Source organism: Actinomadura geliboluensis, from assembly GCF_043197915.1.
GTDB lineage: Bacteria > Actinomycetota > Actinomycetes > Streptosporangiales > Streptosporangiaceae > Spirillospora > Spirillospora geliboluensis.
In genome coordinates, this window is sequence record NZ_JBICUA010000003.1 from 759391 (window position 1) to 817061 (window position 57671).

Below are 57671 nucleotides of genomic sequence, written 5' to 3' on the forward strand. Positions count from 1 at the left end.
AGGGAGTACGCCTCGACTTTGTCTCCGTAGCGGGTGCGGGTCCAGCCCTGCTGCGGCTGGTCGGTCGAGGTCGGCGTCGTCGACAGGCCGTGGACGTTCGTCCACTGGTCGATCTCCTCGCCGAAGTTGGGGTAGCGCAGCGTGTCGTCGGCGGTGCCGTGCCACAGCTGCACCCGCGGCCGGGTTCCGGAGTAGCCGGGGTAGGCGGAGCGGGCGATGTCGCCCCATTCCTGCGGCGTCTTGAGGACCGTCCCGTTGGCGCACGCGCTGTTCCAGCCGGAGCCGTCGGCGGTGGCGAAGCAGCCGTCGGGCACCCCCGCGAACGCCGCGCCCGCGGCGAACACGTCCGGGTAGTTCGCCAGCATCACGTTCGTCATCATCGCGCCGGACGACACCCCGGTGACGAACACGCGCGACGCGTCCCCGCCGTACCGCTGGAGCGCGTACCGGACCATCGACATGATCCCGACCGGGTCGCTCCCGCCGTCGCGCCGCAGCGCCTGCGCCGACGACACGTCGAAGCAGCTCCCGCTGCGCGTCGCGGACGGGTAGACCACGACGAACCCGTACTGGTCGGCCAGCCGCGCGAACTCCGTGCCCGAGTACATCGCCGGCCCCGACCCCGTGCACCAGTGGATCGCCAGCAGGACGGGAGGCTTCTCCTGGACGCGGTCGGGGACGTACACGTGCATTCGCAACCCGGTCGGGTTCGTCCCGAAACTGGTGACCTCCGTCAATGCCGTCGCCGAGGCCGGCGGCCCCACGAGCACCGCCGCCGCCGCGACCAACACGCCCATCAGCACACCTAAGAGCCGCAGCAGTAAGACCCGCACCGGTAAGACCCGCACCAGAACCACCCTTTTCCCGATCACAATTCGCAGGTGGAACGTCACTATGCGGCGGCGCGCGCGGAATGGACAAGCGACCTTCCACCGGTTTCACGGGCGGAACCGGGAACGAGGTGACAACACGGCGGGCGGACTGGAAGGCTTTGCGTCCGGGCCGGCGCACTCTCGGGTCAGCGCGGCACAGGACGGCGAGGAGGCGACGGCTGTGACGGTGTCGATGGTGAAGGGCCAGCGGATCTCGCTGGAGAAGCCCGGCGGCGCGCTCAGCATGGTCCGGATGGGCCTGGGCTGGGACGCGGTGAAGAAGAAGGGGTTCTTCGGCTCCCGTGAGCGGGACATCGACCTCGACGCGTCCTGCGTCCTGTTCGCCGACCAGAACCTCGCGGACGTCGTCTACTTCGGCAAGCTCGTCAGCGACGACGGCTCCGTCCGGCACACCGGCGACAACCTGACCGGGGCGGGCGACGGCGACGACGAGTCGGTCATCGTCGACCTGAACCGCCTCCCGGTGCACGTCACCTCGCTGGTGTTCACGGTCAGCTCGTTCAACGGCCAGACGTTCAACGAGGTGGAGAACGCGTTCTGCCGGCTCGTCAACGAGATGGACGGCGGCGAGCTCGCCCGGTACACGCTGACCGGCGGCGGCGCCCACACCGCGATGGTCATGGCCCGCATCTACCGGCACGGCGGAGCCTGGAAGATGAACGCGATCGGCGAGCCCTGCCACGGCCGCACGTTCCAGGACATGCTCCCGGCGATCGCGGCCCACGCCTGACGCCGATGACCGAACTCGCCCGCGGCGCCAACGCGGCACTGACCGCACGGCGGGTGACCGCGACGGTCTCCAGCGCCGTGCCCGTCGACGTCAGCGCCCTGCTCGTCGGCCCCGACCTGCGCGTCCGCTCGGACGCCGACCTGGTGTTCTTCAACGCCCCGCGGGCGCCGGGCGTCCGCTGGTCGGACGCCGGCGGCCAGCGCGTCGACCTCGACCTCGACGCGGTCCCCGCCGAGGTCGCCGCGGTGCTCGTCGCGGTCAGCCTCGCCGGGGGCACGTCGTTCGGGGCGGAGCCGCCGCGGGTGCTGCTGAGCGCCGACGGCGCCGCGGTCGCCGCGTTCACCGTCTCCGGCCTCGGCCCCGAGCAGGCGATCATCGGCCTGGAGGTCTACCGCCGCGCCGGCGGATGGAAGGTGCGCGCCGTGGGCCAGGGCTACGCCGGCGGCCTCGCCGAACTGGTCGCCGCGCACGGCATCGAGGTGGACGACCCGGGGCCCCCGCCGCCCGCAGAGGCACAGTCGGCACAAGCCCAGCAGCCGCCGCCCGTCCAGCCGCAGCCCGTGCGGCCGCCGTCAGCGGCCGCACCGCCGCCGGTACCGCCGCCGGTACCGCCGCCGGTACCGCCGCCGGTACCGCCCCCGGCGCCGCCGCCTCCGCCGCCGCCCGATTCGGAGGTCGACTACCTCGAACGCTGCTGGCTCGTCTGGGAGGACGCGAGCCGCTCGCTGGCCGCGTTCCGGGCCGCGACCGAGCACGCGCTGACCGTCCGCAACGAGGAGATCGCCGGGCGGCGGCCCCGCGGCCGCTTCGACGAGCTGATGGCCACCGCCGACCAGCGGCTGCGCGCCGACGCCGCCCAGCTCCGCGACGAGCTGGCCCGGGTGGAGCCGCACGTCGAGGCGGAGGTCGCGCCGTTCGACGCGCCGTCCTGGCTGACCTGGCGGCCCCGCACCGACCTGGCCGGCGGCGTGCTGCTCGGCCGGCTGTCCACCGCCGAACTGCCGGACCTGCGGATCCCCCTCGTCCTGCGGCTGCCGTGGCGGCGCGCCGTGTGGATCTCCCAGGGCACCATGCCGGGCGACTCCACCGCCTACGCCTGGTCGCTGGCGACCCGGTTCCTCGCGGCGGCCCCGCCGGGGCTCGTCGGGCTGGACGTCGTCGACGCGCCGGGCCTGTCGGGCGCGGGCTGGCTGCAGGGCTTCGACCCGGCCACGTCCGCCCGGCTCCTCGGCGGCGGCGTGGCCGTCGGCACCGGCGCGGCCGAACGCGTCCGCCGCCTGCTCGACCTGGTCGACCTGCGCCGCATCGGCGGCGGCGACGACCTGCCCGGCGGCGGCCCGCCGATCCGGCTGGTGGTGATCCTCGACGCCGGCGCCGCGCTCGACGGCGACGACGCGCACGGGCTGCTGCGCCTGGTGGAGGACGGCCCCTCGGCCGGCGTCCCGGTGCTGCTGGTGGAGACCGACACCCCGGCCGCCGAGTCCGTGCGCGCCGTCCGGCTCCGGCAGGCGTGCAACAACCTCCCGTCCAGCGCGGACGCCATCGCCGACTCGTGGGTCGGCACGGACTGGACGCTCACCCCCGACGTCCTCCCCGACGCCGCCGGCGCGCAGGCCCCCGCCCTGTTCGCGCACATCCTCGGCCTGCACGCCCGCGCCCTCGCGTCCTACGACTGACACGCGCCCCCGGCGGTGACGCCCCCGCTACCCCGGGGGTAGGGCTTCGGCGCTTCCGCGTCTGTTGCCGCCGCGCCGCACCCGTCGCAGCATTTAGTGGCCGTACGACTACTGAATGTAATCGCGAGAGGGTGCGCGCATGGGGGAACGGCCTGGCGGGATCGACGGGCGCGCGGTCGCGGTCGTCGGGGTGGGGTGCCGGCTGCCGGGCGGTATCACCGGCCTGGACGGCCTGTGGGCCGCGCTGGAGCGCGGTGACGACCTGGTCGGGCAGGTGCCGCCGGAGCGGTTCGAGGCCGACCGGTTCGTCGACGAGCGGATGCCCCGGGCGAGCCGCAGCTACACCCGCGCGGGCGGGTTCCTGGCGGGCGACCCGGGCGGTTTCGACGCGGCCTTCTTCGGGATCTCGCCGAAGGAGGCCGCGGCGATGGACCCGCAGCAGCGGCTGCTGCTGGAGACGGCCGTGGAGGCGCTGGACGACGCCGGCATCGACCCGGCGTCCCTCGCCGGGTCCGACACGGGCGTGTTCATCGGGATCTCCGACCCCGCCTACGGCGTGCTGCAGATGCTGGAGCCGTGCGGGATCGGCCCGTACACGATGTCGGGGTCGACGCTGTCGATCGCCTCGAACCGGCTGTCGCAGGTGTTCGACCTGCGCGGCCCCAGCATGAGCATCGACACCGCGTGCTCGTCGTCGCTGCTGGCGGTGGAGCGCGGCTGGCGGACGCTCGTCGAGGGCAGGAGCCGGGTCGTGCTGGCCGGCGGGATGCACCTGCTGCTGAGCCCCGGCTCGTTCGTCGGGTTCAGCCAGGCGTCGATGCTGTCGCCGACCGGCCGGTGCCGGGCGTTCTCCGCGGACGCCGACGGGTTCGTCCGGGCCGAGGGCGGGGGCCTGGTGGTGCTGAAGCGGCTGGCCGACGCGCTCGCCGACGGCGACCGCGTGCACGGGGTGATCGTGGGCGCGGGCACCAACAACGACGGCCGCACGTTCGGCCTGTCGCTGCCCAGCCCGGAGGCGCAGGAGCAGCTGCTGCGGCAGGTGTACACCGAGGCCGGCGTCTCGCCCGACGAGGTCGTGTACGTCGAGGCGCACGGCACCGGGACGCAGGCGGGGGACCCGGCCGAGTGCCTGTCCCTCGGCCGGGCCCTCGGCGCGGAGCGCTCCGGCGGCCCGCTGCCGATCGGGTCGGTGAAGTCGAACATGGGGCACCTGGAGCCGGCGTCCGGCATGCCGGGTCTGTTCAAGGCCATGCTGGTGCTGCGGAACCGGATGGTGCCGCCGACGCTGCACGCCGGCACGCTGAATCCGGCCATCGACTTCGACGGGCTGGGGCTGCGCGTGGCGACGCGGCCGGTGCCGCTGGACGGCGCCGCCGCCCGCCCGGTGGCGGGGGTCAACTCCTTCGGGTTCGGGGGCGCCAACGTCCATGTCGCGCTGACCGTCCCGCCGCCGTCAGAGGAGCCCGGCGAGGAAGCCGGCGGGGAGGGCGGGCCGACCGCGGAGGCGCTGCCGCTGGTGGTGTCGGCGCGGACGCCGACCGCGCTGCGCGAAGCGGTCCGGCAGGCCGCCGGGGCGGTCGCGTCGACCGCCGACCAGGACTTCTACGACCTCGCCTACACCTCCTGCCGTCGTCGCGGCCTCCACCCGCACCGCGCCGCCGTCGTCGCGGACTCGCCCGCCGACGCCGCGCAAGCCCTGACCCATCTGCTGGAGGAGGGCGACGACGGCGATCACCGCGACGGCGAAGCGGCGTTCGGCGAAGCGGCGTTTGGTGAAGCGGCGTTCGGCGAAGCGGCGTTCGGCGAAGCGGTGGAGCACGGCCGCGTCGCGCTGGTGTTCTCGGGCAACGGTGCGCAGTGGGCGGGAATGGCCGCCGACCTGCTCGACGACGAGGTGTTCCGCGAGGCGGTCGAGGTGCTGGACGCCGAGCTGGCGCCGCGGCTGGGCTGGTCGGTCCTGGAGGAACTGGCCGTGCCCGCCGAGCGGTGGTGCCTGGCGGCGACGGAGGTCGCGCAGCCCCTGCTGTTCGCGGTGCAGGCGGGGCTCGCGGAGATGCTGAAGGCGGCGGGCGTGCGGCCGGGCTGCGTGCTGGGGCACAGCGTGGGCGAGGTAGCCGCCGCCTACGTCTCCGGGGCGCTGTCGCCCGCGCAGGCGGCGCGGGTCATCGCCGAGCGGAGCGCGGCGCAGGCGCAGGCGCGGGGCTGGGGACGGATGGCCGCCGTGGGCCTGCCGGAGGACGCGGTCCGGCGGCTGCTGGCCGACCATCCCGGCGTGGAGGTCGCCGCGGTCAACACCGACCGGGACGTCACCGTCGCCGGCCCGGAGGAGGCCCTGGCCGCGCTCGGCGAGGAGATGGCGGCCCGCGACGCCTTCTTCCGGATGCTCGACCTGGAATACCCCTTCCACAGCTCGGCCATGGACCCGATCCGCGACGGCCTGCTGGAGGCGCTGGCCGGGCTGCGGCCGGACCGCACCCGGATCCCGCTGCTGTCCACGGTGACCGGCGGCCTCGTGGACGGACCCGACCTGACCTCGGCGTACTGGTGGCGGAACGTCCGCGAGCCCGTCCGGTTCGCCGCCGCCGTCGAACGGGTGGCGGACGAGGGCTGCGACGTGCTGGTGGAGGTCGGGCCGCATCCGGTGCTGCGGTCCTACCTGCGCCGCGTCACCGGCAAGGCGCGGCCGCGCGCGGCCGTCACCGCGACCCTGCGGCGCGGCGAGCCCGGCCCGTCCCGCATGCGCGCGGCGGTCGCGCACCTGATCGCGTCCGGCGCCCGCCTGGACTGGGACCGCCACTTCCCGCGCCCCGGCCGGGTGCGGCCGCTGCCCGCCTACCCGTGGCAGCGCGAGCGGTACTGGATCGGCGGCCCCGGCACCTGGATCAGCCGGTTCGGCGACCCGGCGATCCAGCATCCGCTGCTGGGCGAGCGGCTGCCGGTGCCGTTCCCCTCGTGGGCGGCCGAACTCGACCCGGGACGGCTCGGCTGGCTGCTGGACCACAGGGCGGGCGGCGCCCCCGTCATGCCAGCCACCGGCTACCTGGAGATGATGGCCGCCGCCGGGCGGCTCGGGCTGCCGGAGGCCGCCGGAACGGTGGAGGTCGACCGGGTCGACATCGTCCGGGCGCTGGTGCTGTCGGCGGCGACCGGTACCGAGCCGACGTGCGCGAGCACCACGCTGTACCCCGAGACCGGTGTGGTCGTCGTGGCCGGCGCCGAGGACCGCACCAGGCAGCCGCGGGAGAACTGCCGGGGACGGGTCCGCCGCATGCTGCGCCCGGCCCCGCCGCCGGTGGACGTGGAGGCGCTGCGCTCCCGCATCAGCGAGCCGGTCGACGTCGCGGACTTCTACGCGCGCGCCGCCAAAGGCCACATGGAGTGGGGCCCGCACTTCCGCGTGCTGACGGGCCTGTGGCGCGCCGGTAGGGAAATCCTCGGCTCCTACTCGTGCGACGCGCAGGAGGACGGCGCCTACCAGGCGCATCCGGTCGTCCTGGACAGCGCGCTCCAGGCCGGAGTGGTGTGGCTGGTGGACGAGATGCTCGCGGGGAAGCACTACATGCCCGCGGCGATCGCCTCGATGCGGCTGTGGGACCGGCCCTCCCCGCAGGGCCTGCTGCACGTCCGGGAACGTTCGAGGTACGAGGACGAGGTCTGCTGGGACATCACCATCACCGACCTCGACGGCAACGTCAGCGCCGAGATCCTCGGCTGCCGGCTGCGCGCCGTCCGGGGCATCGCGACCCGGCTGACCCGCTACGAGACGGTGCTGCGCGCCGCACCCCGACCCGGCGCCGCCGACGACCGGAGCCTCGCGGGCGACCACCCGAGCCTCGCGGTTGACGACCGGAGCCTCGCGGACGGCGGCACCCCCGTGGCGGAGCCGCGGGCGCTCCTCGACGAGGCGGCCCGCACCGCCGACCGGGCCCTTGTGGCGTGGCGCGAGCTCGACTACCCCCGGTTCGCCGAGCAGGCCGAGGAGGCGTTCGCACACGCGGTCGCCCGTGCGCTGCGGGCACCGGGCGGCGACGGTCGCGCCCGCCCGTTCGACCCGCAGGAACTGCTCCGGTCCCATCCCGCGCCGGACCACCGGCGGCTGCTGGAGGCGGCGCTGCCGCTGCTCGAACGGCACGGCCTGCTGGGACGGCTGGGTCCGCGGCAACTCCGCTGGGCGACCCCGCCGGCCGACCTGGACACCCTGCACGAGGAACTCGTCTGGCGCGGGAACGCCTTCGCCGCGCACGCCGCCCTGACGGTGCTCGTCGGCACGCACCTGCCCGAACTGCTCGCCGGGCGCGAGACCGCCGCCGACCTCCTCGCGGGGGGAGGCGCCGACCTGCTGGAGCAGTTCCACCGCACCGGGCCGCTGTGCACGGCAGCGAACCGGGTCGTGCGCGCGGTGGTGGAGGGGATCGTCCGGCGGTGGCCCGCCGACCGGCCGCTGCGCGTCCTGGAGGTCGGCGCCGGGACCGGCGGCACCACCGACGCGCTGCTGCCGGTGCTGCCCGCCGACCGCACCCGCTACACGGCCACCGACGCGGACGAGACCGTCCTCGCCCGGCTGCGGCAGCGGTTCGCCGCGTCCGACCTCGTCGAATGCGCGGCCCTGGACATCGACCGGGCGCCCGCCGGGCAGGACGTGGCCGAGGGCGCGTTCGACCTCGTGGTCGCGGTGAACGTCCTGCACCTGGCCGAGGACGTCACCGCCGCGCTCGACCACGCGCGCACCCTCCTGGCGCCCGGCGGGCTGCTGCTGGCCGCCGAACCGCACCGGCTGGGCGCGCTGCTGCCGGTCTTCGGCCTCCTGCCGGAGTTCTGGCGCTTCGCCGACCGCGACGTGCGTCCCGACTCGCCGCTCCTGCCGCGCGAGCAGTGGTCGGAACTGCTGGTCGACGCGGGGTTCACCGCCATCGACGCCACCGGCGAGGGCGGGGAGTCCGAGCCCGGCGACTTCTCCGTCCTGCTGGCCGCGGCCCCGGAGCCAGCGACCGGGGAGGCCCGTCCCGCGACCCCGGTGCGGTTGCCGCAGGCGGGGGAGGGCGACGCCTGGATCATCGCCGCCGAGGGAGACCAAGGCGTGGCCGACGCCCTTGAGGACGTCCTGCGGGACCGAGGCGCCCAGGTCGCCAGATCCGGCATCGGCACCGACCCCGGAGACTGGGCCCTGAAGGTGCCCGCCGACGCACGCAAGGCCGCCTTCTGCATCCTCCTGGACGACGCCGACGCCCCAGAGAACGACGCCGGAAACGCCGCCGCGCCCCCACCCGACCCGGCCGCGGAGGTGGAGCGGATCACCCAGCGGATCGCGGCACTCCGCGCCGTCGCGCTGGCCTGCGAGCAACTGCCCCATGACCTGGAGGTCTCCCTGTGGCTCGCCGCCCGCCCCTCCGGTGCCCTACCGGAGACGGGCGGGCCGGGGGCGGCCGAGCCGGAAGCCGGGACGCATCCGCAGGACGCCGCCGTCTGGGGCGCCGCGCGCTCGCTCGGCAACGAGCATCCGAACCTGCGGGTCCGGCGCGTCTGCCTCAGCCCGACCGGCGACCCCGCCCTGGACGCCGAGCGCCTGGCGGCGGAGATGCTCGCGCCGGACGACGAGGAGGAGATCCTCCTGACCCGCCGCGGCCGCTTCGTCCCGCGGCTCCGGGAGGCGCCGGCCGCCACCGTCCCGTCCACCGGAATCGGGGAGGGCTGCGAACTCGCGGTCCGCGACCCCGGGCGGACGTTCACCCTGGACTGGCGGCAGAAACGCAAGGCCGAGCCCCGCGCCGGCGAGGTCGCCATCGAGGTCCGCGCGGCCGGGCTCAACTACCGCGACGTGATGCGCACGGCGGGCCTGCTGCCGGTGGAGGCCATCGAGGCGGTGCACGGATGGCACGAACTCGGGCTGGAGTGCGCCGGGGTCGTCAGCGCCGTCGGCGCCGGTGTCACCGACCTGGCGCCGGGCGACCGGGTGCTGACCGCCGGCCCCGTCGGCATCGGCGACCACGCCGTCGTCCCCGCCTGGATGGCGATGCCCGTCCCCGATGGGCTGACCTTCACCCAGGCGGCCACCCTGCCGATGGCGTTCGTGACGGCGACGCACTCGCTCATCCACTGCGCCCGCGTGCGGACCGGCGAGACCGTCCTGGTGCACGGCGGCGCCGGCGGCGTCGGACTGGCCGCGCTCCAGGTCGCCCGCGCCTGCGGGGCCCGCGTGATCGCCACGGCCGGCTCGCCCGCCAAGCGCGACCTGCTGCGCGCGCTGGGCGCCGAGCACGTCCTGGACTCGCGGAGCCTCCGCTTCGCGGACCGGGTCATGGAGCTGACGGAGGGGCGCGGCGTGGACGTGGTCCTCAACTCCCTTGCAGGGGAGGCGATCACCCGCGGCCTGGAGGTGCTGCGGCACGGCGGCCGGTTCATCGAGCTGGGCAAGCGCGACATCTTCGAGAACAAGCCGCTGCTGCTGCGGCCGTTCGGCGACAACATCTCGATGTTCGGGGTGGACGTCGGCACCCTGCAGTGGAAGGACCCCGAGCGCGCGGCCCGGGAGATCACCGCCTGCTACCCCCTGGTGCGGACGGGCGGCGTCACCGCGCTGCCGCACACGGTCTTCCCCGCCGCCCGGGTGGACGAGGCGTTCGCGCTGATGGGCTCGTCCCGCCACATCGGGAAGATCGTCGTCTCGTTCGCCGAGCACGACGAGCCGTTCCGCGTGCGGCCCCGGCGGACGGTGCCGGTCCTGGACCCCGAGGGCACCTACCTGGTCACCGGCGGGCTGACCGGGTTCGGCGCCGCGACCGCCCGCTGGCTGGCCCGGCGCGGCGCCCGCCACCTGGCCCTCGTCGGCCGGCGGGGCACCGAGACGCCCGAGGCGCCGGGCCTGCTCGCCGACCTGCGCGCCCTGGGCGCCGACGCCCGCGCCTACGCGGCGGACGCCGCCGACCGCGCCGCCATGGAGCGGATCCTGCGCGACATGGACGCCGACGGCCGCCCGCTGCGCGGCGTCGTCCACGCGGCGATGCACCTGGACGACGCGCCGCTCGCCGAACTGCCCGACGACCGGGTCCGCGCCGTCCTGCACCCGAAGGTCGCCGGGGCCCTGGTGCTGGACGACCTCACCCGCCACCGCGACCTGGACATGTTCGTCATGTACTCCTCCGTCTCCGCGCTCGGCAACATCGGCCAGTCGGCGTACGCGGCGGCCAACCTGTACCTGGAGGCGCTGGCCCGCCTCCGCCGCCGGCGCGGCGGGACCGCGCTCACGGTGGCGCTGGGGGCGCTCAGCGAGACCGGCGTGCTGGCCCGCGACGCCCAGGGCGTGACGCTGGCGGCGGTGTTCGGCGGCGAGGCGACGCGCCCGGCGGAGGCGCTCGCCGCCATCGAGGACATGCTGGCCGAGCAGGCCGACGTGGCGATGGTGGGCCGGTGCGACTGGGGCCGGCTCAGCCAGGTCATGCCCGGCCTGCGGCGGCCGATGACGGCGTCGCTGCTGCCCGCCGGCCTGGACGAGGAGGGCACCGACCGGACGCGGGTGCTGGAGGCGCTCGCCGCGATGGACCGCGAGCAGGCCCTCGCCTTCCTCGTCGCCGAGATCAGGCAGGTGCTCTCGGAGGTGCTGCTGCTCCCGGCCGACCAGATCGCCGTCGACCGCCGGCTGGACGAGTACGGGATGGACTCCCTGATGGGCGGCGAACTGATGGCCTCCGTGCGGACCCGGTACGGCATCGACATCCCGCCCCTGGAACTGCTGCGCAGCGGCGGAACCATCGCCGACATCGCCCAGATCGTCCTGGTCCGCCTGGGGCTGTCGGCGACCGAGGCCGCGGCGCCCCCACCTCCCTCACCGCCCCGCCCCCGACCACCGGAGCCGGACCCGGCCTCGGACAAGGCCCCGGACAAGGCCCCGGACAAGGCCCCGGACAAGGCCCCGGACAAGGCCCAGGACACGCTGGCGGCGGCGCAGACGGGCGGGACGGAATGACCGTCGAGGGCGCGCCGTTCACCCGGCTGGCGGCGGTGGCCGCGCACCTGCCGGAGACCACGCTGACCACCGCGGAGCTGGAGGCCCGGCTCGCCGAGCGCAACCCGGGCCTGGACGTCCCGCGCGGCCTGATCCTCAAGGCCAGCGGGGTGCGGCGCAGGCACGTCGCCGCGCCGGAGGACGGGCCGTCCGACCTGGCCGCCGCGGCCTGCCGCAAACTCCTGGACGGCGCCGGCGTCGCCGCCGCCGACGTCGACCTGCTGATCTACGCGGGAGTGTCGGCCGACGTCGTCGAGCCCGCGACCGCGCACCTCGTCGCGGCACGGCTCGGCGCCCAGTGCCCCGTCTTCGACGTGCGCAACGCCTGCAACGGCGTGCTGACCGCCATCGAGCTGGCCGACGCGCTGATCATCGGCGGCCGGTACCGGCGCGTGCTCGTCTGCTGCGGCGAGCTGCCCAGCGCCATCACCCCGTGGCGCGTCGGCGGCGTCGAGGAGTTCTACGCCGTCGCGGCCGGCTACACCGTCAGCGACGTCGGCGCCGCCCTGCTGCTGGAGGCGGGGTCCGCCCCCGGCGTGCTGGCGCACCGCTCCGCCGCCCACTCCGCCGCGTGGGAGGGCGCGGTCGTCCGCGTGCTGGACGCCTCCAGCGATCCGGCGACCCCGGCGCCGCACTACGGCCCGCTCCTGGTCGACGCCCGCGCCCTGCTGCGGGGCTTCGAGAGCATCGACCCCGCCCTCTTCCGCAAGCCGCTCACCGACCTCGGCCTGACCTGGGACGACTGCGCGGCCGTCTGCGTCCACCAGGCGTCGCTGCCCATGCTGTGGAAGTTCTGCGACCACGCCGGGATCCCGCCGGGCAAGGTCGTCGTCACGATCGTCCAGCACGGCAACATGGTCGCCGCCACCCTGCCGGTGCAGCTGGCCATCGCGGTGGAGACCGGCCGCGTGCGGCGCGGCGACCTCGTCGCCCTCGTCGGCCTGGCCAGCGGGGTCAGTGCCGGAATCGTCCTGGCCCGGTGGTGATCATGATCCAGGAGCGGTCCCCGGCCGTCAGCCCCCTGTACCTGCGCGCCGGATGGTGGCGCCACCGGCGGCCGGACGCGGTCGCCTGCCGCTGCCCCGACGGCGAGGCGACGACGTTCGCGCAGCTGTCGGAACTGGTCGCCGAGACCGCGGCGGCGCTGGCCCGCGCCGGGGTGTGCGAGGGCACGCGCACGGCCGTGATGGTGCCGCCGGGGCCGCAGTTGTGGGCGGCCGTCCTGGCGCTGGCCCGCCTGCGAGCCGTCCCGGTCCTGGTGGACCCGGGCCTGCCGTTCGGTGAGATCCGCCGGTGCCTGCGGCGGGCCCGGCCGGAGGCGTACATCGGGATACCGCGCGCGCAGGCCGCCCGCCTGCTGCTGGGCTGGGCCAGAAGCGCGCGCGTCGTGGTGACCGTCGGCCCGAGGTGGCTGTCCTGGGGAGCCCGCATGGACGCCCTGCGCGACGCCGCGTCCGGCGACCCGCGGCAGTGGCCGGAGCCGAAGGTGGACGACGTCGCGCTGATCGGCTACACCTCCGGCTCGACCGGGCCGCCCAAGGGGGTGCCGCTGCGGCACCGGCAACTGGCCGCGCAGTTGGACGCGCTCGCGGCGCTGGACGTCGTGTCGCCCGGCTCGGTGATGCTGTCGGCGTTCGCGCCGTTCGCCCTGGCCGCGACGGCGTTCGGCGCCGCCGCGCTCGTCCCGGACACCGACCCGCGGCATCCTGGCCGGGCCGACCCGGCCGCCCTGAGCACCGCCATCCTGCGCCACGGGGTGACCGCGATGTTCGCACCGCCCGCGCTGCTGGACCGGCTGGCCCGCCACTGCCTCGACCGCGGCATCATCTTGGAGCCGCTGCGGCACGTGCTGGCCGCCGGCGCACCGCTGCCCGCCGGAACCCGCGAGCGGATGCGCGCGGTGATCCGCGACCGGGCGCGGCTGCTGTCGGTGTACGGGGCCACCGAGTGCCTGCCGGTCGCGGCGATCGAGAGCCGCGAGCACGCCCGCACCGACGCGGCCACCGCCGCCGGGAAGGGGACCTGCCTTGGCGAGCCGCTGCCCGGCGTCCGGGTCCGCGTCATCCCCGTCACCGACGGCCCGATCCGCCGCTGGAGCGAGAACCTGCCCGTGCCGGCCGGCGCCCTCGGAGAGATCGCCGTGTCGGCCCCCATGGTCGCCGACCCCTACCTGGACGACCCGGCCGCGACCGCCCTGGCCCGCATCCCCGACGGCGGCTGCGACTGGCACCGCACGGGCGACCTCGGCCGGATCGACGCCGAGGGCCGGCTGTGGTTCGCGGGCCGCAAGTCCGAACGGGTCCGGACCGGCCGCGGGGACCTGTGCACCGAGCAGGTCGAACCGCTCTTCGCCGACGTCCCCGGCCTGCGGCGGGCCGCGCTGGTCGGCGTCGGCCCCGAGGGGGCGCAGCGGCCGGTGCTGGTCGTCGAACCGGTGCCCGGACTCGGCCGCCGCGAGCGCCCCGGCCTCATCGCCGCGGTGCTGGACGCGGCGGGGGAGCGGGCACTGGCCGCCGGGATCCACGACGTCCTGGTGCGCCGTGACCTGCCCGTGGACGCCCGCCACCAGAGCAAGATCCGCCGCCATGAGCTGGCCCGCTGGGCCGCCCGCAAGCTGGACGGGCGCGGCCGGTGAAGGTCCTGGTCACCGGGGGCGGCGGGTTCCTGGGCGCGGCGGTCTGCCGGCGGCTCGCGGTGCGCGGCGACACCGTCCACGCCCTGCAGCGCCGCCGTTCGCGCGAGCTGGACGACCTCGGCGTCGTCCAGCACCTGGCCGACATCCGCGACCGGGACGCGGTCCTGGCCGCCGCCGACTGGTGCGACGCGGTCGTGCACTGCGCCGCCAAGGCCGGGGTGGGCGGGCGCCGCCGCGAGTACGAGCAGATCAACGTGGACGGGACCCGGCACGTCCTGGCCGCGTGCGCGCGCGTGGGCGCCCGCCTCGTCTACACGTCCTCGCCCAGCGTGGTGCACGACGGACACGACCTGGAGGGCGCGGACGAGTCGCTGCCCTACGCCCGCCGCTTCCCGGCGCACTACCCGCGCACCAAGGCCGCCGCCGAGGGACTCGTCCTGGGCGCCGCCGGCCGGGGGATCCCCGCCGCCGCGCTGCGCCCGCACCTCATCTGGGGGCCGGGCGACCCGCACTTCCTCCCGGGCCTGGCCGCGGCGGGCTCCCGCCTGCGCCTGATCGGAGCGGGAGACAAGACCATCGACACCGTCTACATCGACAACGCCGCCGACGCCCACGTCCTCGCCCTGGACACGCTCGCCCCCGACTCGCCCGTCAACGGCCGCGCCTACTTCATCACCCAGGACGAACCGGCACCCTTCGGGCAATGGATCAACGGGCTTCTCGCGGCCGCGGGGCTCCCGCCGGTCACCCGCCGCGTGCCGGTCGCACCGGCGATGCTGGCGGCCGCCGCGCTGGAACTGCTCTTCGCCCTGCCCGGAGTGCGCGCCGCACCGCCGCTGACCCGGTTCCTGGTCGACCAGGCGTCCACGGCGCACTGGTTCGACATCTCCGCGGCCCGCCGCGACCTCGGCTACACCCCTTCCGTCAGCACCGCGCAGGGATTGGCGCGCCTCGCCGATCACCTGGCCGAGCATCCCCTGGGAGCAGTCAGGTGAGCTTCTTCCCCGGCTACCGGTTCGACTCGCACTGGTTCACCCATCCCGGCGCGAACGGCCTCGACCAGCACTACGTGGACGAGGGCGACGGCCCGCCGGTGCTGTTCGTCCACGGGAACCCCACCTGGAGCTACATGTGGCGCCGCCCCGTGCTGGCGCTGCGCGACCGGTTCCGGTGCATCGCGCCCGACCACATCGGCATGGGCCTGTCCGACAAGCCCGTCGGCGACCGCTACGCCCACACCCTCGCGGCCCGCATCGACGACCTCGACGCCCTCACCACCCACCTCATCACCGCCCGCGGCGCCCCCACGACCGGCTGGACGCTGGTGATGCACGACTGGGGCGGTCCGATCGGCATGGGCTGGGCCGGGCGGCACCCCGGACGGGTGTCCCGGCTGGTCGTCCTCAACACGGCCGCCTTCCCCAACCCGCACGGCGCCCGGGTGCGCCCCTCACTCCGGGTCCCGTTCCGGGTGCTGCGCGGCGACCGCCTCGGCACACGCATCTTCCAGCGGCACAACGCGTTCGTCCGGCTGGCGACCCTCCCGCCCTGCGGCGTGCGCAGGCCGCTCCCGCGCGCCGTCCGGGCCGCCTACCTGGCGCCCTCCGACCAGCCGGGCGGACGCCTGGCGATCCAGCGCTTCGTCCAGGACATCCCGCTGGGGCCCCGCGACCCGTCCTGGCCGCTGCTGTGCGGGATCGGCGACTCCCTGGGCCGGTTCGCCGACCTCCCGGCGCTGATCGCCTGGGGACGCCACGACCCGGTCTTCGACCCGGCGTTCCTGCACGAATGGCGGGCCCGCCTGCCCGGCGCCCGCGTCCGCCTCTACCCGCACGCCGGCCATCTCGTCGTGGAGGACGCCGGCGACGACCTGCTGATCGCGCTGCGCCGGTTCATGCTCGAATGACCGGCGGTGTCCAGGCGAAGCCCCAGGCCGCGCCGACGATCGCCATCAGCGACCCGAGCAGCAGACCGCCCAGGTTCGACAGCACGAACGCGACCAGCGCGGCCATCACCACCAGCACCGCGATGACGTCGCGCGGACCGCCCCAGCACAGCCCCGCGCCCATCGCGATCAGGAACACCCCCACGAGGAAGCCCGCGTACCCGCCCACACCGCTGTTCACCACCAGCCCCACGCCCGCAACCGGCACCAGCGGGATCTCCACCCCGGCCGCCGCCACCAGGCAGCTCGCCCCGAACGGCCGCGCCCGCCGCCACTGCGTCAGATACCGCCACTGCGTCAGACGCCCCCACCGCGTCAGAAGCATGTCGGGACGTCCCGCCCGATGGCGACCTTCAGCCCCGTCACCTGGAACGTCCCGCCGGCCACCATCCAGGAGTCGACCTTCACATGCTCCACCGTGAACCCCAGGGCCCCGATGCCGTAGTCACCGGCACGACCGTCGGCTCCCAGCGTCCGCGTGTCCTTGTTGAGCACCAGGGAGCCGAAGTCGACGTCGGCGTCGATGCTCCGGGCCGAGATGGTCAGCCCCCGCACCTGCGACGGCCGCGCGGGATCCCGCGTGCTCAGCCGAACGACGTAGCGCCCGAGCGGGGTGTCCACGACCGAGGACTGGCACAGCCCGTAGACGGCGGCTGAGCGCATCGTCAGCGACAGCACCTGGTGCCGTTCGCCGTCCGCCGAGCGCACCACGACCGGATACAGCCCGAACCCCTGCCCGGACAGCCGGTCCGCGGAGACCTGCATCCGCCGCCCCGACAGTGCGAACGACACCGGCACCGTCCCCTGCGCCATCCCCACGCCGAGCACGCCCAACGCGCCCAGCGAGGGGACCAGCATCAGGACGAACCGGCGCCACCTGACATCTCCCATCGAGGCACCGCCCTCCTCGCGCCGGGTAGCAACTTACAACACTGAGCAATCAATCGACAACTAACAGTAATCGCCGGTGTGCTTCCTCAAAGGACAGGCGCTTTATCGGGACTTGTCTCGCCCTTTGCAGAACGTGCCCTCAAACTTGCATACGGTGACGGGATGGCGAACGCCATCCAGCGGCAGCGGATCGTCGACGTGGCGACCCGCCTGTTCAGCGAACTCGGCTACGACGGCACATCCGTCCGGCTCATCGCGGACGCCATGGGGACCGACCCCGGGGCGATCGTCGAGGCCGTCGGCGACAAGCGCGCGCTCTACCTGGAGGTGATGGACCAGGCGTTCGAGTCCGAACGGGCCATGCTCGAAGCGGTCGTGTCGCAGGCCGAACCCGGCCGCGCCGCCGTCCACCAGATCGTGGACGCCTACCTCGACCTCCATGTGGCGCACCCGAACCGATCCCTGTGGGCGCACCGCTGGGTCGACGACGCCGCCGACATCACCGAACTGGAGGACCGCTACGCCCGGCCGCTGCTGCACCTGGCCGCCCGTAAGATCCGCGACGCGGTACCGCCGGACGTCAACCCCTACTACCTGCTCGGCACGATGATCTGGTGCGTCCACGGATTCTTGGGCTCGGGCGTCCTGGGCCCCTCCGTGGGCATGCGCCGATCCGACGACCCAGAGACCGTGGCCTCGTTCCGCCAGCACCTCCACGTCCTGATGGACCGCTTGCTGGCGCCCCAGTAGCCGCGCAGGGGACACCTAGCGGCAACCTCCGCACCCTTCAATGATCTTGCACCGCCCAAACCGATTATTGAAGGAACAAAAGTGAAGACCCCCTCAGCCCTAACAGCGACCGCCGCCGCGCTCCTTACCCTGAGCACCCCCGCCGCAGCGACAACGACAACGACAGCGCCCCAACACCGCCACTCCTTCTTCGGCGAACGCCTGCCGCTCAGCGCGGCACCGGTGAACACCACCATCGCGCCGGGAGTGACGCTGACCTCACTCTCCCTGGGCGCCAAGGACGCCGACGACTACTGGACGGTCCACGTATACCTACCGCCCACGACCGACGGGCCACTCGACAAGGCGAACACCGCCCTGGGCCCCAAACCGATCGCCGACCGAGTCGCCGCCGCGCTCCGCGAGAAGAACTTCGAGCCACGCCTGGAACGGGTCTCCACGCCCGCGTACGCGGACCGCCCCGCAGGCCCCCTCGGCTGGACCGTCCGGGTCGGCCGGTATGAGACTCCCGCCGAAGCCTCCAGCGCGCTCTCCACGATCAAGAAGACCGGCTTCGCCGGCGGCACCCGCTACACAGCCCAAGACGGCACCGACCCAGGCGCCCCACAGAAAGTCCACATCCTCCGCGTCGACTTCCGCGACTTCCAAGGCACGGTCGGCCCCGACCACGGCCCGACCCTGAACGGCACGGAGAAGCTGACCGACCTGGCCGCGGGCGCGATCGCCGGCATCAACGGGCAGTGGTTCTACAACAGCGCCCCTGGCGGCATGTACGTCAAGCACGGAAAACTCCTGGGCTCGGCCACCCAGGGCAGGGGCGGAGTCAAGATCACCCAGGGCGGCCGCCGCGTCGACGTGGACGCCTACACGGCCCGCGTGACCCTCCGGACCGGCCGGGCCACCGCCGAGATCGACGGCGTGAACCGCCTGCCGGGCGAGATCTGGAACTGCGGCGGCGTGGGCGGCGACCAGCCGACCGAAAAGCCACAGCACGACCTGAAGTGCACCGACGACAGCGAACTGGTGCTGTTCACCTCCGAATGGGGCACCCCACCCACCGGCACGGGCGCAGAAGCAGTCTTGGACGCCCGCAACAAGGTGACGGCAGTGAACACCTCCCGCGGCGCCCACGTTCCCACCGGGGGCTCCACCATCCAGGCCACCGGCCAGAGCGCAGCCTGGCTGCGCACCCACGTGAAGCCCGGCGACCGCCTGCACCTGAGCGAACGCGTCGAGGACAGCAAGGGCCGCCGCGTGCCGCTGACCCCCGACACGACGATCCTCCAGGTCGGCCCAACCCTCGTCCGGGACGGCAGGATCTCGGTGAACGCCGCCGCCGACGGCCTGATCCGCGAGGGCACCGACCAGACCTTCACCTACAACTGGACCGTCCGGAGCAACCCCCGCTCAATGATCGGCATGGACCGCCAGGGCCGCCTCATGCTGGTGGTCGTAGACGGCCGCCAGGACGGCTACAGCGAAGGACTGGGCATTGCCCAGACAGCCGAGCTCATGAAGCTCCTGGGCGCACGCGAGGCCCTCAACCTGGACGGCGGCGGCTCCAGCGTCATGGTGACCCGCGACGGCATAGTGAACCGCCCGTCCGACGCAACGGGCCAACGCTCCCTGGGCAACGCACTCCTGGTCCGCCCGTAACAAGTGGAACAGTGCTGCCGTGACCTACATAGACGAGGTAGCCGCACTAGTACGCGACTGCCTTCCCCCAGAGGCCCGTCCCCCCGAGGACGCGGCAGCACTCTTCCGCATCTACGCGGTCCTGACCCGCGCCAAGGGCAAAGCCACAACAGCCGAAGACGTCCACGACGCCTGGTCAGCCTGGATGCTCACGGTAGACCCGACCCACCCAGCCCTACTCCCGTTCAACGCCCTGCCCCAAGCAACACAAGCCCAGGACAAGCCCTACCTAGAAGCAATCCACAATGCCGCCAGCAAACTAGCCCCCCACCACCCCTGAACCAGCAACTACGTCGAACACCCGGCCCACAAGGAGCCAAGGGGCGAAGCCCTTAAGCAGAAACCCCACACCAAGCGTCACGACCTGAAGCCCTTGAGCCACGCGGGGGCAAGGGGCGGAGCCCCAAAAAAACAGACCGCGCCAAGCGGCACGAGCTGAACACCTGAGCCACGAGGGGCCGAGGGGCGAAGCCCCAAACCCCGCGCCAAGCGTCACAGGCCGAAGATCTGAGCCACGAGGGGCCATGGGGCGAAGCCCAAACCCCGCGCAAGTCGCCACCACCCCAAAGAACCTGAACCAGAAGGGGGCAAGGGGCGGGAGCCCCAAAAAAACAGACCCCCGCGCCACCCGGCACAGAAAGAAAGACCTGAGCCGGGAGGGGGGCGTGGGGGGGCGGAGCCCCCCACATCGGGGGTCCGGGGGTCGCCCCCCGGGAAAAATGACGAAGGAGTGGCGGCGAGGAGCCCCTCAAGGGCTCCGAGCACACCACTCCCACTCCGACGTGGGCGATACTGGGATTGAACCAGTGGCCTCTACCGTGTCAAGGTAGCGCTCTCCCACTGAGCTAATCGCCCTTGTGCGTGCTGCGAGGTGGAGACGGGATTTGAACCCGTGTACACGGCTTTGCAGGCCGTTGCCTCGCCTCTCGGCCACTCCACCAGAGCGAGACCTGATGGGGCCTCTCAGAGCGGACGACGGGATTCGAACCCGCGACCCTCACCTTGGCAAGGTGATGCTCTACCAACTGAGCCACGTCCGCGTGTCGGTCCGGGGGTCGCCCCCCGGGCTCGCATGGACAACTCTAGCGGAATCCTGGAGTGCTTGCGTACGGAGCGGCCTCGGAGTCGGTGAGGTCGGCGTGCAGGGTGTTCCAGAAGTCGAGTTCCTTGTCCTCTTCGAGGTGGGCGATGCGGCCCCAGAACTCGCGGTCCTCGGCTTCGTGGGCGGCGGCGAGGGAGAGGGCGGGCATGAGGGTGGTGCCGGCGTCGGCGGCGTCGAGGTCGGCGGGGGTGACGTCGGCGGGGAGGGCGACGGGGGTGGAGGGGCGGTGGTGCTTGCCGCGCTTGCGGACGCGGATCGGCGGTGTGGTGGGGGCCTTGGCGGCGGCGGCGCGGCCGGCGGCGAGGGCGACGGTGCCGCAGAGGATGAAGGCGAGGATGCCGCCGAGGACGACGTCCTGGGTGGGGAGCTGTTCGGCGGGGGCGCTGTGCTCGGCCTCGTGGGTCTTGGCGGCGGTGACGGGGGCGCCGACCTTGTCGACGGTGGGGGCGGGTGCGGCGTGCTTGGGGGTGTACTTGGCCTCGACCTTGATCTTGGACGGGTAGCCGAAGCCGACGACGGTGTCCATGTCGCGGGTCTTGCGCATGAGCTTGTAGCCGTCGGCGTTGCCCTCGATGGTGTGGAGGGTGCGGCCGTCGACCTTCTCGACGATGCCGACGTGGTCGATCTGGTCGATGTCGCCGGAGCCGTTCCAGTCGTAGAAGACGATGGCGCCGGGTTCGGGGTCGTGGCCCCAGGCGTCGTTCTTCTTGAACCACTGGGCGTGGTCGACGGTGGAGGCGAACTGCCCGGCCTGGTCGGTGACGTCGGCCTTGTCGGCGGCCCAGGCGAGGAACATGTCGCACCAGGGGGCGGTGGAGAAGTACTCGTCGTGGTCGCCGTCGACGTTCTTGCGGTACCACTCGCCGAACTTGGTGTACCCGTCGCCCTTCTCGGTGTAGCCGAGTTCGGTCTTGGCGATGTCGAGCAGCTTCTTGCCGATCGGGTCCATCTCGCTCCCCTGCGCCTCGCTCGTTCGGGCAGGGTGCGCCCGACCGGGGCGGAACGTGCCCCGCTCCGATGGTCACGTTCCGATCTCGACGGAATGTAGCGGAGGTAAACGAGGGGCGGCAAGCGGTTCCCGATAAACGGTCAAAACGGACTACTCAGTAGTAGCCACGCGGGAGGACGGTGACCGGACACGGCGCCGCGCGCAGCACCTTGAGTGCGACCTCGCCCAGGAAGACGCGGTGGGCGGCGGCGTCCTCGCTGGACGCGCACACGAGCAGCTCGCCGTCGGTCCAGTCCACGTCGTCCAGCGCGTCGGCCACGTCGTCGCCCTCGGCGAGCTCGGCGGTCACCTCCTCCGGGAGCAGGTCGGCCGAGTCGAGGGCGAGCCGGATGGCGAGGGCCAGGTCGTCGCGGAGCGGGTCGCCGGCCACGTCCCCGACGGCGAGCGTGACGAGGCGGAGCGGCACCTCCAGCCGCTCGGCGGCCTGGGCGGCGCGGATGACGGCCTCCTCGCACTGGGGCCGCCGGACGTACATGACCGTGATCCGGCTCGGCTCGTCCGGCGGGGCGTAGCCGGACGGGGCGAGCATCACGGCCTCGGTCGCCGAGTGCAGCAGGTGGTCGGCGGCGGCGCCGACGCCGATCCGGCCGCGGGCGCCGCCCTCGGGGGAGCCGACGACGATCAGGTCGGCGCCGATCCGGCTGGCCAGCACGGTGAGCCCGCGCCCGACGCTGCGGCCCTCCTGGACGATCAGGTCGGCGGGCTGGTCGTCCAGCTGGTCGGCGAGCTGGTCCAGCGCGGCCCGGGCCTCGCCGGCGGCGGCCGGCAGGTCCGGCGGGTGGACGGTCGCCACGCTGAGCCGGCCGCCGGTCAGCGCGACGATGCCGCGCGCGAGGTCCAGCGCCTCCCGGCCGCCCGCGTCGGGGACATAGCCGGCCAGGACGTGTTCACCGATCATGTACCGAGCATTCCCCCGGGGCGGCCCCTCAGACCAGATGGGATTTGAGGTACTTTTTCCTGGTTGTCACTCTTTGGGGGGATTTTCATGGGCGCCGAGGTTTCCGACCTCGAAGCCGGCCGCTGGAGCATCGATCCGGTCCACTCCGAGATCACCTTCACGATCCGGCACCTGATGACCACCGTGCGGGGCTCGTTCCTCGACTTCGGGGGCGAGGTCGTGATCGGCGAGGACCCGCTGGACTCCACCGCCCGCGCGGAGATCCGGATGGGCTCGATCGACACCCGCAGCGCCGAGCGGGACGAGCACGTCCGCTCCGCCGACTTCCTGGACGTCCGGCGCCACCCCGTGATGATGTTCACCGGCACCGGGATCGAGCGCGCCACCGTCGGCCGCCGCGCCCGCTCGCCCCGCTACCACCTGGACGGCGAGCTGACGATCAAGGACGTGACCCGTCCGGTGCGGCTGCTGACCGAGTTCCACGGCGTCGGCGCCGACCCGTGGGGCGGCACCCGCGCGGGCTTCACCGCGACGGCCGCCATCAGTCGCCGCGACTTCGGCATCGAGTTCAACGTCCCGCTGCAGGGCGACCGGGTCATGCTCGGCGACGAGATCACCATCGGGCTGGAGATCCAGGCCGTCCTCGCCACGGCGGACACCCCCGCCTGACCGGGTGCGCCTGACCCGGTGCGCCTGACTGCGCGCGCCTGACTGCGCGCGCCTGACCGTGTGTTCCTGACCATGCCCCGCCTGGCCGCATCCCGGCCGGCCCCCGCATGGCCGGGACGCGGGAGTGCCCGGCTAGATGGCCGTGTGGGCGAGCCAGTGGTCCACCAGGGACGCGTCGCCGGTCACCTTCAGCCCGGCCGCGTCGGCCTGGGCGAGCCGCCGGGCGAGCAGCAGCAGCAACTCCTGGACGGGCCCGTCGACGGTCACATCCGCGCCCCGCGCCCTCTCCTCGAAGCCTGCGCCCTCTTCAGAGTTCGGCCCCTCCTCATAGACGGGCCCGTCCGGCTGGCGGGTGATCAGCCAGCCCGGCAGGGACGGCTCCGCCGGGCGCAGCCACAGCGTCTCGCCCGTGCCGCGCAGCTCCGCCAGCTCCGGCTTGTGTGCGGCCGCCGTCGGCGCCGTCAGCAGCCCGAGAAACTCGGTGATCACATCGGCGGCGTGGTCGGGCGCCACCGTGAACGCGGTCCCCGCGGCCAGCGCCGCATCGGCGTGGTGGACGGCGGACTCGTTCGCCATCCGCCGCAGCCACATGACGGTCGACCACGCCCCGAGCATGGGGTGGTCGACGGTCTCGTCCGGCTTGGCCTCGACCGCGGTGATCAGTGCCTCCGCCCCGTCGCTCAGCCAGCCGGGCCAGGCGGCGGGGGAGTCCGGCACCGTGCGGGGCAGGCTGTCGATGACGTCGGTGCCGCCGGTCCGCACCAGGTCGGTCGCCCACAGGTACGCCTGGCCGACGTGCCCGACCAGGTCCTGCAGCGTCCACTCCGGACAGGTCGGCACCCGCGTGGACGGGTCAGCGCCCGCCGCGGCCTCTGCGAGCCCTCGGGCATGCTCGCGCAGGCCCTCCTTGAAGCGTGCGGCCTCCAGCACGTCGTCTCCCTCCATAGGTCTTCTGCTGTGGTCTCCTCGTTGGCGCTCGTAAGGTAGGACCTCCAGCCTGCTGGAGGTTCAACTGGTGTGAGCGAAGACACATCGCTGGGGATCGGCGATCTGGCGGCGCTGACCGGGGTGTCCGTGCGCACGATCCGCTTCTACTGCGACGAGGGGCTCCTGGAGCCGGAGCGCAGCGCGGGCGGGCACCGGCGGTTCGACACCGCGGCGGTGGACCGGCTCCGGTTCGTCCGGCGGTTGCGCGCCCTCGGGCTCGGCCTGCCCGCCGTCACGTCCGTCCTCGCCGGGGACCGCTCGCTGGAGGAGGCCGTCACCGCCGAGCGGCGCGCCGTCGACACTGAGCTGGCCGCGCTCGCCTGGCGCCGCGCCTCGCTCCGCGCCGTCGAGCAGGCCGCCCCGGCGGACCGGGCGGCGCGCCTGGACCTGCTCGCCGCCGTCCACGACGGTCCGGCCGCGCGGGACGTCCTGCTGGAGTTCTGGCGCCGCCGCATCCTGGTCCCGCTGCCGGACGCGGCGGTACGCGAGTTCCTGGAGCGCAGCGTGCCGGAGCCGCCCGCCGACCCGACGCCCCGGCAGGTCGTCGCCTACGCCGGGATGGTCGCCGTCGCGAGCGACCGGCCGCTGCTGCGCGAGTTGCGCGCCCTCGGCCGGGTGAACGCCGACCGGGTGCGGGACGAGCCGACCCTGATCACCGGTCTCGGCGAGGCGGCGGCGCTGGCGGCCCCGCTGGTCGCCGCAGGCGCCGAGCCCTGCCCCGGTCCCGCCCTCGACCTGTTCGTCGCGGCGCACGCGGCCGGCCGGGACGAGCGCGACACCCGGCGCTTCCGGCGCGACCTGCTGCCCGCCGTCGCCATGGAGCAGGACCCGCGGCTCCGCCGGTACTGGACGCTGTTCTCCGAGGTCACCGGCGAGCCCGCGACCGCCGGGACGATCAACACTTGGCTGGTCGACGCGCTCGAACGCGACATCGCGCACGCCGCCGCCTGACGCTCTGGCGGTCTGGCCTGAAGCTCTGGCGTTCTGGCCTGGAGCTCTGACGCTTTGAAGCTCTGACGCTCTGGAGCACCCCCGCCACACCCCCCGGCACGCAGGCCCTGGCATGCCCCCTGGGCTGGCCCCTGGAGGCCCTGGTCCGCTCCCCGGAAGGCACTGGTCGGCGGCCGGAATACGCGCCCTGCACGAGCGGTTCCGGTAGAATAGTTGAAGGTTCTACTATTTCGGAGGCCGCCATGCAGTTCGGGATCTTCACGGTCGGCGACGTCACGCCCGACCCGACCACCGGCCGGGAGTCGACGGAGGCCGAGCGGATCAAGGCGATGGTGGCGATCGCGCTCAAGGCCGAGGAGGCGGGCCTGGACGTCTTCGCGACCGGCGAGCACCACAACCCGCCGTTCGTGCCGTCCTCCCCGACGACGATGCTCGGCTACATCGCGGCCCGCACCGAGCGGCTCATCCTGTCCACCGCGACCACGCTGATCACCACCAACGACCCGGTGAAGATCGCCGAGGACTTCGCGATGCTCCAGCACCTCGCCGACGGCCGGGTGGACCTGATGATGGGACGCGGCAACACCGGCCCCGTCTACCCCTGGTTCGGCAAGGACATCCGCGACGGCATCGCGCTCGCGATCGAGAACTACCACCTGCTGCACCGCCTCTGGCGCGAGGACGTCGTCGACTGGGAGGGCAAGTTCCGCACGCCGCTCCAGTCGTTCACCTCGACGCCGCGCCCGCTGGACGGCGTCCCGCCGTTCGTCTGGCACGGCTCGATCCGCAGCCCCGAGATCGCCGAGCAGGCCGCCTACTACGGCGACGGCTTCTTCGCCAACCACATCTTCTGGCCCACCGAGCACTTCCAGCGCCTCATCGGCCTGTACCGGCAGCGCTTCGAGCACTACGGGCACGGCTCCGCCGACCAGGCGATCGTCGGCCTCGGCGGGCAGGTGTTCATGCGCAAGAACTCGCAGGACGCCGTCCGCGAGTTCCGCCCGTACTTCGACAACGCGCCCGTCTACGGGCACGGGCCGTCGCTGGAGGAGTTCACCTCCGAGACGCCGCTGACGGTCGGAAGCCCCCAGCAGGTGATCGACAAGACCCTGACGTTCCGCGACCACTTCGGCGACTACCAGCGCCAGCTGTTCCTGATGGACCATGCCGGGCTGCCGCTGAAGACCGTCCTGGAGCAGATCGACATGCTGGGCGAGGAGGTCGTCCCGGTGCTGCGCGAGGAATTCGAGGCGCTGCGCCCGGCGCACGTCCCGGCGGCCGCCCCGACCCACGCGTCCCGCCTCACCGAGGAGGTCCGATGACGACCCTCGCCGTCGTCTCCGCCGGGCTCGGGCAGCCGTCCTCGACCCGGTTGCTCGCCGACCGCCTCGCCGCCGCCGCGGCCCAGGCGCTCGGCGCGGACGCCGCCGTCGAGACGATCGAGCTGCGCGACCACGCGCACGCCATGGTCGACGCGACGCTCACCGGCTTCCCGTCCGGGCCGTTCCGCGAGGCCGTCGAGACCGTGGCGGGCGCCGACGGCCTCATCGCCGTGACGCCCGTCTTCAACGCGTCCTACAGCGGCCTGTTCAAGACGTTCTTCGACGTCGTCGAGCGGGACTCGATGGAGGGCAAGCCCGTGCTGCTCGGCGCGACCGGCGGTACGGGGCGGCATTCGCTGGCCATCGACTACGCGATGCGCCCGCTGTTCGCCTACCTGCGCGCGACCGTGGCCCCGACGGCCGTCTACGCGGCGTCGGAGGACTGGGGGAGCGGCGAGACCGGCCTGCCCGACCGCGTCGCCCGCGCCGGCGCCGAACTCGCCGCGCTGATCCAGGCCCGTCCGGCCCCGGCAAAGGAGGACCTCTACGAGAACCCCGTGCCCTTCGAGCGGCTCCTCGCCGGCGGCTGAATCCCTTGTTAAGGCTTGGCTTATATAAGTCGAGCCTGTAGCTTGGGGATGTGCACGCGTTCGATGTTCTGGGTGACCCGGTACGGCGCCGGATCCTGGAGCTGCTCGCCGACGGCGAGCGGTCCTCCGGTGAGGTCACGGCCGTCGTCCGGGAGGAGTTCGGGATCTCCCAGCCCGCGGTCTCGCAGCACCTGAAGGTGCTCCGCGACAGCGGGTTCGCGGTGGTGCGGGCGGAGGGGACGCGCCGGCTCTACGCCGTCGACGCCGCTCCGCTGCGGGAGATCGACGCCTGGCTCGACCGGTTCCGCCGGTTCTGGACTCCGCATCTGGACGCCCTGGCGACCGAGATCGCGCGGGGCAGGCGCGCACGCCGAAACGACGACTCAGGGAGCGAACCATGATCGAAGTCACGGGGCAGATCAACGCGGTCCGGCGCGCGGTCGGCGAGCGGGTGCTGGAGACCGGCACCGCGCGCACCGCGACGGTCAGCCAGGTCTACGACACCGACGTCGAGGACCTCTGGGACGCCGTCACCAATCCCGAGCGCATCCCGCGCTGGTTCCTGCCCGTCTCCGGCGACCTCCGGCTCGGCGGCCGGTACCAGCTCGAAGGCAACGCGGGCGGGACGATCGAGCGCTGCGACCCGCCCAAGGGCTTCGCCGCGACCTGGGAGTACGGCGGCCAGACGTCCTGGATCGAGGTCCGCCTCACCCCGGAGGCGGACGGCCGGGCGCGGTTCGAGCTGGAGCACATCGCCCACGTTGGCGACGACATCTGGGACCAGTTCGGCCCCGGCGCCGTCGGCATCGGCTGGGACCAGGGCCTGCTCGGTCTCGCCCTGCACCTGGCGACCGGCAAGAGCGCCCCGGACGAGGTCGGCCCCGACTGGTCCCTGTCGGACGAGGGCAAGGAGTTCACCCGGCAGAGCGGCGAGTCCTGGTTCACGGCGCACGTCGCCTCCGGCGCCGACGAGGCCGCCGCCCGCGCCGCCGCCGACCGCACCATCGCCGCCTACACGGGCGAGGCGGAATGACCCTTCGGACGTGACGCCGCTCCGGCGTCCCCTGCCCGGCGCCGGTCAGCCGTAGAACGCGCTCTGCCTCGCCTTTCCCGGGCCTTGGAGCGCGGCTCGGCAGAATGACGCGGATGGACGTGAGGATGGGCGTCCGCGTCGAGGGAGTCGTGCAGGGCGTCGGATTCCGGCCGTTCGTGCACGGGCTCGCCACCGGCCTCGGGCTGTCCGGGCTCGTCGGCAACGACGCGGGCGGCGTGTTCATCGAGGTCGAAGGCGCACCCGACGAGATCGGCCGCTTCCTGGACGGGCTGCGCACGCGCCCGCCGCGGCTCGCGGTCGTCGAACGCCTCACCACCCGCCGGCTGGACGTGCGCGGGCGGGCCGGCTTCACGATCGTGGGCAGCGACGCGTCGGGGGAGCGCCGGGCGCTCGTCTCCTGGGACTCCGCGACCTGCGACGACTGCCTGCGCGAGATGCGCGACCCGGGCGACCGGCGGTACGGATACCCGTTCATCAACTGCACGAACTGCGGGCCGCGCTTCACGATCGTGAAGGACGTCCCGTATGACCGTCCCAACACCACCATGGCCGGCTTCGCGATGTGCGGGGCGTGCGCCGCCGAGTACGCGGATCCGGCCGACCGCCGGTTCCACGCCCAGCCGACGTGCTGCCCCGCCTGCGGCCCTTCCCTCATCCTGCACACGCCCGGCGACCACCGTGGGGTCGTTCGCGACCTCCATGTCGCTTGTGGGTCGGGCCCGTATGGCGCTTCTGGGGTGTCTGGCGTCTGCGATCCGCATGCCACTTGGGGGGAGCCTGTTGTTCGCGACCCGCTGCAGGCTGCGCGTGATCTGCTCGCTGCCGGCGCCGTCCTCGCGGTGAAGGGCCTCGGCGGCTACCACCTCGCGGTGCGGGCGGCGTGCGGGAGTGCGGTCGCCGCGCTCCGCGCCCGCAAGCACCGCGAGGACAAGCCGTTCGCCGTCATGGTCCCCGACCTGGCCGCCGCCCGGAGCCTGTGCGCACTGTCCGACGCCGAGGAGGCGCTGCTCACCGGCCCGCGCCGCCCGATCGTGCTGGCGCGCCGTCGCCCGGACGCGGCACTCTCCGACGCCGTCGCACCCGGCGGCCGGTACCTCGGGCTCATGCTGCCCTACACCCCGCTGCACAACCTCCTCGTCACCGAACCGGTCGTGCTGACCAGCGGGAACATCTCGGACGAGCCGATCGCCCACCGGGACGCCGACGCGCTCGAACGCCTCAGCGGGATCGCCGACGGATTCCTGCTGCACGATCGCCCCATCCACACCCGCACCGATGACTCCGTGGTGCGCGTCTTCCGGGGACGCACGCTGCCGGTGCGCCGGTCTCGCGGCTACACGCCCGAGCCGCTCCCGATCGCGAAAGGGCGCTCCGTCCTGGCGTGCGGCGCCGAGCTGAAGAACACGTTCTGCCTGACCCGCGACGGCCGGGCGTTCCTTTCCCAGCACATCGGCGACCTGGAGAATTACGAGACGCTCCGCGCCTTCGAAGAGGGCATCGCGCATTTCCGGCGGCTCTTCGACATCGTCCCCGAACTCATCGCCTACGACCCGCATCCCGAATACCTGTCGACCAAATACGCGCTCGACCAGGATCTGCCGGTCATCGCCGTCCAGCACCACCACGCGCACATCGCCTCCTGCCTCGCCGACAACGGCCTTGACGGCCCGGTGATCGGCGTCGCGTTCGACGGCACCGGATACGGGACGGACGGCACGCTCTGGGGCGGCGAATTCCTCGTCGCCGACCTCCACGGTTTCGAAAGAGCCGGCCATTTGGACCCGGTTCCGCTGCCGGGCGGCGCCGCCGCGATCCGCGAACCCTGGCGGATGGCGGCCGCCTACGGCGTCCCCGAAGACCTCCCGGTGGCCGGACGCCCCGAGTGGCCGACCGTGGCGGAAATGGCGCGGCGCAGCGTCAACGCACCGCTCACCTCCAGCATGGGACGGCTCTTCGACGCCGTCGCCGCCGTCCTCGGCGTCCGTGACCGCGTCAACTACGAAGGCCAAGCCGCAATAGAACTGGAGCAGCGCGCCGACCCCTCCGAACGTGCCGCATATCCGGCGGCCATCACCGGATCGGCGGCCTTCACCGTTGCCGGGGATGACCTACTGAACGCGGTGGTGACCGACCTGCGCGCGGACGTTCCCGTTCCGGTGATCGCCGCCCGCTTCCACAACGGCGTCGCCGCGCTGGTGGTGGACGCCGCGTCCCGGATACGCGAGAGGACCGGCCTCGACCTGGTCGCTCTCTCCGGCGGCGTGTTCCAGAACATGCTCCTCCTGGAACGGACTGTATCGCGCCTCGCGGACGCAGGTTTCGACGTGCTGACCCACCACCGCGTCCCACCCAACGATGGCGGTATCAGTCTCGGCCAGGCGGCCGTGGCCACCGCCCGGCAATCTTGCGGTTGACCTTGCGTGCGGTGTCTTTCCCAGGCAACCGGCTGGTTATCCATCGAGCACGTCGCGCGGGTAGTCCTGAGAGGCCATTTGCGTCAATGAGCCGCGCGGCGACACGGGTGGGCGGCATGATCATCCCATGGTGGACATGGACGGAATGGATGATTCGCCGGGGCGGGAGCCGCTGTCATGGAGAGTACGGCGCTGGGCTGCACCGATGGCCATGGCCGTAGCGGTCGTGATGTCCATCGCCGCCGTGCAATTGCTGGCGGACGACCAAGCCCCCTTCACGACGCCTCGCTCGGGCGACCAGCGCCCGCGCTTCATGCTCACGGTGCAGCGAATGGCGGATGGCCAGCAGGGTGAAGGCCCCGCGCCATGGTTCGAGGTGCTCGCCTTTCGGCCGGACGGACAACCACGGCTGGTGGGCTCGGTCGAGCGCCCTCCGTCCGCCGGCGAAGCCCAGACAATCCTCGCGGGCCCTAAAAGCTCGTTCATAGTCGCCGCCACACGGGAGAAGCCGTGCGAGACGCGGTTCTATCGAGGCGAGTTGGGCGCGGACGGCAAGGTGAGGAGCATCAAGCCATTTCACCATGGCGCCGTCCCGGCCCTCGTTGCCGGATTGGCGCTGAGCCTGGACGGTGACCGCCTCGCCTACACGACGGCTCCGTGTACACGAGACGGCGAGCGCCCTCCGGAGCCGCGCGCCAACGTGACCGTCCTCGACATCGACTCGGGCCATCGCCGCACCTGGGCGACGGCGACCCCGTCGGTCATCGGTCAGATCGTCTGGGCCCAGGACGGTCGGACGCTCGGCTACACCATCGGCGACGTCCACATCGGGTCTGTTCCCGGAGCCGAAGTTCAGCCTGGGCAGGCGCTGCAGCCGGGTAGGCCTGTCGAAAGCAAGGTCCAGGGTGTCACCGTGCACGCGCTCGACACTGACGAGCCTGGGACAGACGTCCGTGCGGGTCGGGTCCTGTTCCGTCAGTCGGATGACTCCCTGATCACATCCGCGGTGATGAACCCGGACGGCCGCACCGGCTACGGCGTCATGAAGAAGAAAGAATCGTCGAGCACCGTCATCTTCTCTTTCTCCGAGGGGAGACCGATGCGTGTCACGAGTACCATCCCGCGAAAGCCGAATGTCGCTTCAGCAGTTGTCCTCGGCTCTGACGAGCCTCTTTACGCTTGTCTGAACGGCCTCGATTCGTTCGGAAGGGTGATCGAAGGCGGCTTCTCTGCAAACCTGTCCAGAAGTGGGGGTTGCGGAGCCGACTACATCTTCTGATGCCTGCTGCCGGATGGCTGGTTGCGAGTGCTCAAACGGCCCCTTCTTTCCCTTGGCGCCTATGTTTTGATGCCTTGCCTGTGGGGAGTCTGGTCGCGCCGTCCAGTTCGTCATGGTCACGGTTCATGGGAGGTCGAGGTCGCCCAAGGTGAGCGCGACATCGAGTGCTGGGCGATGCTGCTGGTACTGCCTCCGGGTTGGTTGGGTGACCTCGGCTTCTTCCTCGCTTCAACGGCCTTGGCGGTGTCGGACGGTTGTATGGCGGATGGCTTCAGCGCTTGGTAGGGCCGTCCGCTCCAGCCCAGCGATCTTCACTGCTGCTGTGGATTCCCGGAAAGTACGGAACCCGGGAGGGCGCTAACGCGGGGTCTCCTCGCGCCAGTCCGTTTTGTGGGAATTGGTTGCGCGCCCCGCGTCAGTGGCGGCTGGCCAAGCTTGGCTCGCATGATCTTCCACTGGACCAGGCCAACCGTAGATCGTCTCGGGTTGCTAGCGAGCGTTCTGTTGTTGCTCAAGGTTGCGGCGGTCTTTCACCGGATTAGTGCGGTTTCTGTGGGTGCCCGGTTGCGGTGACCCCTGGCAGGTCGGCGCGGACGCTTCGGTCGCTGTGGGCTGGAGTCACTTCGGCTGGGCTCGCTGGCAAGGGTGTGGTGATTCGGCTGCGGGTCTGTGCATGGTTGCTGGCCCCGGGGCCTTCGGCCCCGAGAACTTCGGCTAGGTGACCGGGTTTCCCTTTCTGTGCCCGGAAGGGGGTGAAATATCCCGCAACGCGGTCAGCCTTCAAGACGGGCAAACTATTTTCCGGAACGGCTGTACGATAGCGTGACTGTTCGATAACATAGAGTTATGCGTTCGAGTGAGATCGATACCGCGTCGATGTCCACCAGCCAACTGGTACACGCGGCCGCCTCGATCGCCACCGAACTCGCCACCCGCACCGCCCCCGAATCACCGGCCGCGTGCATGGAACTCACCGAAACCCTCGCCACCGCCACCGACCTGCATGAAGCCGCATTGTCGGAATTGATGGGCGTGGTCGACCGGTCCCGCGAAGTGCAGCGGTGGGGATACCCCTCCACCCGCTCCTGGCTGCGGTCCCGCCTCGGGATGCGCGAGTCCCGCGCCAAGGAACGCCTCACCCTGGCCCGGCAGCGCCACCGCGTTCCCGAGATGACCGAGCGGTGGACCACTGGCCACCTCTCCCACGGCTACGCCGCCACCATCGCCGAAGCCGTCACCCGACTCGACGACGATGACTGCCCCGCGGCCGAGAGCATCCTGCTGGGCATGGTCGAGCAGGGCTTCTCCGCCGGAAAGGTCGCCAGCTTCGGCAAGCGGATCCGCGACGTGATCGCCGAACGCGACGGCACCGAACAGGCACCCGAGGATGCCCAACGTGGTTATGAGCGGTCGTGGGTCGACTCGACCCGCTCACTGGACGGCGGCCGCTACATCAAGGGCTGGCTGAACGCCGAAGACGCCGCCATCTGGGACGGCACCCTCGGCCCGCTGGCCAAACCCGCCGGAACCGACGACCACCGCGACCTGTCCGAACGCACGGCGGCAGCGCTGACCACGGTCCTGTCGGGCGGGCACAAGGCGACCAAGGTGACCGTCATCTGCGACCTGGACACCCTCACCGGCGGCACCACCCCGGCAAGGCTGACCGACGGCACCCCCATCCCGGCGGTCCAAGCCCGCCGCATCGCGCTCAGCGCAGGGGTGTCTCCGCTCCTGCTCGGCGGCGGCAACACTCCGCTGTATCTGGGCCATCGGGTCCGGTTCGCCACCGCCCCACAGCGCCAGGTCCTGGAGACCATGTACTCCACCTGCGCGGTGCAGGACTGCGAAGTACCCGGGACGCTGTGCGAGGTCGACCACGTCAACGGCTGGGCCCTCGGCCACAGCCCCACCGACATTGACAAACTCGCCCTCACCTGCGGATGGCACAACCGCTTCAAGCACACCAACCCGCACCAGATCGCCATCACCAAAGACTCGACCGGACGCTACCGCTACCGCCTCCTCCCACCCGACACCCCACCACCCACCCCCCAAACACCACCCGCCACCAAACGCTGGACCACCACCACACACCACGCCCACCCACGCCCCCGCCGCACCCGACCAACCACACCCAGAAGCCGCCGCCAAACCGCCGGCCCCTAACACCAGCGGCAGAGGAGCCAAAGCGAGTACCGCCTCACCCTGAAGCAGATCCATCGGCGCTTCGGCGACCTAATACCAGCGGCAGGGGAGCCAAAGCGGGTAGCGCCCAAGGGGTGTCAGGCGCGGAGAGTTCCTTGGCAGCCGTCCGATCTTTGATGGATGTCCAGTCCTTTGGCGACTTCACGTCTGCGGCTCGCTGTGCGGGGTTCCATCGCGTTCGTCGTAGCTCCGCCACCGACATCGCGATGGTCAAGGTACGAGGGGGCGACCAGCATGATGCGACCGTTGTGGTCACGAACAGGCCACCTGCCGCCGCGCCCGCGCGAGCCGAGGACGCCGCCGAGCCGGCCACCGCTCACGGGCCGCCGAGCGTAGGAGGCGGAGACTGGGACTAAAAGGTGTGCACGCGACGGGCCCGGGACGTTGAGACCTCCAGTAAGACGGTTGCCCTCTCCCAACCGCTGTCAGGAGGTGACGCGGTGCCCGGCGCGGACGCCATCGTCGGCGGCTACACCGCTCAGCAGGCCGACACTGGACGGTCCGCAGTGCGCCGACCTCGCGCTGCCCGTTCTCGCGGGACGCGTCGCCCGCGAGGTCCCCGCCCAGCCAGACGGTGAGCGCCTCGGGGGACCCTGCTCCCGCGCCCGCAGGACGGGCGGGAGGTCGCGGCGGCCGTGGCGCGGCAGCCGCGCGCACACCGCCTCGAGGGGCCGATGAGGATGAGGGCAATGAACAGGTGCTGCTTCTGGCCGACCGCACAGCTTGGTTTGTCGCAGGTCGGTGGGCCGCTGATCGTGGTGGCGGGGGCCTGCCGCACTACGCCAATCTTGCGCCCCTTCCGTCCCCCGGTCCTCGGTTCGGGTGGGGGGCGGCACGGCGGTCATGTCCAGCGGGGGGAGTGGGGTAAGAGTTGATCTCCGTGTGAGCCTGTTGTCGCAGGTTAAACGCGACTTTGCGGTTGTCGATCTCGAGGTCTGGTGTGGTGCCGTCCTCTCCGTGCAGCCCGAGTTCTGACCGGGTACTTCAGGCCTATGTAGTGGCCGGTCTCGGTCCACTCGGCTGTCTGTTCCATCAGCACGGTGTCGAGGAGGCGGACGAGCGCGGTCCGGTCAGGGAAGATCCCGACCATCTCGGTCCGCTGGCGAATCTCCTCGTCCGGCTGCCTTCGAATTGTTGGCCCCGCTCTGCCGCCATGGCTGCGACGGCAACGCGGGGGAGGCTCAGCAGACCGGGTTCAGAGCCCGGTCCAGGTGCTCTGTCGCGTCAGGAGGCTTGTCCTTCAGCGCGGGCTTCCTCGGCGGCGGGCCTCGCAGAGGGGGCGCGGCCGGAGCCTTACTACGCACGGCGAACGGGTTGGACCGCCCGTCGCGCCGTTTGCCGGGGCGACTTGCGCTCCTGGTGGACGGGTCAGCCCGCCCGTCGCGCTGTTCGGCGGGCGGCTCGGGTCGCCTGGTGGGGGCCTGGCCGCTCCTCCGCCTCGCGCCGCGCGCGGAGCCCGCCCTCGCGCCGGTTCGCCTCGCGCAGGCGGGGGGCCGGGTTCGCGGCAGGGGCCGTCTTGCGCCGCGCTCGAACCAGTCCGGCCGCTCCGACCACCAGGACCCCTCGGGTCACTGGGTCTCCTCGGACCAGCTCTCGCCTGCCCGGCCGCCGGTCTCGATGGGGGGCCTGGCCGAAGCTGGTGCGTACCAGGGTGGCCGCCCACGGCTGGCAGCACTTGGGCCATCCTGGTCAGCCGCAGCTAATGTGCGCTCGGCAGGGTGGCCTGGTCGCCTCGACCCGTTCGGCATGGGCTGGCCACCAGCACACGCACCTTGACGATCTGGCCACCCTCACGCACCTTCCGGGGCAGGGCGTCCAGTAGCTTGTGCATTTCGCTGACTTGGAGATGCCACCCGCCGCGGCGATCACCCAAGCAGCTATGAGGTGGATAACCCCCTGACCAGGGCCTGATCGACCCGGCGACGCCGCTTCAGAAGCGATTCCGGGAAGTAAGACCCCACACAGTGCTGTCCATGGAGTGTGCTCTTCTCCTTCGGTCTTGGTGGCGTTCCACGTCACGACGCCATGCCCCTCGCCGACCAGGGGCTTCGCAGGCTTCCGTCGGGCGACCACCGGTCTGTCCGGTGCAAGGTGGTCGCTTGCCGATCGGCATGTAGGTATATCGCCAGGTGAAGACTGGCGGCGCGACGGATGCTCTCGCGAAGCTTCGCGAGGAGTGGGCCAGTGCGGTGATCACATACGTTCGTCGGGTTGGTGACACGCCGGTCGGGGGCCGGGGGATCGCGGAGGACGTTGCCTTCCCGTCCAGGACGGCGGGCAAGACCGGAACGGTGGAATTCGGGGAAGGTGGCGACCCGCCCGCCCGCGCATGATTCATCGACTACCGCGCCGACCTGGCGTTCGACCTGGCGTTCGACCTGGCGTTCGCCGTGAGCGTCGAGGGCGGAGGGACAGGCGCCGAAGCCGCTGCCTCTATCGCGGCGCGATTCCTCAAGGCCACCGGGTGAGGAGCCGAGGGCAGGCCGCCATCCTCGCGGCCGAGGCTGCTCACCGTGCCTGTTGAGCCCTTGAGGCCGACCAGGCCGTCCAGCCCCGGCTGAGCACATACGCGGCGAGCAGCATGAGCGTGACCGCTCCGTCGGCGATCAGCGCCGCGCTGGCGCCGTCGGTCCCGCTGCCGAAGGACAGAGCGGCCAGGGTCAGGCCGAGCTTGTTGAGGATGGCGAGCTCCCAGATCCCGGCGTAGAGCCGGGGGCGGTAGCCCAGCAGCAGGAACGCGCCCGCGAAGACACCGAAACCGAGCATGCGCCAGGTCTCGACCATGCGTGTGGCCGGTCCGGCGTCCGCGACGTCGCCCACTGCGCCGGCCACCGCGGCGACGGCGCCGGCGGCGGCGAGGACGAGCAGGGCCCGTGCGACGCGGTCACGGATCCGCGCGGAGCCGGTGCCGGTCTCGACGTGAATGGATTGGGCATGAGCGGACATCGACGTCACCTTTCTCCCTAACGGCGTTAGGATCGCTACCCTAACACCGTTAGGACGTACTGGAAAGGCGGGACGGATGGCTTCCCACGCACTGAGTCGGCTCACCCCCCGAGCCCGGGAGATCGTGCAGGCCGCGCGGCAGCTCCTCGAGCAGGAGGGCCCCGATGCGCTATCGATGCGTCGGCTCGCCGCCCAGCTCGGGATCCGCGCCTCCTCGATCTACGAGCACCTCCGCGACAAGCAGGCACTCGAGGCGGCGCTGATCTCGGTCGGCTTCGAGGAGCAGGCTGAACTGTTCGCGCAGGCCGTCCATCGATCCGACGCCCCGATCGCCGCCCTCACCGCCGCGTACCGCGACTTCGCGCGCCGCCAGCCGAACCTCTATCGGCTGATGACCGAGCGGCCCCTGCGCCGCGACCTGCTCACCCCCGGCGTCGAGGAGGCGGCCGCGATGCCGCTCCTCGACGCCACCGGCGGTGACCACGAACGCGCACGGGCCATCTGGGCCTTCACGCACGGCATGGTCATCCTCGAACTGAACCAACGCTTCCCACCTGACGCCGATCTCGACACCACCTGGCACAAGGGCATCGACGCGTTCCACGACGCGGGCCGCTAATGCGAAGTCCACGAACGTTTGCCGGTGCTATCACGCTGCCTTGGTGCGTGGGAGGGCCCAGCGTTGTTGTCGTTCGCTGCGGACGCAGATGCGGATGCGGACGCGTTCGCGGCGTTGCGTGGCCAGGACGTCGAGGTGGCGGGCGTTGGCGTTGCGCCACCGCAGGGAGGCGTGCAGCCTGCGGTCGAGCACGGTGTGGTCGGGATGGTTCGAATCGCCCATCACGAAGGTCCGCAAGGGCCCGAACTGTGCTTCGGTCGGTTTCGCCCACGAGGCGTAGGTCGGTGTCAGGCACAACTCGACCTTGTTCTTGTTCGCCCAAGTGCGGGTCGCCGGGGTCTTGTTCGCCGACAGGTTGTCCATGACCACGTAGATGGACGCGCCCCCGGGCGCGCGGCCCGGATCGACTTGAGCGCGGCGAGTGAGTGATCGCCGCCCTTGCGTCTGCGGATCACACCCCACAGCTGGTCATCGCCCAGGGATTAAGACCGTGGAAGTAACGGATGCCGTGGGTACGCCGGTAGGTCGCCGGCAGCCGGTCCGGCCGGGACAGCGGCGCCCACGCCGACCCGTGGCATGAGCGGATCGATAGCGGCCCGAACTGGTCGAAGGTGAAGTCCGATCGGGGAACGGCTGGTGACGTGCTCGATCCGATTCAGCTTGGCATCGGAATCCGGGTCGGACGATTCCTTCCAGGTCCGGGTGCGCTGGAAGGAGATTGCACGTGAGCGCAGGATCTGCCGGAGCCGTTCCCGGCCGATAGCGATGGTGCGAGCGGCCCCGGCCGCCAGATAATCGGCGAGTTTGCGGACGCTCCAGTGCGTGAACGGACGTTCCAGCTTGACCGGACGCGTGGTGGCCGTCTCGACGATGGAGGCGATGTCATCGTCGCTGATCAGGCGGGGACGGCCGCCCGCCCACTTAGGGTCCGGGCAGGTCGGCCCGCGCTCGTTGAACGCGTGGATCACATCCCGGACGGTGTCTTCATCTGCGGCGACCAGCCGGGCAATCGCCGACACCGGTGTCCCGGACGCAGACGCCATGATCATCATCGCCCGGCAAACCCGCGTCGACTCGCCTTTGCCTCGCCGCACGATCGGGGTCAACCGCTGACCTTCTTGGTCAGTTAGCCGCCGTGCCCGAACCGGAACCGGCTCTGCCGCCCGATGGCCTCACCCTCAACAGCGATGTGGTCGCTATCGAGACTGAGGCAGGCAAACCCCCCGACCGGGTGTCACCAACCCTGCGAACGTATGTGGTCACCGCACTAGGTGGTGGGGCTGATGGGGGCAGGCCGGTGTCGGAGATGGTGGTGCTCGTCAGTGGGCGCGGACGTCGGCTCGGCCCGTGTGCAGGTAGCGGGCGCGGCCTTCGCCGTCGTCGCCCAGGAAGGCGACGGGGCCGTGGCCGGGCTCTGTGGGCAGTAGGGAGTCTCCTCTCCAGCCGAGCAGTTCCGTCCGGTAGGGCTTGTCGCCGAGTTCTACCGCGAGGCCGAGGGGGATCTGCTCAAGCCACAGCCGTCCCTGGTCGTCCGTGCTCACCGTGGTCTCGCTTGTGCTCGACCGGTAGACGCCCGTGTAGCGCCCGGCGTCCAGGCGTGCCGTGGGGTTCGGGACGGGCTCTGCGGGCGACTCGACGATTCTGCCCAGGATCTCCTTCATCAGCGGCTTGCGGTCGCCGCCGTTGGTGAAGACCGCCACGCACACGTCGCGGCCGGGGTCGATCCGCAGGACGGCCGACTGCCCGATGGTGTTGCCGTCGTGGCCGAATACCAGGCCGCCCGGTAGGTCGTAGAGCGTCCAGCCCAGGCCCCAGGCCGTCCCCCAGTCGATGTCGGGTAGGGCGACCTGCGGCTCCCGCATGGCCCGCAGGCTGTGGTCGGTGAGATGCGACCGGGCGAAGGCCAGCAGGTCGCGCGGGGTCATGGCGAGCATCGACCCGGCGGGTGCGTTCGAGCGGGCCATGGCCCAGACCGGGGCGGGACGCCCGTCGAGGTGCCCCACTGCCGCGCGGTGCAGGATCGCCTCGTACGGATCGGTTGCCGCGTGCGTCATGCCCAGGGGCGTGAACAGGTGGTCCCGCATGCACTGATCGAACGGCTCGCCCCGCACTACCTCGACGATCCGCCCGAGCACGCTGTAGCCCGCGTTGTTGTAGGAGAACATCTCCCCGGGCTCGAAGATCTGCGGCACGTCGGCCAGCAGTTCGACGTACCTTTCCAGGCAGTCGTCTCCCTTGCCCGTGTCGGTGAAGACGTCCCCCTCGAAACCGGCCGTGTGGCACAGCAGCTGCCGGACGGTCGCCTTCCGGAACCCGGGAATGTAGCTGTCCACCGGGGCGTCGAGTTCCACCAGCCCTTCGCTGACGAGCCCCATCACCAGCGTCGCCGTCAGCGTCTTGGTGACCGACCCGATCTGGAACACCGAGTCGACCGTCGCCTCCACCCCGGTCGCGGTGCTCAGTACCCCGGCCGCCGCCTCGACCAACCGGCCTCCGGCATCGACGGCGACCGCCACTCCGGGTACCCGGTACTCCTCCGCCAGCCCCGGCAGCCGCTCCCGCAGCCACCCCTCGACCTCATCGATCTCCATCCTCATTCGCCCACCGTAGACGGCTGCGAGTGGATGCCTGGTCGGATCCTTTCGCCCCCTTCGGGGGGGTGGCGGCTACGAAACGTGATCGTGGTCAGTACGTGGGATCGCTTTGGCGGATCGAGTGGGGTGTGCTCGGCGCTTCGTTGTGGCCTGGCGTCGAGTGCTGGCTAGGGCAGGTGCCGTGTAGTGGTGTTTATTCGATTGTCTTGGGTGTATGCCTCTCAGGATTTCATTTGCGGGACGTCAGGTGCGCGCTGTCGTTGGCTGTGGTGCGGTCTTCTCGTTGGTGTGACATTTTCGGTTTGCATCCGCGATTACGGACGCATTTCATCGGGGTGCAGTGCTTGGTCTGTTAGAGGTTGCCCATGGCTCTTGTGGCGGTGATCTCTATGACCACTCGGTTCGGGTTGGGGCGCGGGGGCTTGTAGCGGGCCGCGTAGCGGTGTTCGGCGTCGGCCACGGAGGACGGGTCGGTTCTCAGGACGGCGCGGCCCTCGATGGTGGCCCAGCGGCGGCCGTCCACCTGGGAGACGGCCACCGGGAGGCCCTCCTCGCCGGCGCGGGCGACGTGGCGGGCCTTCGCCGAGGTGGACGAGGTGATCACGCGGACGGTGGTGCCGTCCAGGGTGGCGCCCACCGGGACGGCGTGCGGGGTGCCGTCCCGGCGGACGGTGACGAGCGTGCAGATGTGGCGGTCGCGGAAGAACGCGATCAGGCGCTCGTCGTCCAGGGGCAGGTGGTGTTTGCCGGTCACCGGCCGGATCCTAGACGGCGGCCAGTTCCGCGCAGAGGGCGGGGACGGCCTCGGCGATCGGGGTGCGGATCACCTCGTCCGCCAGGTCGTCGTAGGGGGTCGGGTCGCGGTTGACGATGATCAGGCGGGCGCCGCACTCGGCGGCGATGGCGCAGAGGCGGGCGGCGGGGTCCACGGTCAGGGAGCTGCCGATCGCGATGAAGACCTCCGAGGCGCGGGCGATGTTGCCCGCGAGGGAGAGGGTGTCGGAGTCCAGGTACTGGCCGAACAGCACGATGGAGGGCTGCAGGACGCCGCCGCAGGACGGGCAGGCCGGGTCGTCCTCGCCGCGGGCCAGGACGTCGGCGGTCGCCGACGTGGCGCGGCAGCGGGTGCAGGACGTGGTGGCGAGCGTGCCGTGGAGTTCCAGGACCTTGCGGGGCGTCGAGCCGGCCTTCTGGTGGAGGCCGTCGACGTTCTGGGTCAGGATCCGGACGGCCTTCGTCTTCTCCAGGTCGGCCAGTGCCCGGTGGGCGGCGTTGGGGAGGGCGTCCCGGTGCAGGTCGAGGGTGCGCCAGAAGCGGCGCCGGACCTCGGCGTCGTTGGTGAAGTGCTTGCGCGTGAACAGTGCGGCCAGTTCCGGGTCGCGGGTCCACACGCCGGACGGGCCCCGGTAGTCCGGGATGCCGGAGTCCGTGGAGATGCCCGCGCCGGTCAGCACGCCGATTCGTCCTGTCATGGGGGAGAACGTACGGGCGCGGAGGTGAGGGATGCGACCCCTTTTTCGGACTGGCGAGGAATGCGGGCCCTATGATTAGTTAGCGGAGGAAACTACTTGACGGGGGGTGGGTCGGCGTGCCGTCCAAGCACTATCCGTGGATCGCGCTGAGCAACACGACGCTCGGCATGCTGCTGGCCACGGTCAACTCGTCGATCGTGATCATTTCCCTGCCGGCGATCTTCCGGGGCATCCGGCTGAATCCGCTGGAGCCGGGCAACGTCGGCTATCTGCTGTGGATCCTGATGGGCTACATGCTCGTGTCCGCGGTGCTGGTGGTCACGCTCGGCCGGCTCGGCGACATGTTCGGGCGCGTGCGGATGTACAACGCCGGGTTCGCGGTGTTCACGGTCGGGACGATCGTGCTGGCGCTCGATCCGCTGCACGGAAGCGCCGGGGCGCTGTGGCTGATCGGCTGGCGGGTGTTCCAGGGGATCGGCGGCGCCATGCTGATGGCGAACTCGGCGGCGATCCTCACCGACGCGTTCCCGGCGCACCGGCGCGGGATGGCGATGGGCGTCAACCAGGTCGCCGGGATCGCCGGGACGTTCATCGGGCTCGTGGCGGGCGGGCTGCTCAGCGAGATCAACTGGCGGCTGGTGTTCTTCGCGTCCGCGCCCATCGGGATCATCGGGACGGTCTGGGCCTACCGGAGCCTGGTCGAGACCGCGAAGAAGGCGGTCACCGCGAGGATCGACTGGCTCGGCAACGTCACGTTCGCGGTCGGGCTGACCGGGCTGCTCGCCGCGATCACCTACGGCATCCAGCCCTACGGCGGGCACGACATGGGCTGGACGAACCCGTGGGTGCTCGCCGGGATCATCGGCGGGATCGCCGTGCTGGCGCTGTTCTGCTGGATCGAGACCAAGGTCGAGCAGCCGATGTTCCAGCTCGGCCTGTTCCGCATCCGGGCGTTCACGGCCGGGAACGCGGCCGGGCTGCTCGCGGCGATCTCGCGCGGCGGGATGCAGTTCATGCTGATCATCTGGCTGCAGGGCATCTGGCTGCCGCTGCACGGCTACGACTACGCGGACACGCCGCTGTGGGCGGGCATCTACCTGCTGCCGCTCACCGCCGGGTTCCTGGTGGCCGGGCCGCTCTCGGGGCACCTGTCCGACCGGCACGGGGCGCGCGCGTTCGCGTCCGGCGGGCTGGTGCTGTCGGCGGCGGCGTTCGCGGGGCTGCTGATGATCCCGACCGACTTCGGGTACACCACGTTCGCGCTGCTGATCTTCCTGAACGGGGTCGGGTCGGGGCTGTTCGCCGCGCCCAACACCACGGCGATCATGAACTCGGTCCCGGCGGACCAGCGCGGGGTCGCCTCCGGCATGCGCGCCACCTTCATGAACGCGGGCATGGTGCTGTCGATCGGCGTGTTCTTCTCGCTGATGATCGCGGGGCTGTCCGACACGCTGCCGAAGACGCTGACGCAGGGGCTCACGCAGCACGGCGTCCCGGCCGGGCCCGCTGCACAGGTCGGCGAGCTGCCGCCGGTCGGCACGCTGTTCGCCGCGTTCCTCGGCTACAACCCGATCCAGAACCTGCTCGCGCCGTTCCACGTGCTCGCCGGCCTGGCGCCGGACGACGTCGCCACCCTGACCGGACGGTCGTACTTCCCGCACCTGATCTCCGAGCCGTTCCACCACGGCCTCGTCATCGTCTTCAGCCTGGCGATCGCGATGTCGCTGGTCGCGGCGGTGGTGTCGCTGCTGCGCGGACGCCGGTACGTGCATGAGGACGCGCACGATGAGCCCGCGCTGCAGCGGGCCGGCCGGAACGCCGCCTAGATCGTTGATGGGAAATTGCTGAACCGGGTGCGGGCACGGCGAAGGGCGCCCATGGTCGGTGTGTGAAGACTGACTTGGACGCCCTTCTGACCGCACTCTATGTTCATCTGGACGATCACGTCCTGCCTTCGCAGCGACAACGGCGGCGGGGCCGTGTCCGGTTGCTGACCGATGCCGAACTGGTCTGCGTCGCCGTTGCCCAGGTGCTGCTGGGATGCGATGCCGAGCACCGCTGGCTGCGCCTGGCCCCGGCCCGGATCGGACACCTGTTCCCGCGCCTGCCCTGCCAGTCTGAATACAACCGTCATCTGCGCCAGGCGGCCCCGTTGCTGCTGGCCGCGGCGGCATGGCTGGTCCGCCACACGCCCTCCTGGCATGAGCGGCTGCGGCTGATGGACGGCACCCCGGTGCGCTGCGGCGCCTCGCGCACCACCGTGCACCGCTCGGGCCTGGGCGAGATCGCCGGCTACGGCATGGACAAGTCCCACCACGCCTTCTACTGGGGCGCCAAGCTGATGCTGATCACCACCGCGGAGGGCGCGGTGTGCGCCTTCAGCCTGGCCCACCCCAAGGAGCTGGACGAGCGGTTGCAGGCGGTGCACCTGCTGCACGTCCAGCCGCCCGCGCCCGGGCCGTGCCCGATCGTGTGCGACAAGGGGTTCGCCGGGACAGGGGTGGAGAAGGCCGCTGCCGATCTGGGCCATGTGCTGATCCGCCCCGTCCGCGCCGATGAGCCCGCCCCGCCGGTGGCGGTGTTCCCCGGCTGGCTGCGCCAGCGCATCGAGGCGGTGATCTGGACACTGAAGAACCAGCTGGGACTGGAACGCCACGCCGCCCGCACCACCGAAGGGCTCTGGGCGCGCGTCTGCCAGCGCATCACGGCGCTCAACGCCGCGATCTGGCACAACTGGCTGATCAACGCACCCGTCAAACGCTCCCTGATCGCCTACGACCATTGACCAGCACCAACATTTCCCATCAACGATCTAGCCGCGCGGGCCCGCCCCCGGCCGGTCCGGTCTCAGGTCACGAGGCCGTTGCGGTCGGGGGCTTTTCGCCGCCCGCCATTGACACTGTTCCGCAAACGTTTTCATAATCTCCGCCATGAGCGCAGACGGAACCCGGGCCTCGATCCGGGCGGTGGCGAGCCTGGCGGGGGTGTCGCCCTCGACGGTCTCGCGCGCGCTGAACTCCCCGGAGCTCGTGAACGCCGAGACCCGGCGCCGCGTGCTGGAGTGCGCCGAGCGCCTCGGCTACCAGCCGAACCGCGCGGCGCAGTCGCTGGTCCTCGGGCGGACCCGCAATGTCGGGCTGATCGTCCCCGACATCGCCAACCCGTTCTTCGCCCCGTTCATCAAGGGCGTCGAGGCGTACTTCCGCGACACCGACTTCGCGGTGTTCCTGGCCGACACCGACGAGGACACGGCGACGGAGGTCCGGCTGGCCGAGGCCATGGTCGAGCGGGTGGACGGGCTGATCCTGTGCGCCCCCCGCATGTCCGGCACGCGGCTGCGCGCCGTCGCGGCCAAGACCAGCGTGGTGCTCGCCTACCGGACCAGCCGCGGGACCCCGGCCGTCCTGCCGGACTTCCAGCCCGGCCTGGAGCAGGCCGTCGCGCACGTCCACGCCCTCGGCCACCGCCGGTGCGCGTACCTGTCCGGCCCGGCCAACTCGTGGTCGAACCGGCAGCGCCGCAGGTTCCTCGGCGCGGCCTGCGCGGAACGCGGCATCGAGCTGGTGGACCTCGGCCCGTACGAGCCGCGGTTCACCGGCGGGTACCGGGCCGCGGACGAGGTGGTCGCGGCGGGGGTCACCGCCGCGTTCGGCTACAACGACCTGGTCGCGCTCGGGGTGCTGTCACGGCTCACCGAGCGCGGCGTGAGGGTGCCCGGTGATCTGAGCATCGTCGGGTTCGACGACATCCCGATGGCGTCGATGACCAATCCGCCCCTGACCACGGTGGCCATGCCCGTCAGCGCGCTGTCGCGGGCGGCGGCCGCCACCGTGCACACCACGCTCGACCCGCGGGCGCCGAAGGCGCCTCCCCTCCCGCCGGCCGCCGAGCTGGCGACCCGACTCCTCATCCGAGGCACCACCGGGCCGGTGTGAACCCGGCCCAACCGCCAGGAGGACCCACCCCATGCGAACTCCTCGATCAGCCCTCCTCACCCTCGTCACCGCCACCGGACTGCTGCTGACCGCCTGCGGCGCGCCCGGCTCGGACGGCGGTTCCGCGTCCGAGCCGGCGGCCGGCGACGTCAAACCGCCGTCCAAGCCCGTCACCCTGAACATCATCGACGTCGCCGGGAACCTCCAGCTCACCCAGCAGATCTTCGAGAACTACAAGAAGGAGCACCCGAAGCTCGTCGGCAAGGTCACCTACACCAAGGCGACCGCGCCCGAGCTGGCCGGCAAGGTGAAAGCCCAGCAGGACGCCGGGCAGCTCGACATCGACCTCGTCCTGACCGGCACCGACGGGCTGTCTGCCGGGCTGGAGCAGAACCTGTGGGTCGACCTCCTCGGCAAGTACTCCGACAAGCTGCCCGACCTGGCGTCGCAGTACCTGGAGCCCGCGGCCAAGATGCAGGAGCTCGCCCAGGGCAAGGGCGTCACCGTGACGTACTACCCGTCCGGCCCGCTGCTGGAGTACAACCCGAAGACGGTGCCGAACCCGCCCAAGACGGCCGACGAGCTGCTCGCCTGGGCCAAGGCGCACCCGAACAAGCTGGAGTACGCCCGCCCGTCCAACTCCGGACCCGGGCGCACGTGGCTGATGGGCCTGCCCTACATCCTCAAGGACTCCGACCCCAAGGACCCTGCGAACGGCTGGGCCAAGACCTGGAAGTACCTGAAGGACCTCGACCAGTACATCGAGTACTACCCGACGGGCACGACGCAGACGATGAAGGAGATGGGCGAGGGCACCCGCGACATCGTCCTCAGCACCACAGGCTGGGACATCAACCCGCGCGTCCTCGGCCAGGTGCCGAAGGACGTCAAGATCCAGGCCCTCGAAGGCTTCACCTGGGTCACCGACGCGCACTACATGGTCGTCCCGAAGGGCGTCTCCGGCGAGAAGCTCGCCGTCCTGCTGGACATGATGAAGTTCGCCCTCCAGCCGCAGCAGCAGGCCGTCACCTTCGACAAGGGCTACTTCTACCCCGGCCCTGCCGTGAAGGGCGTGACCCTGGACATGGCGCCGGCCGAGAGCCAGCAGGCGATCAAGGAGTACGGCCGGACGGAGTACGACAAGCTCATCGCCGACAACCCGAAGGCGCCGCCGCTGGACGCCAAGGCCCTCGTCGCCGCGTTCGACCGCTGGGACCGCGAGATCGGCGGGCAGAAGGTCAAGAAGTCATGACGGCCGGGGGCGCGGTGGAGAGCGCGGCAGGCGGCGCGGTGGGCAGCGCGGTGGGCAGCGCGGCAGGGAGCGCTGCGGGGAGTTCGGTGGAGAGTGCGGAGGAGAGTTCGGTGGAGGGGGACGCGCGGGCCGCGTTCGGGCGGCTTCGGCTGGACGGGGTCACGCGGCGGTTCGGGAAGGCGACCGCGCTCAGCGGCTTCGACCTGCGGATCGAGGGCGGCGAGTTCATCGCGCTGCTCGGCCCGTCCGGGTGCGGGAAGTCGACCGCGCTGAACTGCCTCGCCGGGCTGCTGCCGCTGTCGGACGGCGCGATCTGGCTGGACGAGGAACGCATCGACACGCTCCCGCCGGAGAAGCGCGGGTTCGGGATGGTGTTCCAGAACTACGCGCTGTTCCCGCACCTGTCGGTCCGCAAGAACGTCGCGTTCGGGCTGTCGGTCCGGCGGGTCGGGAAGGTGGAGACGGCCCGCCGGGTGGACGAGGCGCTGCGCACGGTCGAACTGACCGAGCACGCCGACAAGCTGCCCGGCCAGCTGTCCGGCGGCCAGCAGCAGCGGGTGGCGATCGCCCGCGCGATCGTGCTGCGGCCGAAGCTGGTGCTGATGGACGAGCCGCTGTCCAACCTGGACGCCAAGCTGCGCGTGCAGATGCGCACCGAGATCCGCCGCATCCACCAGACGCTCGGCCTGACCACCGTGTACGTCACGCACGACCAGGAGGAGGCGCTCGCGCTCGCCGACCGGGTCGTGGTGCTGCGGCATGGGAAGGTCGAGCAGATCGGCACGCCGGAGGAGGTCTACACGTACCCGGCCAGCACCTACATCGCCGGGTTCATGGGCTACCGGAACCTCCTGGAGTTGCCCGTCGTGTCGTCGGACGACGGGAAGGTGACCCTGGGGGAGGAGGGCGGGCTCACCCTCACCGGGCTCGGGCAGCAGCCCATCACGGGGGAGCGGGCCGTCGCGGCCGTCCGGCCCGAGGACTTCAAGCTCCTCGGGGACGCCGCCCTCGGGGACGCCGCCGTGGGGGACGCCCCTCCTGGGGACGGTGCTGGGAACCGCGTTGTCGTCCGGGTGGAGGTGTCGGAGTTCCACGGGCGCGAGGTCGCCGCCGAGGGCGTCACCGATGACGGGCGGGTCGTCCACTTCAAGTCCCCGGAGCGGATCGCGCCGGGGGAGCGGGTGGCGCTGACCGTCCCGCCGGAGCGGGTGCTGGTGTTCGGCGAGAGCGTGCGGGAGGCCGCCGAGGCGCTCGACGAGCCCGTGGAGACGGGGGCCGCCGGTGGTGCTTGAGGCTCCCGCCCGGCCGAAGACGCCGGTGTCCGGGCGCGGGCGCGGCGGACTGCGGCACCGGCTCGCCGAACGCGGCGTCGACCGGGTGCTGCTCTTGCTGGTGCCCGCCGTGCTCATCATCGGGCTGCTGTTCCTCTACCCGATGCTGTACGGGGTGGGGCTGTCGCTGCAGCCGAAGAACGGCGGCGGCCCGCTGCGCAACTACGCCGACTTCTTCCAGGACTCCTACCAGCGCAGCACTGTGTGGAAGACGCTGAAGTTGGCGCTGCCCGCCGCGCTGATCAACGTCGGCGCGTCCGTGCCGATCGCGTACCGGCTTCGCGGCCGGTTCCGCGGGCGGCGGGTTTTGACGGCACTGCTCGTCCTGCCGGTGACGCTCGGCACGGTCCTGGTCGCGGACGGCCTGCTCCGCTACCTCGGCCCCAAGGGCTGGTTCAACCGGGTCCTGCTCGACCTCGGCCTCGTGGACGAGCCCGTCCGGCTCATCTACAACTACTGGGGCGTGCTGTTCTCGCTGATCATCACCGGTTTCCCGTTCGCGTTCCTGCTGGTGCTGTCGTACATGTCGGGGATCGACCCGACGCTGGAGCGGGCCGCGGCCACGCTCGGCGCCGGGCCCTGGCAGCGGATGCGGCGGATCGTCCTGCCGCTGCTGGCGCCGGGCCTCGCGACCACGTTCGTGCTGGCGTTCGTGCTGGCGTTCTCGGTCTTCCCGTCCGCGAACCTCGTCGGCGAACCCGCCGGGGAGACGCGGGTGATGGCGATCGCGGCGTACCAGGCGGCGTTCGAGAAGTACGACTACTCGATGGCCTCGACCATCGCCGTGCTGATGGGCGTGTTCGAACTGCTCGTCATCTCGGTCACGCTGCTGCTGCGCGGACGCCTCTACACCGGGCCCGCGACGGGAGGTAAGGGATCATGACCGCGGTCACGCGCCCCGCCGGGCTGCCCCGGGTGCGCCTGCGCAAGGGCCGGCTGAGCGGCTGGCTCGTCTGGATCGGCGTCGCGTTCTTCCTGGTCAACCTGTTCGCGCTGATCCTTTCGGTGGTCGTCAACTCGTTCGGCACCAAATGGTTCGCCGGCTGGCTGCCGCAGGGCTTCACCGGCGCGTGGTACTCCGACGCGTGGGCGGAGTTCGCGCTCGGCGAGGTCCTCACGGTCACGCTGGAGATCACACTGATCGTGGTGGCGCTGGCGCTGCTCCTCGGCGTCCCGGCCGGGTACGCGCTCGCGCGCCGCGACTTCCCCGGCAAGCGGATCGTGATGTTCCTGCTGCTGCTCCCGGTGCTGCTGCCGCCGATCACCTACGGGATCCCGCTCGCGACCGTCCTCTACAAGGTGCACCTTGCGGGGACGATGACGGGCGTCGTCGCGGCGAACCTCGTCCCGGCGCTGCCGTTCGTCGTGCTCGTGATGACGCCGTTCGTGGAGCAGATCGACGCGAACGTGGAGTCGGCGGCGCGGATGTGCGGGGCCCGGACCCGGCAGGTGTTCACCCGGGTGCTGGTGCCGCTGCTGCTGCCCGGCATCCTCGCCGCCGGGATCCTGGTGCTGGTCCGCACCGTCGCCATGTTCGAGCTGACGTTCCTGGTGGCGGACGCCGACAGCCAGACCCTGATCGTCGCGCTCTACAGCGCCGCGTTCACGCCCGGCATCCGCGCGGCGCAAGCCATCGACGCGATGGCCGTGATCTACATGGCGCTGTCGGCGGTGCTGCTGATCGTCGCGCTGATGTTCGTCAACCCGACACAGATCGTCGCCCAGGTGAGGGAGGCTCCGGCCGAATGAGGGGTGTCAGATGAGGACTGGGAAATGAGCGCTGTCATATGAGCACTGTCACGTTCGACTTCACGGGGGAGCGGGTGCTGGTGACCGGCGCCGCGGGGCTCATCGGCCGCGCGCTGGTGCACCGCTTCGCGGACGCGGGCGCCGAGGTGCTCGCGGTCGACGTCGACGCCGACGGCCTCAAGGTCTTCGACGCCGTTCCGCGGGTGGCGACGCTGACCGGCGACCTCGCCCGCGAGGACGTCGCCGACGCCGTCTTCGCGCGGCTCGCCCGGGACGGGGGGCTGGACGTCCTCGTCAACAACGCCGCGATGACCGAGCTGCGCACCCCGTTCATCGACATCGACGCGGACGTGTGGGACGCGGTCGTCGCCGCGAACCTGCGCTCGGCGTACCTGCTGTCGGTGCGGGCCGTCCGGCACTGGCGGGACGCGGGACGCGGCGGCGTGATCGTCAGCATGTCGTCGCCGGGCGGGTCCCGCGCGCACGACGACCAGAGCGCCTACGACGTGACGAAGGCGGGCATCGAGGCTCTGAGCCGGGCTATCGCCGTGGAGCTCGGCGGGCTCGGCATCCGCGCGAACTGCATCGCCCCGGCGAGCGTCGTCGGGGAGGTCCGGCCCGCCACCGACATCCCGGCGGGCCGCACCACCGCGCCGGAGGAGGTCGCGGACGCCGCGCTGTACCTGGCGTCCCCGGCGGCGGCGCAGCTCAACGGGCACGTCCTGCGCGTGGACGGCGGCCTGCACGCCCGCCTGCGCACCGACCCGTCCCAGGAGCAGCAGCGCGGCTCCTAGCGTGGCTCCCGGCGCGGGGTTCTGGCGTGGGCCTCTGGCGCGGGGTTCTAGCGCGGCGCCGGGGTGGTGCGGCAGGGCGCCGGCGGTGACTCGGAGACCGCCGGCGCCCGCTCCGGGCGGTGCGTGGGCAGGCCGGGGCCGGTCCGGCGGGTGTTGTGGGCCTTCATGACGGACTGCAGGTCGGGGAGCCCGCGGCCGCCGTCCGCGTCGGACAGCGCCGGGCACGCCCAGGCGTCCTGGCGGCCCCACGAGTAGCTGATGTCGAACGCGGGCCGCGGGACGAGCCGCTCCCACCGGCCGAGGATGGACCGGAGCTGCCGTTCGCTCGGCAGCCGCCAGTTCCGCTCCCCGTCGTTGCAGGACTGCCCGAACGTCTGGAACACCGGGACGATCATGCGGCGCGGGAACCCGGCGCCGGCGGCCTGGGCGACCATGGTGTCGATCGCGCCGAGGTCGCAGCGCGGGGCGTCCGCCCGGCACGGGTACGGGTCGAGGCCGATGAGGTCGAGGTGGGTCTCGGACGGCTTGAGCGGGCGCATCGGCCAGTCGGTCAGCGACGCGAACGCCCGCTGGCCGGGCGCGTACCGGTGGACGATGTCGGCCCGCCGCCGGATCTTGCCGGCGATGTCGGGGCACTCGTCCGGGTTCGGCTCGTCGGACAGGTACCACCCGTAGACGCGCTCGTTCCCCGCGAACCGCTTCACCGTGTCGGTGAACGCGGACGTGCTCTCCTGCTGGAAGCCGCCGCAGGTGGTGTTGCCGACCCACAGCAGGGCCCGGCCGCCGGCGGGGAGGGAGGCGATGTCGTCCTCGTCCGGGGCGACGTCGAACAGGGTGTAGCCGAGGGCCGCCGCCCGGGCGCGGTCGCCGGCCGGCATGTTCAGCGCGAGGTGCAGCGTGCCGCCCCGCGGGGGCGGGGCGGGGGCGGCGGCCGGACGGGCGGCGGCGCCGCCCGGCGCGGGGGCGATCAGGTATCCGGTGACGGCACCGCCGAGCGCGGCGGCGAGCGCCACGGCGGCGAGCTGCGTCCACATCGGCTTCATCGGCTCTCCCGGCGTCGCAGGTCTCCCCAGCGTCGCACGGACGGAGCGTGATCGCCCGGATACGCCGGGACTGGCCGCCCGCAATCAGCGGGGCGGCCGGTCCGGAACGGCGATGAGTGATGGGCGGGGCGTGTCAGACCCGCCAGGACTGGACGAGCGCGTCCAGCGTGGCCTGGTCGTAGACGATCCCCTGCGAGGTCAGCTCCCCGGCGACGAGCTCGCCGTCGCCGTGGTGCTTGGCCAGCAGCCGGTACACCGCGTACGGGAACCAGTGGTTGTCGCTGATCCGCTGGATCTCGGCCTCGTCGCAGACGTAGCCCTCGGCCCTGACCTCGGCGAGCGTCGCGGCGACGTCGCCCTGCCGCCGTTCGAGGATGTCGATGACGAGCGAGCGCAGGTTCTCGGGGGAGGGCGCGTGCGGCGCGGGCGCCTCGGTCGCCGTGCCGTAGGAGCTGCGCCCGTTCGGGCTCGCGGCCGCGGCGGCGGCGCTGACGACGGCCAGTTCCGGCTCGGGCTCCGGCGCGGGAGCCGGAGTCTCGGCGACGGGTGCGGGCGCGGGGGCCGGGGCCGGGGCCGGGGTCGGGGCGGCCGCGTGGGCGGGCTCGCTCGGCGCGGCCTTGGGGGCGTCGGCCTTGGTCCGGTCGGCCTGCGTCTCGGCGGCCGGTTCGGCGGACGTGCCGGACTCCAGTGCCTTGCCGGAGTGGCCGGGCACCTGGATCTGCGGGAACGGGCCGGTGGTCCGCAGCGGCATCAGCGTGATCTGGTTCAGCGTGACGGGGCCGGCGATGGCGCGCGGCTGCGGCTCCGGCGGCTTCGGCTCGTCGTCGATCTGCTGCGACACGTACCGGTGCAGGGTCCGCAGCAGGACGAACAGGCCGAGCATGGACACGATCGGCGGAACGGCGGCCGTCGCCTGGTAGGAGAACGTCTTGTTGCCGACGTGGCCCACGTTGAAGATCAGGCTGGCCGTCCAGCCGGCGAGGGCGATGGTGAGCGGCAGGCAGAAGTCGAGCCAGCTCATGATGGCGCGGCGCTTTATCACGAAGGCGTCGATGGCCAGCAGGAAGAGCCCGAGCTCCCCGACGATGATGAACAGGTCGACCAGCAGGGGGAACGATTCGGCCTTCCAGCCCCGCAGGCCGTGTTCCAGAGCCCAGTGGTAGAGACCGGCATACGATTGGGCGAAGCCACCGGCGGTGGCGGTCAGGACCGCGGCCGCCATGAAGGCGATGGCCCCCCACCGTGTGATGACCTGTGCCCGGTTGGCAGCGCTCATGCGGCGTGTGCTCCCAGAGTTTTTTACCCGACCAAGAGTGATCGCCTGGGAGACTATCCATTCCTTTGGCGTTTCGTGGCCGATTCACGTTACGGCTCGGTCGCATTCCGGGAGGTTCTGGGCACAGAGCGCCAAACGAGCGGGGTGAACGGGCATAGTCGGCGGGTGCGGCGGGCCGGTGCGGCGGGCGGGTGCGGCGGGGGTGCGTTGAACAAGTGGGTGAACGGGTGCGGCGGGCGGGCGTCTCCGCCGGGGCGCGCCGGTGCCCCGGCGGAGACGTGACTCGCGGGCCGGCTACGGCACCTGAAGGACGAAGTCGAACGTCGCGGTGCGTCCGGTCGGGCCGGTCTGGACGTTCATCAGCAGTTCGGGGTCGAAGAGCATGTCGGTGGAGTTCCGGGGCTCGTTCGGGAAGTAGAGCTGCGTGGTCAGGATCCGCTGGTACGGGGCCTGGACCTTGACGTGGATGTGCCGGGTGCGGCCGGGGTAGAGGCCGGGCACGATCGTCGTCAGGGTGAATCGTCCCATTGTGTCCGTGTATTGATGTCCGCGTAGCTTATAGCCGTAATTGTCGTAATTCCCGTAGTAGTCGGCCTGCCAGAAGTCGAGCAGCGCGCGGCTCACGGGCCGGCACGACAGGGAGTAGACGATCCCGGTCACGGTGAGCGGCGTGCCGGGCATCCCGGGCGTCACGAGCGACGAGCGCTCCGGCGAGCCGGGCTTGAAGTACGGGCCCTCCATCTGCGGCGGGGTCGGGTCGTCGTCGCCGTCGTCGCACTTCGGCGTCGGGGTGAGCCGCGGCGGCTCGGTCCTGGCCTGCGCGGGCGCCGCCGCGGCGAGCGACGCGGCGGCCGGCAGCGCCATGGCGCCGAGGCCCGCGGCGACGATGAAGTTCTTGCGGCTGATGCCGTCCTGCGGGGTCTCCGCGTGGGCGGCCTCGGGGCTGGTGCTGCGGTCCTGCTCGTCCTCTGGCATGGGGGTTCCTCTCGGGGGTCGGTCCGGGATCTTCCGGCTGGCGGGGCTCCCAGGGAGTGCGGACGCGGCGGGTGAGCACGGTGCGTCCGCGATATGTATAAGCCGGTCAGGGGCGGCCGGTCTTGTCGGTGCGTGCCCGGCCGTTGGCGGCGAGTGCCAAAGCCCGCCGCGAGCGTCGTGCTGACTCGCTCATTGACCTTCCTGACGGGGCGTAGAAGCCTGGCGGGTGGCGTCCGAGACCCCCGCCCGCCGACCGGAGGAGCGTCATGCCCACGCTCGTTGACACCTCGGACCTCCCTGCCCGCGACCAGGCCGACTACTGGCGGCACCTGGTCAGCTCCGCCTTCGGGCCGTTCCACGTCCGGCCCGCGCGGCCCGGCGGCTTCGCCGCCCGGCTGTCCGCCCGCTCGCTCGGCCCGGTCGAGGCCGGCGACGTGGACGCGCCCGCGCACGCGGTGCGCCGCGGCGCCCGGCAGATCGCCCGCGACACCCGCGAGTGCTACAAGCTCGGCCTCGTCCTGCGCGGCTCGTGCGTGCTGCGGCAGAACGGCCGCTGCGCCGAGGTGGGGGTCGGGGACGTGGTGTTCTACGACCTGACCCGCCCGGTGGAGATCGTGTTCGGCGCCCACCGGATCTTCACCGTCGTGATCCCGCACAGCGCCGTCCCGCTGCCGCCGGAGCGGCTGGCCGCGTTCGGCGGCACGCTGCTCGGCGGCGCCGGCCGGACCGGGCGGCTGGCCTCGTCCTTCCTCGGCGCCCTCGCCGAGGAGAGTGCCGAGGAGGCGGTCGCCGCCGGCGCCGGAGAGGAGCCCTACGCCCACCACCTCGGCGGCGCGATCGTCGAGCTGGTCACCGGCGCGGCCGGCGAGTGGCTGGGGGCGCCGCCCGCCGCGTCCCCGGAGAGCGCGGAGATGCTGCGCGCGATCCAGGAGTGGATCGAGGCGCGGCTGCACGACCCGGCGCTGTCCCCGGCCGCGATCGCCGCGGCGCACCACGTCTCGGTCCGGCAGCTGTACCGGGTGTTCCGGCCGGCCGGGACGACCGTCGCCCGCTACGTCCGCGCCCGGCGGCTGGAGAACTGCCGCCGCGAGCTGGGCGACCCGTTCCTCGGCACGCAGCGGATCGGCGCGATCGCGAACCGCTGGGGCCTCCCGGACGCCGCCGCGTTCAGCCGCGCGTTCCGCGCCGCCTACGGCGAGACCCCGAGCGCCTACCGGGCGCGCGCCACCGGCCTGCAGCGCGACGACTAGCGCTGCGGCGAGCGGTCCTGCTCGGCAAAATGCCCCGTTTGTCTGCATTGATTCCGGGATCGGGGGAACGCGGGGAGTGACGACGAGAAACGGGGGACAGGGGGACCGTCGCGATGCCACGACCCGGAAGCCACAAGTACGACGCCGAGCGCCGCAGGCTCCGCAAGGAGATGGAGGACCAGGGGATCGCCAGCGACCGCGAGGCGGGCGAGCGCGCCAACCGGGAGCTGCAGCTGGACGAGCACCACCGGCCCCGCCGCGCCAGCGAGCGCGGCGCGGGTCCGAAGGGGGAGCGGAGGGGAGCGCGGTGAGCCCCGCGATGAACCACGACGCGGCCGACGCCGGAGACGTGCTCGGGGCCGTGCTGCCGCTGGAGTACGAGGAGGACCTCGATCCGCTCATGGACCGGATCGGGGACGCGCGCTGCGTGCTGATCGGCGAGGCCAGCCACGGCACGCACGAGTACTACGCGTGGCGGGCCGCGCTGACCAGGCGGCTGGTCTCCGAGCGCGGGTTCTCCTTCGTCGCGGTCGAAGGCGACTACCCGGACTGCCGCCGGGTCGGCCGCAGCGTGACGCTGGCCCCGGGCGCGCCCGCCGACCCGCGCGACGTCCTGGACGCCTACGAGCGCTGGCCGACGTGGATGTGGGCCAACGAGGAGACCGCCAAGTTCTGCCGGTGGCTGCGCGACCACAACGCGGACCTGCCGCCGGACGACCGCGCCGGGTTCTACGGCCTGGACGTCTACAGCCTGTGGGAGTCGCTCCGGGCCGTCGTCGACCACCTGGCCGAGCACCGCCCCGAGTACCTCGGCACGGCGCTGGAGGCGTACCGCTGCTTCGAACCGCACGGCGAGGACCCGCAGGCCTACGGCTGGAACACCGCGCTCGTCCCGGAAGGGTGCGCCGACGAGGTCCTGGCGCTGCTGACGCGGCTGCGCGCGCCCGCCGGGACGGCGGGGGGCGGCGACCCGGCGGCGGAGTTCGACGCCCGGCAGAACGCCGAGGTGGCGGCGGGCGCCGAGCGGTACTACCGCGCCATGATCGGCGGCGGGCCGGAGTCGTGGAACGTCCGGGACGTCCACATGGCCGACACCCTCGACCGGCTCCTGGAGTTCCACGAGGCGCGGCGCGGCGAGGGCAAGGCCGTCGTGTGGGCGCACAACACCCATGTCGGCGACGCGCGGGCGACGGACATGGCGGGCGCCGGGATGGTCAACCTCGGCCAGCTGGCCCGGGAGCGGCACGGCCGGGACGACGTCGTGGTGGTCGGCTTCGCGGGCGGGCCCGGCGAGGTCGTCGCCTCGCCGCGCTGGGGCGGCCCGATGGAGGTCATGCACGTCCCGCCGCCGGCGCACGGGTCGCTCGAGGACGCCCTGGCCGGCTCGGAACTGCACCGCGGCATGTTCATCGTGCCGCCCGAACCGGACAAGCCGCCGTTCCTCACCCGGACGCTCGGGCACCGCGCGATCGGCGTCGTGTACGACCCGGACCGCGACCCGCGCCAGTACGTCCCGACCCGGCTCGCCGACCGCTACGACGCGCTCTGCTGGTTCCGGATCACCTCCGCGCTCCAGCCGCTGCACCCGGAGGCGGCGCACCGTGGTGAACTGGAGACGATGCCGACGGGGGTCTGAGCCGGCGCCAGTCCGAGCCGACCGAGCACGAGGAGTCGTCCATGTCCTTGACGATGCGGCCGGGACCGCTCGCGGGTTCGCCCGGCGACGAGGTCAACTTCACCATCGACGGGCCGAAGCACCGGCTGTTCATGCACCGGTTCCCGCGCCGCGTCCACGCCTGGTTCGCGGGGGAGATCGTCCTCGACACCGAGCGCGGCGAGTTCCTGCACGAGACCGGCCTGCTGCCGGTGCTCTATGTCCCAGAGGAGGACGTGCGGACCGACCTGCTGGTGAAGACCGACCACACCACGTACTGCCCGTTCAAGGGCGACGCCGTGTACTGGACGATCCGGGCCGGCGAGCGCGAGGCCGAGAACGCGGTGTGGGCCTATCCGGAGCCGAACGACGAGACGCCGTGGCTGCGCGGGCTGATGGCCTTCTACTGGGAGCCGATGGACGCCTGGTACGACGAGGACGAGGAGGTCCACGGGCATCTGCGCGACCCCTTCCACCGGGTCGACGCGCGGCGCGCGCGCCGCCACGTGCGGGTGCTGCGGGACGGGGAGGTCGTCGCGGAGACCGAGCACCCGATCGTCCTGTCGGAGACCGGGCTGCCGAACCGGTACTACATCCCGGCCGACGACGTCCGCCGCGACCTGCTGACCAGGAGCCGGAAGCGGACCGTCTGCCCGTACAAGGGAGAGACGACGTACTGGTCGCTGGAGGGCGCCGAGGACGCCGCCTGGTCGTACGACGAGCCGCTGGAGGACGCCGTCAAGATCGCGGGCTATCTGAGCTTCGACCACGAGGCCCTGACGATCGAGTCCCAGCCGCCGCCGGGCGCCTGACGGCCCCGCGGCCGCGCGCGGAGCGCGCTTCCGGGTTCTCGCGGTGCCCAAGGCGCCGCCGTCCGGTTTACAGTGCCATTGACCGTGGGCAGTGACCGGGGCAGGCGCCGCGGAAGACGGGCACGGCGGCGAGCGAGTGCGCGGCAGGCAAGGAGACGGGCTGTTGGCAGGGTACGGGGCGTCCTCCCCGCGGCCGGGTTTCTGGGCCGCGCTCAACCCCGCGCAGCGGACGGCCCTGCGCGACGCCGCGCGTCCCCGGCAGTACCCGGTGA

The 57671-nt window shown here is 72.1% G+C and carries 49 protein-coding genes and 3 tRNA genes (2 of these 52 only partly in view); 33 read left to right on the forward strand and 19 right to left on the reverse strand.

Annotated elements, in window-relative coordinates; genetic code table 11:
* A protein-coding gene (locus tag ACGFI1_RS13705; protein WP_392785378.1) for an extracellular catalytic domain type 1 short-chain-length polyhydroxyalkanoate depolymerase crosses the window boundary here: on the reverse strand, positions 1 to 797 show its 5' portion. The gene continues 418 nt to the left of window position 1, outside the view; only the first 797 of its 1215 coding nucleotides appear in the window; it begins with the start codon at positions 795 to 797; its stop codon lies beyond the left edge, outside the window.
* A gap of 256 nt (positions 798 to 1053) precedes the next feature.
* On the opposite strand from ACGFI1_RS13705, the gene ACGFI1_RS13710 reads away from it, so the two are divergent.
* From ACGFI1_RS13710 to ACGFI1_RS13740, 7 genes are all read left to right on the forward strand, one after another.
* The gene (locus ACGFI1_RS13710; protein ID WP_138639529.1) at positions 1054 to 1623 is read left to right on the forward strand and encodes a TerD family protein; all 570 of its coding nucleotides are present in this window, start codon (positions 1054 to 1056) and stop codon (positions 1621 to 1623) included.
* Positions 1624 to 1628: 5 nt separating this feature from the next.
* A complete protein-coding gene (locus tag ACGFI1_RS13715; protein WP_392785380.1) occupies positions 1629 to 3299 on the forward strand; it encodes a TerD family protein in 1671 nt (556 codons plus the stop codon).
* Between the two features lie 139 nt (positions 3300 to 3438).
* The gene (locus ACGFI1_RS13720; RefSeq protein ID WP_392785382.1) at positions 3439 to 11259 is read left to right on the forward strand and encodes an SDR family NAD(P)-dependent oxidoreductase; all 7821 of its coding nucleotides are present in this window, start codon (positions 3439 to 3441) and stop codon (positions 11257 to 11259) included.
* Entirely contained in the window at positions 11256 to 12284 is a 1029-nt protein-coding gene (locus tag ACGFI1_RS13725) for a 3-oxoacyl-ACP synthase III family protein (protein ID WP_392785384.1), read from the forward strand. The genes ACGFI1_RS13720 and ACGFI1_RS13725 overlap by 4 nt, the downstream gene beginning before the upstream one ends.
* 2 nt (positions 12285 to 12286) lie before the next feature.
* On the forward strand, positions 12287 to 13933 hold the full coding sequence (locus tag ACGFI1_RS13730) for a fatty acid CoA ligase family protein (protein WP_392785386.1): 1647 nt from the start codon (positions 12287 to 12289) through the stop codon (positions 13931 to 13933).
* Positions 13930 to 14928, forward strand: a complete 999-nt coding sequence (locus tag ACGFI1_RS13735; RefSeq protein WP_392785388.1) for an NAD-dependent epimerase/dehydratase family protein — start codon at positions 13930 to 13932, stop codon at positions 14926 to 14928. Before ACGFI1_RS13730 ends, ACGFI1_RS13735 begins: the two co-directional genes overlap by 4 nt.
* Positions 14925 to 15839 carry an alpha/beta fold hydrolase gene (locus ACGFI1_RS13740; RefSeq protein ID WP_392785390.1) on the forward strand — a complete coding sequence of 305 codons (915 nt, stop codon included), beginning with the start codon at positions 14925 to 14927 and terminating at the stop codon, positions 15837 to 15839. The genes ACGFI1_RS13735 and ACGFI1_RS13740 overlap by 4 nt, the downstream gene beginning before the upstream one ends.
* On the opposite strand, the gene ACGFI1_RS13745 is transcribed toward ACGFI1_RS13740, so the two are convergent.
* Entirely contained in the window at positions 15826 to 16203 is a 378-nt protein-coding gene (locus tag ACGFI1_RS13745) for a DUF6114 domain-containing protein (RefSeq protein WP_392785392.1), read from the reverse strand. The genes ACGFI1_RS13740 and ACGFI1_RS13745 overlap by 14 nt on opposite strands.
* Positions 16194 to 16769, reverse strand: coding sequence for a DUF6230 family protein (locus ACGFI1_RS13750; RefSeq protein WP_392785394.1), 576 nt, complete (start codon positions 16767 to 16769; stop codon positions 16194 to 16196). The genes ACGFI1_RS13745 and ACGFI1_RS13750 overlap by 10 nt, the downstream gene beginning before the upstream one ends.
* Positions 16770 to 16931: 162 nt before the next feature.
* Between ACGFI1_RS13750 and ACGFI1_RS13755 the strand changes: the two genes are divergently transcribed.
* The 3 genes from ACGFI1_RS13755 (at position 16932) to ACGFI1_RS44365 (ending at position 19494) form a co-directional block, all read left to right on the forward strand.
* Complete coding sequence (locus ACGFI1_RS13755; protein ID WP_392785396.1) at positions 16932 to 17519, forward strand: TetR/AcrR family transcriptional regulator; 588 nt, start codon at positions 16932 to 16934, stop codon at positions 17517 to 17519.
* 222 nt (positions 17520 to 17741) lie between these two features.
* Positions 17742 to 19175, forward strand: coding sequence for a phosphodiester glycosidase family protein (locus ACGFI1_RS13760; protein WP_392785398.1), 1434 nt, complete (start codon positions 17742 to 17744; stop codon positions 19173 to 19175).
* A gap of 19 nt (positions 19176 to 19194) precedes the next feature.
* Entirely contained in the window at positions 19195 to 19494 is a 300-nt protein-coding gene (locus tag ACGFI1_RS44365) for a DUF7701 domain-containing protein (RefSeq protein WP_449202183.1), read from the forward strand.
* A 503-nt stretch (positions 19495 to 19997) separates the two neighbouring features.
* Here ACGFI1_RS44365 and ACGFI1_RS13765 read toward each other — a convergent pair.
* The 5 genes from ACGFI1_RS13765 to ACGFI1_RS13785 form a co-directional block, all read right to left on the reverse strand.
* Positions 19998 to 20069, reverse strand: a tRNA-Val gene (locus tag ACGFI1_RS13765).
* 14 nt (positions 20070 to 20083) lie between these two features.
* Positions 20084 to 20154: transfer RNA gene (locus tag ACGFI1_RS13770), tRNA-Cys, on the reverse strand.
* A gap of 27 nt (positions 20155 to 20181) precedes the next feature.
* Positions 20182 to 20254: transfer RNA gene (locus tag ACGFI1_RS13775), tRNA-Gly, on the reverse strand.
* A 42-nt stretch (positions 20255 to 20296) separates the two neighbouring features.
* Positions 20297 to 21265, reverse strand: a complete 969-nt coding sequence (locus ACGFI1_RS13780; RefSeq protein WP_364550591.1) for a CHAP domain-containing protein — start codon at positions 21263 to 21265, stop codon at positions 20297 to 20299.
* 154 nt (positions 21266 to 21419) lie between these two features.
* Positions 21420 to 22223 (reverse strand): universal stress protein, encoded by an 804-nt coding sequence (locus tag ACGFI1_RS13785; RefSeq protein WP_392734522.1) that lies wholly within the window; start codon positions 22221 to 22223, stop codon positions 21420 to 21422.
* Between the two features lie 87 nt (positions 22224 to 22310).
* Between ACGFI1_RS13785 and ACGFI1_RS13790 the strand changes: the two genes are divergently transcribed.
* Positions 22311 to 22892 (forward strand): YceI family protein, encoded by a 582-nt coding sequence (locus ACGFI1_RS13790; protein WP_386869256.1) that lies wholly within the window; start codon positions 22311 to 22313, stop codon positions 22890 to 22892.
* 132 nt (positions 22893 to 23024) lie between these two features.
* Here ACGFI1_RS13790 and ACGFI1_RS13795 read toward each other — a convergent pair whose 3' ends face one another.
* Positions 23025 to 23837, reverse strand: coding sequence for a maleylpyruvate isomerase family mycothiol-dependent enzyme (locus ACGFI1_RS13795; protein WP_392785401.1), 813 nt, complete (start codon positions 23835 to 23837; stop codon positions 23025 to 23027).
* 72 nt (positions 23838 to 23909) lie between these two features.
* Here ACGFI1_RS13795 and ACGFI1_RS13800 point away from each other — a divergent pair, with 72 nt between their 5' ends.
* The 8 genes from ACGFI1_RS13800 (at position 23910) to ACGFI1_RS13835 (ending at position 33658) form a co-directional block, all read left to right on the forward strand.
* The gene (locus ACGFI1_RS13800; RefSeq protein ID WP_392785403.1) at positions 23910 to 24830 is read left to right on the forward strand and encodes a MerR family transcriptional regulator; all 921 of its coding nucleotides are present in this window, start codon (positions 23910 to 23912) and stop codon (positions 24828 to 24830) included.
* Positions 24831 to 25072: 242 nt separating this feature from the next.
* A complete protein-coding gene (locus ACGFI1_RS13805; RefSeq protein ID WP_392785405.1) occupies positions 25073 to 26152 on the forward strand; it encodes an LLM class flavin-dependent oxidoreductase in 1080 nt (359 codons plus the stop codon).
* Positions 26149 to 26742, forward strand: coding sequence for an FMN reductase (locus ACGFI1_RS13810; protein WP_392785407.1), 594 nt, complete (start codon positions 26149 to 26151; stop codon positions 26740 to 26742). Before ACGFI1_RS13805 ends, ACGFI1_RS13810 begins: the two co-directional genes overlap by 4 nt.
* A 50-nt stretch (positions 26743 to 26792) precedes the next feature.
* Entirely contained in the window at positions 26793 to 27143 is a 351-nt protein-coding gene (locus ACGFI1_RS13815; RefSeq protein WP_138640326.1) for an ArsR/SmtB family transcription factor, read from the forward strand.
* Positions 27140 to 27775 (forward strand): SRPBCC family protein, encoded by a 636-nt coding sequence (locus ACGFI1_RS13820; protein WP_387076832.1) that lies wholly within the window; start codon positions 27140 to 27142, stop codon positions 27773 to 27775. Before ACGFI1_RS13815 ends, ACGFI1_RS13820 begins: the two co-directional genes overlap by 4 nt.
* 113 nt (positions 27776 to 27888) lie before the next feature.
* Positions 27889 to 30210, forward strand: a complete 2322-nt coding sequence (gene hypF / locus ACGFI1_RS13825; RefSeq protein WP_392785409.1) for a carbamoyltransferase HypF — start codon at positions 27889 to 27891, stop codon at positions 30208 to 30210.
* 127 nt (positions 30211 to 30337) lie between these two features.
* Positions 30338 to 31489: a hypothetical protein gene (locus ACGFI1_RS13830; RefSeq protein WP_392785411.1), complete on the forward strand. Its 1152-nt coding sequence runs from the start codon at positions 30338 to 30340 to the stop codon at positions 31487 to 31489.
* 846 nt (positions 31490 to 32335) lie between these two features.
* The gene (locus tag ACGFI1_RS13835) at positions 32336 to 33658 is read left to right on the forward strand and encodes an HNH endonuclease signature motif containing protein (protein ID WP_392785413.1); all 1323 of its coding nucleotides are present in this window, start codon (positions 32336 to 32338) and stop codon (positions 33656 to 33658) included.
* Between the two features lie 940 nt (positions 33659 to 34598).
* Here ACGFI1_RS13835 and ACGFI1_RS13840 read toward each other — a convergent pair.
* Together ACGFI1_RS13840 and ACGFI1_RS13845 are read right to left on the reverse strand one after the other, a co-directional pair.
* On the reverse strand, positions 34599 to 34829 hold the full coding sequence (locus ACGFI1_RS13840; RefSeq protein ID WP_392785543.1) for a transposase: 231 nt from the start codon (positions 34827 to 34829) through the stop codon (positions 34599 to 34601).
* 1376 nt (positions 34830 to 36205) lie between these two features.
* Entirely contained in the window at positions 36206 to 36643 is a 438-nt protein-coding gene (locus ACGFI1_RS13845) for a hypothetical protein (RefSeq protein ID WP_392785415.1), read from the reverse strand.
* 76 nt (positions 36644 to 36719) lie between these two features.
* On the opposite strand from ACGFI1_RS13845, the gene ACGFI1_RS13850 reads away from it, so the two are divergent.
* On the forward strand, positions 36720 to 37262 hold the full coding sequence (locus ACGFI1_RS13850; RefSeq protein WP_392785417.1) for a TetR/AcrR family transcriptional regulator: 543 nt from the start codon (positions 36720 to 36722) through the stop codon (positions 37260 to 37262).
* 30 nt (positions 37263 to 37292) lie between these two features.
* Here the strand turns inward: ACGFI1_RS13850 and ACGFI1_RS13855 are convergent, their stop codons facing one another.
* The 5 genes from ACGFI1_RS13855 to ACGFI1_RS13875 form a co-directional block, all read right to left on the reverse strand.
* Entirely contained in the window at positions 37293 to 37625 is a 333-nt protein-coding gene (locus ACGFI1_RS13855; protein WP_392785418.1) for a hypothetical protein, read from the reverse strand.
* A 119-nt stretch (positions 37626 to 37744) separates the two neighbouring features.
* Entirely contained in the window at positions 37745 to 38368 is a 624-nt protein-coding gene (locus tag ACGFI1_RS13860; protein ID WP_392785420.1) for a helix-turn-helix domain-containing protein, read from the reverse strand.
* 213 nt (positions 38369 to 38581) lie between these two features.
* Entirely contained in the window at positions 38582 to 39859 is a 1278-nt protein-coding gene (locus tag ACGFI1_RS13865) for a serine hydrolase domain-containing protein (protein ID WP_392785422.1), read from the reverse strand.
* Between the two features lie 349 nt (positions 39860 to 40208).
* A complete protein-coding gene (locus tag ACGFI1_RS13870; RefSeq protein WP_392785424.1) occupies positions 40209 to 40610 on the reverse strand; it encodes a pyridoxamine 5'-phosphate oxidase family protein in 402 nt (133 codons plus the stop codon).
* A gap of 10 nt (positions 40611 to 40620) precedes the next feature.
* Complete coding sequence (locus tag ACGFI1_RS13875; RefSeq protein WP_392785425.1) at positions 40621 to 41328, reverse strand: SIR2 family NAD-dependent protein deacylase; 708 nt, start codon at positions 41326 to 41328, stop codon at positions 40621 to 40623.
* A 116-nt stretch (positions 41329 to 41444) separates the two neighbouring features.
* Between ACGFI1_RS13875 and ACGFI1_RS13880 the strand changes: the two genes are divergently transcribed.
* The 8 genes from ACGFI1_RS13880 (at position 41445) to ACGFI1_RS13915 (ending at position 50389) form a co-directional block, all read left to right on the forward strand.
* Positions 41445 to 43154 carry an MFS transporter gene (locus tag ACGFI1_RS13880; protein ID WP_386869228.1) on the forward strand — a complete coding sequence of 570 codons (1710 nt, stop codon included), beginning with the start codon at positions 41445 to 41447 and terminating at the stop codon, positions 43152 to 43154.
* A gap of 62 nt (positions 43155 to 43216) precedes the next feature.
* A complete protein-coding gene (locus ACGFI1_RS13885; protein WP_386865466.1) occupies positions 43217 to 44113 on the forward strand; it encodes a hypothetical protein in 897 nt (298 codons plus the stop codon).
* A gap of 145 nt (positions 44114 to 44258) precedes the next feature.
* Positions 44259 to 45263 (forward strand): LacI family DNA-binding transcriptional regulator, encoded by a 1005-nt coding sequence (locus ACGFI1_RS13890; protein WP_301176827.1) that lies wholly within the window; start codon positions 44259 to 44261, stop codon positions 45261 to 45263.
* A 31-nt stretch (positions 45264 to 45294) separates the two neighbouring features.
* Positions 45295 to 46515 carry an extracellular solute-binding protein gene (locus ACGFI1_RS13895; protein ID WP_392785427.1) on the forward strand — a complete coding sequence of 407 codons (1221 nt, stop codon included), beginning with the start codon at positions 45295 to 45297 and terminating at the stop codon, positions 46513 to 46515.
* A gap of 110 nt (positions 46516 to 46625) precedes the next feature.
* On the forward strand, positions 46626 to 47807 hold the full coding sequence (locus tag ACGFI1_RS13900; RefSeq protein WP_392785429.1) for an ABC transporter ATP-binding protein: 1182 nt from the start codon (positions 46626 to 46628) through the stop codon (positions 47805 to 47807).
* Entirely contained in the window at positions 47800 to 48729 is a 930-nt protein-coding gene (locus tag ACGFI1_RS13905; protein ID WP_392785431.1) for an ABC transporter permease, read from the forward strand. Before ACGFI1_RS13900 ends, ACGFI1_RS13905 begins: the two co-directional genes overlap by 8 nt.
* On the forward strand, positions 48726 to 49595 hold the full coding sequence (locus ACGFI1_RS13910) for an ABC transporter permease (protein ID WP_386869218.1): 870 nt from the start codon (positions 48726 to 48728) through the stop codon (positions 49593 to 49595). The genes ACGFI1_RS13905 and ACGFI1_RS13910 overlap by 4 nt, the downstream gene beginning before the upstream one ends.
* 38 nt (positions 49596 to 49633) lie before the next feature.
* The gene (locus ACGFI1_RS13915) at positions 49634 to 50389 is read left to right on the forward strand and encodes an SDR family NAD(P)-dependent oxidoreductase (protein WP_386869216.1); all 756 of its coding nucleotides are present in this window, start codon (positions 49634 to 49636) and stop codon (positions 50387 to 50389) included.
* Between the two features lie 47 nt (positions 50390 to 50436).
* Here ACGFI1_RS13915 and ACGFI1_RS13920 read toward each other — a convergent pair whose 3' ends face one another.
* From ACGFI1_RS13920 to ACGFI1_RS13930, 3 genes are all read right to left on the reverse strand, one after another.
* Entirely contained in the window at positions 50437 to 51432 is a 996-nt protein-coding gene (locus ACGFI1_RS13920) for a hypothetical protein (RefSeq protein WP_392785433.1), read from the reverse strand.
* A gap of 133 nt (positions 51433 to 51565) precedes the next feature.
* Complete coding sequence (locus tag ACGFI1_RS13925) at positions 51566 to 52708, reverse strand: DUF2637 domain-containing protein (RefSeq protein WP_392785435.1); 1143 nt, start codon at positions 52706 to 52708, stop codon at positions 51566 to 51568.
* A 294-nt stretch (positions 52709 to 53002) separates the two neighbouring features.
* Complete coding sequence (locus ACGFI1_RS13930) at positions 53003 to 53683, reverse strand: dioxygenase family protein (protein ID WP_392734564.1); 681 nt, start codon at positions 53681 to 53683, stop codon at positions 53003 to 53005.
* A 266-nt stretch (positions 53684 to 53949) separates the two neighbouring features.
* Between ACGFI1_RS13930 and ACGFI1_RS13935 the strand changes: the two genes are divergently transcribed.
* From ACGFI1_RS13935 to ACGFI1_RS13955, 5 genes are all read left to right on the forward strand, one after another.
* Entirely contained in the window at positions 53950 to 54933 is a 984-nt protein-coding gene (locus ACGFI1_RS13935; RefSeq protein WP_387076325.1) for an AraC-like ligand-binding domain-containing protein, read from the forward strand.
* A gap of 113 nt (positions 54934 to 55046) precedes the next feature.
* Complete coding sequence (locus ACGFI1_RS13940) at positions 55047 to 55244, forward strand: hypothetical protein (protein ID WP_138640003.1); 198 nt, start codon at positions 55047 to 55049, stop codon at positions 55242 to 55244.
* On the forward strand, positions 55241 to 56569 hold the full coding sequence (locus ACGFI1_RS13945) for an erythromycin esterase family protein (protein WP_392785438.1): 1329 nt from the start codon (positions 55241 to 55243) through the stop codon (positions 56567 to 56569). Before ACGFI1_RS13940 ends, ACGFI1_RS13945 begins: the two co-directional genes overlap by 4 nt.
* A gap of 41 nt (positions 56570 to 56610) precedes the next feature.
* The gene (locus ACGFI1_RS13950) at positions 56611 to 57399 is read left to right on the forward strand and encodes a DUF427 domain-containing protein (RefSeq protein ID WP_392785440.1); all 789 of its coding nucleotides are present in this window, start codon (positions 56611 to 56613) and stop codon (positions 57397 to 57399) included.
* 163 nt (positions 57400 to 57562) lie between these two features.
* Positions 57563 to 57671: the start of a Crp/Fnr family transcriptional regulator gene (locus ACGFI1_RS13955; RefSeq protein ID WP_240808346.1), read on the forward strand. Its footprint extends 596 nt past the window's final position; 109 of the gene's 705 nt are visible here — the first part of the coding sequence; the start codon lies at positions 57563 to 57565; its stop codon lies beyond the right edge, outside the window.

Excerpts from the sequence above, each read along its gene's own strand:
- ACGFI1_RS13715 (WP_392785380.1), top strand. The coding sequence starts at position 1,629 with ATGACCGAACTCGCCCGCGGCGCCAACGCGGCACTGACCGCACGGCGG.
- ACGFI1_RS13720 (WP_392785382.1), top strand. The coding sequence starts at position 3,439 with ATGGGGGAACGGCCTGGCGGGATCGACGGGCGCGCGGTCGCGGTCGTC.
- ACGFI1_RS13725 (WP_392785384.1), top strand. The coding sequence starts at position 11,256 with ATGACCGTCGAGGGCGCGCCGTTCACCCGGCTGGCGGCGGTGGCCGCG.
- ACGFI1_RS13730 (WP_392785386.1), top strand. The coding sequence starts at position 12,287 with ATGATCCAGGAGCGGTCCCCGGCCGTCAGCCCCCTGTACCTGCGCGCC.
- ACGFI1_RS13745 (WP_392785392.1), bottom strand. The coding sequence starts at position 16,203 with ATGCTTCTGACGCGGTGGGGGCGTCTGACGCAGTGGCGGTATCTGACG.
- ACGFI1_RS13750 (WP_392785394.1), bottom strand. The coding sequence starts at position 16,769 with ATGGGAGATGTCAGGTGGCGCCGGTTCGTCCTGATGCTGGTCCCCTCG.
- ACGFI1_RS13755 (WP_392785396.1), top strand. The coding sequence starts at position 16,932 with ATGGCGAACGCCATCCAGCGGCAGCGGATCGTCGACGTGGCGACCCGC.
- ACGFI1_RS13780 (WP_364550591.1), bottom strand. The coding sequence starts at position 21,265 with ATGGACCCGATCGGCAAGAAGCTGCTCGACATCGCCAAGACCGAACTC.
- ACGFI1_RS13785 (WP_392734522.1), bottom strand. The coding sequence starts at position 22,223 with ATGATCGGTGAACACGTCCTGGCCGGCTATGTCCCCGACGCGGGCGGC.
- ACGFI1_RS13790 (WP_386869256.1), top strand. The coding sequence starts at position 22,311 with ATGGGCGCCGAGGTTTCCGACCTCGAAGCCGGCCGCTGGAGCATCGAT.
- ACGFI1_RS13795 (WP_392785401.1), bottom strand. The coding sequence starts at position 23,837 with ATGGAGGGAGACGACGTGCTGGAGGCCGCACGCTTCAAGGAGGGCCTG.
- ACGFI1_RS13805 (WP_392785405.1), top strand. The coding sequence starts at position 25,073 with ATGCAGTTCGGGATCTTCACGGTCGGCGACGTCACGCCCGACCCGACC.
- ACGFI1_RS13810 (WP_392785407.1), top strand. The coding sequence starts at position 26,149 with ATGACGACCCTCGCCGTCGTCTCCGCCGGGCTCGGGCAGCCGTCCTCG.
- ACGFI1_RS13820 (WP_387076832.1), top strand. The coding sequence starts at position 27,140 with ATGATCGAAGTCACGGGGCAGATCAACGCGGTCCGGCGCGCGGTCGGC.
- hypF (WP_392785409.1), top strand. The coding sequence starts at position 27,889 with ATGGACGTGAGGATGGGCGTCCGCGTCGAGGGAGTCGTGCAGGGCGTC.
- ACGFI1_RS13830 (WP_392785411.1), top strand. The coding sequence starts at position 30,338 with ATGGTGGACATGGACGGAATGGATGATTCGCCGGGGCGGGAGCCGCTG.
- ACGFI1_RS13835 (WP_392785413.1), top strand. The coding sequence starts at position 32,336 with ATGCGTTCGAGTGAGATCGATACCGCGTCGATGTCCACCAGCCAACTG.
- ACGFI1_RS13845 (WP_392785415.1), bottom strand. The coding sequence starts at position 36,643 with ATGTCCGCTCATGCCCAATCCATTCACGTCGAGACCGGCACCGGCTCC.
- ACGFI1_RS13850 (WP_392785417.1), top strand. The coding sequence starts at position 36,720 with ATGGCTTCCCACGCACTGAGTCGGCTCACCCCCCGAGCCCGGGAGATC.
- ACGFI1_RS13855 (WP_392785418.1), bottom strand. The coding sequence starts at position 37,625 with ATGGACAACCTGTCGGCGAACAAGACCCCGGCGACCCGCACTTGGGCG.
- ACGFI1_RS13865 (WP_392785422.1), bottom strand. The coding sequence starts at position 39,859 with ATGAGGATGGAGATCGATGAGGTCGAGGGGTGGCTGCGGGAGCGGCTG.
- ACGFI1_RS13875 (WP_392785425.1), bottom strand. The coding sequence starts at position 41,328 with ATGACAGGACGAATCGGCGTGCTGACCGGCGCGGGCATCTCCACGGAC.
- ACGFI1_RS13890 (WP_301176827.1), top strand. The coding sequence starts at position 44,259 with ATGAGCGCAGACGGAACCCGGGCCTCGATCCGGGCGGTGGCGAGCCTG.
- ACGFI1_RS13895 (WP_392785427.1), top strand. The coding sequence starts at position 45,295 with ATGCGAACTCCTCGATCAGCCCTCCTCACCCTCGTCACCGCCACCGGA.
- ACGFI1_RS13910 (WP_386869218.1), top strand. The coding sequence starts at position 48,726 with ATGACCGCGGTCACGCGCCCCGCCGGGCTGCCCCGGGTGCGCCTGCGC.
- ACGFI1_RS13915 (WP_386869216.1), top strand. The coding sequence starts at position 49,634 with ATGAGCACTGTCACGTTCGACTTCACGGGGGAGCGGGTGCTGGTGACC.
- ACGFI1_RS13920 (WP_392785433.1), bottom strand. The coding sequence starts at position 51,432 with ATGAAGCCGATGTGGACGCAGCTCGCCGCCGTGGCGCTCGCCGCCGCG.
- ACGFI1_RS13925 (WP_392785435.1), bottom strand. The coding sequence starts at position 52,708 with ATGAGCGCTGCCAACCGGGCACAGGTCATCACACGGTGGGGGGCCATC.
- ACGFI1_RS13930 (WP_392734564.1), bottom strand. The coding sequence starts at position 53,683 with ATGCCAGAGGACGAGCAGGACCGCAGCACCAGCCCCGAGGCCGCCCAC.
- ACGFI1_RS13935 (WP_387076325.1), top strand. The coding sequence starts at position 53,950 with ATGCCCACGCTCGTTGACACCTCGGACCTCCCTGCCCGCGACCAGGCC.
- ACGFI1_RS13940 (WP_138640003.1), top strand. The coding sequence starts at position 55,047 with ATGCCACGACCCGGAAGCCACAAGTACGACGCCGAGCGCCGCAGGCTC.
- ACGFI1_RS13950 (WP_392785440.1), top strand. The coding sequence starts at position 56,611 with ATGTCCTTGACGATGCGGCCGGGACCGCTCGCGGGTTCGCCCGGCGAC.